The organism is Noviherbaspirillum album, from assembly GCF_035916955.1.
Taxonomy (GTDB): domain Bacteria; phylum Pseudomonadota; class Gammaproteobacteria; order Burkholderiales; family Burkholderiaceae_D; genus Noviherbaspirillum; species Noviherbaspirillum album.
The window spans coordinates 57,672-113,657 of sequence record NZ_JAWIIV010000012.1 but is presented as its reverse complement, the minus strand read 5'-3'; the positions used below and the strand labels follow the sequence as shown (position 1 = coordinate 113,657).

53 protein-coding genes (2 of these 53 running past the window's edge) are annotated in these 55,986 nt (G+C 61.8%); 20 read left to right on the top strand and 33 right to left on the bottom strand.

From position 1 onward, the window contains the following. The 3 genes from RY831_RS15855 to ltaE all read right to left on the bottom strand — a co-directional run. Positions 1-86 carry the beginning of a DUF2061 domain-containing protein gene (locus RY831_RS15855; RefSeq protein WP_326507342.1) on the bottom strand. The gene continues 169 nt to the left of window position 1, outside the view, so 86 of the gene's 255 nt are visible here — the first part of the coding sequence; its start codon is at positions 84-86; the stop codon falls past the left edge of the window. A gap of 120 nt (positions 87-206) precedes the next feature. Then, positions 207-842, bottom strand: coding sequence for a hypothetical protein (locus RY831_RS15850; protein WP_326507341.1), 636 nt, complete (start codon positions 840-842; stop codon positions 207-209). A gap of 630 nt (positions 843-1,472) precedes the next feature. After that, complete coding sequence (gene ltaE, locus RY831_RS15845; protein ID WP_326507340.1) at positions 1,473-2,537, bottom strand: low-specificity L-threonine aldolase; 1,065 nt, start codon at positions 2,535-2,537, stop codon at positions 1,473-1,475. A gap of 333 nt (positions 2,538-2,870) precedes the next feature. Here ltaE and RY831_RS15840 point away from each other — a divergent pair, with 333 nt between their 5' ends. Both RY831_RS15840 and RY831_RS15835 read left to right on the top strand, forming a co-directional pair. Continuing rightward, positions 2,871-3,305, top strand: coding sequence for a hypothetical protein (locus RY831_RS15840; RefSeq protein ID WP_326507339.1), 435 nt, complete (start codon positions 2,871-2,873; stop codon positions 3,303-3,305). A 153-nt stretch (positions 3,306-3,458) separates the two neighbouring features. Continuing rightward, positions 3,459-4,328 carry a response regulator gene (locus tag RY831_RS15835; protein ID WP_326507338.1) on the top strand — a complete coding sequence of 290 codons (870 nt, stop codon included), beginning with the start codon at positions 3,459-3,461 and terminating at the stop codon, positions 4,326-4,328. Here the strand turns inward: RY831_RS15835 and RY831_RS15830 are convergent. The 9 genes from RY831_RS15830 to RY831_RS15790 form a co-directional block, all read right to left on the bottom strand. After that, positions 4,325-6,067, bottom strand: a complete 1,743-nt coding sequence (locus RY831_RS15830; protein ID WP_326507337.1) for a monovalent cation:proton antiporter-2 (CPA2) family protein — start codon at positions 6,065-6,067, stop codon at positions 4,325-4,327. The genes RY831_RS15835 and RY831_RS15830 overlap by 4 nt on opposite strands. Before the next feature lie 117 nt (positions 6,068-6,184). After that, entirely contained in the window at positions 6,185-6,421 is a 237-nt protein-coding gene (locus RY831_RS15825) for a hypothetical protein (protein WP_326507336.1), read from the bottom strand. 28 nt (positions 6,422-6,449) lie between these two features. Continuing rightward, the gene (locus RY831_RS15820; RefSeq protein WP_326507335.1) at positions 6,450-7,448 is read right to left on the bottom strand and encodes an LLM class flavin-dependent oxidoreductase; all 999 of its coding nucleotides are present in this window, start codon (positions 7,446-7,448) and stop codon (positions 6,450-6,452) included. Between the two features lie 103 nt (positions 7,449-7,551). Beyond that, positions 7,552-8,325 (bottom strand): TSUP family transporter, encoded by a 774-nt coding sequence (locus RY831_RS15815; RefSeq protein WP_326507334.1) that lies wholly within the window; start codon positions 8,323-8,325, stop codon positions 7,552-7,554. 54 nt (positions 8,326-8,379) lie between these two features. Further along, positions 8,380-9,243: an acyl-CoA thioesterase gene (locus tag RY831_RS15810; protein ID WP_326507333.1), complete on the bottom strand. Its 864-nt coding sequence runs from the start codon at positions 9,241-9,243 to the stop codon at positions 8,380-8,382. Between the two features lie 80 nt (positions 9,244-9,323). Continuing rightward, the gene (locus tag RY831_RS15805; RefSeq protein WP_326507332.1) at positions 9,324-10,889 is read right to left on the bottom strand and encodes a class I adenylate-forming enzyme family protein; all 1,566 of its coding nucleotides are present in this window, start codon (positions 10,887-10,889) and stop codon (positions 9,324-9,326) included. A gap of 180 nt (positions 10,890-11,069) precedes the next feature. After that, the gene (locus RY831_RS15800) at positions 11,070-12,740 is read right to left on the bottom strand and encodes a GGDEF domain-containing response regulator (protein WP_326507331.1); all 1,671 of its coding nucleotides are present in this window, start codon (positions 12,738-12,740) and stop codon (positions 11,070-11,072) included. Positions 12,741-12,811: 71 nt separating this feature from the next. Then, on the bottom strand, positions 12,812-13,591 hold the full coding sequence (locus tag RY831_RS15795; protein ID WP_326507330.1) for a substrate-binding periplasmic protein: 780 nt from the start codon (positions 13,589-13,591) through the stop codon (positions 12,812-12,814). Between the two features lie 636 nt (positions 13,592-14,227). Further along, entirely contained in the window at positions 14,228-15,394 is a 1,167-nt protein-coding gene (locus tag RY831_RS15790) for a mandelate racemase/muconate lactonizing enzyme family protein (RefSeq protein ID WP_326507329.1), read from the bottom strand. Between the two features lie 89 nt (positions 15,395-15,483). Here RY831_RS15790 and RY831_RS15785 point away from each other — a divergent pair, with 89 nt between their 5' ends. Further along, positions 15,484-16,383 carry a LysR family transcriptional regulator gene (locus RY831_RS15785; RefSeq protein WP_326507328.1) on the top strand — a complete coding sequence of 300 codons (900 nt, stop codon included), beginning with the start codon at positions 15,484-15,486 and terminating at the stop codon, positions 16,381-16,383. Positions 16,384-16,402: 19 nt separating this feature from the next. Here RY831_RS15785 and RY831_RS15780 read toward each other — a convergent pair whose 3' ends face one another. From RY831_RS15780 to RY831_RS15770, 3 genes are all read right to left on the bottom strand, one after another. Then, positions 16,403-16,969: an NnrU family protein gene (locus tag RY831_RS15780; RefSeq protein ID WP_326507327.1), complete on the bottom strand. Its 567-nt coding sequence runs from the start codon at positions 16,967-16,969 to the stop codon at positions 16,403-16,405. Between the two features lie 103 nt (positions 16,970-17,072). Further along, entirely contained in the window at positions 17,073-19,244 is a 2,172-nt protein-coding gene (locus tag RY831_RS15775; protein ID WP_326507326.1) for a DUF1631 family protein, read from the bottom strand. Between the two features lie 282 nt (positions 19,245-19,526). Continuing rightward, positions 19,527-20,429, bottom strand: a complete 903-nt coding sequence (locus RY831_RS15770; RefSeq protein WP_326507325.1) for a LysR family transcriptional regulator — start codon at positions 20,427-20,429, stop codon at positions 19,527-19,529. Between the two features lie 131 nt (positions 20,430-20,560). Between RY831_RS15770 and RY831_RS15765 the strand changes: the two genes are divergently transcribed. Next, positions 20,561-21,193, top strand: a complete 633-nt coding sequence (locus tag RY831_RS15765) for a glutathione S-transferase family protein (RefSeq protein WP_326507324.1) — start codon at positions 20,561-20,563, stop codon at positions 21,191-21,193. A gap of 8 nt (positions 21,194-21,201) precedes the next feature. Next, entirely contained in the window at positions 21,202-22,185 is a 984-nt protein-coding gene (locus tag RY831_RS15760; RefSeq protein ID WP_326507323.1) for a pyridoxamine 5'-phosphate oxidase family protein, read from the top strand. Between the two features lie 15 nt (positions 22,186-22,200). Here RY831_RS15760 and RY831_RS15755 read toward each other — a convergent pair whose 3' ends face one another. Further along, the gene (locus RY831_RS15755; protein WP_326507322.1) at positions 22,201-22,866 is read right to left on the bottom strand and encodes a 2-hydroxychromene-2-carboxylate isomerase; all 666 of its coding nucleotides are present in this window, start codon (positions 22,864-22,866) and stop codon (positions 22,201-22,203) included. 11 nt (positions 22,867-22,877) lie between these two features. After that, on the bottom strand, positions 22,878-23,717 hold the full coding sequence (locus RY831_RS15750) for a CmcJ/NvfI family oxidoreductase (protein WP_326507321.1): 840 nt from the start codon (positions 23,715-23,717) through the stop codon (positions 22,878-22,880). A 165-nt stretch (positions 23,718-23,882) separates the two neighbouring features. On the opposite strand from RY831_RS15750, the gene RY831_RS15745 reads away from it, so the two are divergent. Beyond that, entirely contained in the window at positions 23,883-24,788 is a 906-nt protein-coding gene (locus tag RY831_RS15745) for a LysR substrate-binding domain-containing protein (RefSeq protein WP_326507320.1), read from the top strand. Positions 24,789-24,846: 58 nt separating this feature from the next. Here the strand turns inward: RY831_RS15745 and RY831_RS15740 are convergent, their stop codons facing one another. The 3 genes from RY831_RS15740 to RY831_RS15730 form a co-directional block, all read right to left on the bottom strand. Next, positions 24,847-25,785, bottom strand: coding sequence for a DUF808 domain-containing protein (locus RY831_RS15740; protein ID WP_326507319.1), 939 nt, complete (start codon positions 25,783-25,785; stop codon positions 24,847-24,849). Positions 25,786-25,903: 118 nt separating this feature from the next. Beyond that, positions 25,904-26,125, bottom strand: a complete 222-nt coding sequence (locus tag RY831_RS15735; RefSeq protein ID WP_326507318.1) for a hypothetical protein — start codon at positions 26,123-26,125, stop codon at positions 25,904-25,906. A gap of 109 nt (positions 26,126-26,234) precedes the next feature. Next, positions 26,235-28,091, bottom strand: a complete 1,857-nt coding sequence (locus tag RY831_RS15730) for a phosphoenolpyruvate carboxykinase (GTP) (protein ID WP_326507317.1) — start codon at positions 28,089-28,091, stop codon at positions 26,235-26,237. 352 nt (positions 28,092-28,443) lie between these two features. Between RY831_RS15730 and RY831_RS15725 the strand changes: the two genes are divergently transcribed. After that, positions 28,444-29,442 (top strand): D-2-hydroxyacid dehydrogenase family protein, encoded by a 999-nt coding sequence (locus tag RY831_RS15725; protein WP_326507316.1) that lies wholly within the window; start codon positions 28,444-28,446, stop codon positions 29,440-29,442. Here RY831_RS15725 and RY831_RS15720 read toward each other — a convergent pair. After that, on the bottom strand, positions 29,408-29,770 hold the full coding sequence (locus tag RY831_RS15720) for a DUF2917 domain-containing protein (RefSeq protein WP_326507315.1): 363 nt from the start codon (positions 29,768-29,770) through the stop codon (positions 29,408-29,410). The two genes, RY831_RS15725 and RY831_RS15720, sit on opposite strands and share 35 nt — an antisense overlap. A 503-nt stretch (positions 29,771-30,273) precedes the next feature. Between RY831_RS15720 and RY831_RS15715 the strand changes: the two genes are divergently transcribed. From RY831_RS15715 to RY831_RS15705, 3 genes are all read left to right on the top strand, one after another. After that, the gene (locus tag RY831_RS15715; RefSeq protein ID WP_326507314.1) at positions 30,274-30,711 is read left to right on the top strand and encodes a CBS domain-containing protein; all 438 of its coding nucleotides are present in this window, start codon (positions 30,274-30,276) and stop codon (positions 30,709-30,711) included. 106 nt (positions 30,712-30,817) lie between these two features. Beyond that, positions 30,818-31,981 (top strand): MFS transporter, encoded by a 1,164-nt coding sequence (locus RY831_RS15710; protein ID WP_326507313.1) that lies wholly within the window; start codon positions 30,818-30,820, stop codon positions 31,979-31,981. Beyond that, complete coding sequence (locus RY831_RS15705; protein ID WP_326507312.1) at positions 31,978-32,568, top strand: MOSC domain-containing protein; 591 nt, start codon at positions 31,978-31,980, stop codon at positions 32,566-32,568. Before RY831_RS15710 ends, RY831_RS15705 begins: the two co-directional genes overlap by 4 nt. On the opposite strand, the gene RY831_RS15700 is transcribed toward RY831_RS15705, so the two are convergent. After that, on the bottom strand, positions 32,525-33,283 hold the full coding sequence (locus tag RY831_RS15700) for an L-asparaginase (protein ID WP_326507311.1): 759 nt from the start codon (positions 33,281-33,283) through the stop codon (positions 32,525-32,527). The two genes, RY831_RS15705 and RY831_RS15700, sit on opposite strands and share 44 nt — an antisense overlap. A gap of 403 nt (positions 33,284-33,686) precedes the next feature. Here RY831_RS15700 and RY831_RS15695 point away from each other — a divergent pair, with 403 nt between their 5' ends. Together RY831_RS15695 and RY831_RS15690 are read left to right on the top strand one after the other, a co-directional pair. Beyond that, the gene (locus RY831_RS15695) at positions 33,687-36,305 is read left to right on the top strand and encodes a chemotaxis protein CheW (protein ID WP_326507310.1); all 2,619 of its coding nucleotides are present in this window, start codon (positions 33,687-33,689) and stop codon (positions 36,303-36,305) included. Continuing rightward, positions 36,302-36,862 carry a hypothetical protein gene (locus RY831_RS15690; RefSeq protein ID WP_326507309.1) on the top strand — a complete coding sequence of 187 codons (561 nt, stop codon included), beginning with the start codon at positions 36,302-36,304 and terminating at the stop codon, positions 36,860-36,862. The genes RY831_RS15695 and RY831_RS15690 overlap by 4 nt, the downstream gene beginning before the upstream one ends. Here the strand turns inward: RY831_RS15690 and RY831_RS15685 are convergent, their stop codons facing one another. Beyond that, on the bottom strand, positions 36,863-37,777 hold the full coding sequence (locus RY831_RS15685; RefSeq protein ID WP_326507308.1) for a LysR family transcriptional regulator: 915 nt from the start codon (positions 37,775-37,777) through the stop codon (positions 36,863-36,865). Between the two features lie 112 nt (positions 37,778-37,889). Here RY831_RS15685 and RY831_RS15680 point away from each other — a divergent pair, with 112 nt between their 5' ends. Next, positions 37,890-38,528, top strand: coding sequence for an NAD(P)-dependent oxidoreductase (locus RY831_RS15680; RefSeq protein WP_326507307.1), 639 nt, complete (start codon positions 37,890-37,892; stop codon positions 38,526-38,528). Between the two features lie 94 nt (positions 38,529-38,622). Here the strand turns inward: RY831_RS15680 and RY831_RS15675 are convergent, their stop codons facing one another. Then, a complete protein-coding gene (locus RY831_RS15675; protein ID WP_326507306.1) occupies positions 38,623-39,672 on the bottom strand; it encodes an AbrB family transcriptional regulator in 1,050 nt (349 codons plus the stop codon). Positions 39,673-39,762: 90 nt separating this feature from the next. Beyond that, complete coding sequence (locus RY831_RS15670; RefSeq protein WP_326507406.1) at positions 39,763-40,725, bottom strand: tripartite tricarboxylate transporter substrate binding protein; 963 nt, start codon at positions 40,723-40,725, stop codon at positions 39,763-39,765. 285 nt (positions 40,726-41,010) lie between these two features. Between RY831_RS15670 and RY831_RS15665 the strand changes: the two genes are divergently transcribed. From RY831_RS15665 to RY831_RS15650, 4 genes are all read left to right on the top strand, one after another. Continuing rightward, a complete protein-coding gene (locus RY831_RS15665) occupies positions 41,011-41,691 on the top strand; it encodes a response regulator (RefSeq protein WP_326507305.1) in 681 nt (226 codons plus the stop codon). Further along, on the top strand, positions 41,688-43,127 hold the full coding sequence (locus RY831_RS15660) for a sensor histidine kinase (RefSeq protein WP_326507304.1): 1,440 nt from the start codon (positions 41,688-41,690) through the stop codon (positions 43,125-43,127). The genes RY831_RS15665 and RY831_RS15660 overlap by 4 nt, the downstream gene beginning before the upstream one ends. Positions 43,128-43,357: 230 nt before the next feature. Beyond that, positions 43,358-44,332 (top strand): CAP domain-containing protein, encoded by a 975-nt coding sequence (locus RY831_RS15655; protein WP_326507303.1) that lies wholly within the window; start codon positions 43,358-43,360, stop codon positions 44,330-44,332. A gap of 269 nt (positions 44,333-44,601) precedes the next feature. Continuing rightward, positions 44,602-44,823, top strand: coding sequence for a hypothetical protein (locus RY831_RS15650; RefSeq protein ID WP_326507302.1), 222 nt, complete (start codon positions 44,602-44,604; stop codon positions 44,821-44,823). 431 nt (positions 44,824-45,254) lie between these two features. Here RY831_RS15650 and dcd read toward each other — a convergent pair whose 3' ends face one another. The 8 genes from dcd to rpmH form a co-directional block, all read right to left on the bottom strand. Further along, complete coding sequence (gene dcd / locus RY831_RS15645; RefSeq protein WP_326507301.1) at positions 45,255-45,890, bottom strand: dCTP deaminase; 636 nt, start codon at positions 45,888-45,890, stop codon at positions 45,255-45,257. A 2-nt stretch (positions 45,891-45,892) separates the two neighbouring features. Continuing rightward, complete coding sequence (locus tag RY831_RS15640) at positions 45,893-47,212, bottom strand: hypothetical protein (RefSeq protein ID WP_326507300.1); 1,320 nt, start codon at positions 47,210-47,212, stop codon at positions 45,893-45,895. Between the two features lie 13 nt (positions 47,213-47,225). Continuing rightward, a complete protein-coding gene (locus tag RY831_RS15635) occupies positions 47,226-47,669 on the bottom strand; it encodes a hypothetical protein (RefSeq protein WP_326507299.1) in 444 nt (147 codons plus the stop codon). A 604-nt stretch (positions 47,670-48,273) separates the two neighbouring features. Further along, positions 48,274-49,656 carry a tRNA uridine-5-carboxymethylaminomethyl(34) synthesis GTPase MnmE gene (gene mnmE / locus RY831_RS15630; protein WP_326507298.1) on the bottom strand — a complete coding sequence of 461 codons (1,383 nt, stop codon included), beginning with the start codon at positions 49,654-49,656 and terminating at the stop codon, positions 48,274-48,276. A gap of 141 nt (positions 49,657-49,797) precedes the next feature. Beyond that, complete coding sequence (yidC, locus tag RY831_RS15625) at positions 49,798-51,456, bottom strand: membrane protein insertase YidC (protein ID WP_326507297.1); 1,659 nt, start codon at positions 51,454-51,456, stop codon at positions 49,798-49,800. A gap of 29 nt (positions 51,457-51,485) precedes the next feature. Then, the gene (gene yidD, locus RY831_RS15620) at positions 51,486-51,746 is read right to left on the bottom strand and encodes a membrane protein insertion efficiency factor YidD (protein ID WP_326507296.1); all 261 of its coding nucleotides are present in this window, start codon (positions 51,744-51,746) and stop codon (positions 51,486-51,488) included. Next, entirely contained in the window at positions 51,743-52,135 is a 393-nt protein-coding gene (rnpA, locus tag RY831_RS15615) for a ribonuclease P protein component (RefSeq protein ID WP_437126277.1), read from the bottom strand. Before rnpA ends, yidD begins: the two co-directional genes overlap by 4 nt. Before the next feature lie 31 nt (positions 52,136-52,166). Further along, positions 52,167-52,301, bottom strand: coding sequence for a 50S ribosomal protein L34 (rpmH, locus tag RY831_RS15610; RefSeq protein WP_057289000.1), 135 nt, complete (start codon positions 52,299-52,301; stop codon positions 52,167-52,169). 446 nt (positions 52,302-52,747) lie between these two features. Between rpmH and dnaA the strand changes: the two genes are divergently transcribed. The 3 genes from dnaA to gyrB form a co-directional block, all read left to right on the top strand. Next, positions 52,748-54,166 carry a chromosomal replication initiator protein DnaA gene (gene dnaA, locus RY831_RS15605; RefSeq protein ID WP_326507295.1) on the top strand — a complete coding sequence of 473 codons (1,419 nt, stop codon included), beginning with the start codon at positions 52,748-52,750 and terminating at the stop codon, positions 54,164-54,166. 245 nt (positions 54,167-54,411) lie between these two features. After that, entirely contained in the window at positions 54,412-55,518 is a 1,107-nt protein-coding gene (gene dnaN, locus RY831_RS15600) for a DNA polymerase III subunit beta (protein WP_326507294.1), read from the top strand. Positions 55,519-55,763: 245 nt separating this feature from the next. Continuing rightward, on the top strand, positions 55,764-55,986 hold the 5' portion of the coding sequence (gene gyrB / locus RY831_RS15595; RefSeq protein WP_326507293.1) for a DNA topoisomerase (ATP-hydrolyzing) subunit B. It continues 2,276 nt past the right edge of the window; the window shows 223 of its 2,499 coding nt (coding positions 1-223); its start codon is at positions 55,764-55,766; its stop codon lies beyond the right edge, outside the window.

Genomic DNA, 55,986 nt, shown 5'->3' with positions numbered 1-55,986 from the left:
ATCGAACCGGTGACCACATACATGGTGACGAAGGCCACGGCCATGTGGACGATGATCTGGCTGACGGTTTTTGCGGCGATAACCATGTTCTTATCCTTTGCTTGCGAATCACGACTGCATGCAAGAGATAATAATGATTCGCATTTGATAGAACAAATTGATTTATCCAAGAAATTGGATAGCCGTGTTCTATGGACCGTGGAAGGTCAGAACTTGTAGCTGACGCCGATGCGCAGCACCGGATAGGCCTTGAAGCGCTTTACTTCATCACGCAGTTCATCATTCTCGCGCGCGAGATCATTGGCGAATTGCGCACACACCGGGGCGCCGGCAGCGCAACCATTATTGCTGAGCGTCGTGCGCGGCGAGCCCTGCAGCAGGACGCCGATATCGGTGGAAAACGACCAGCCCTTTTCCCTGCTCGAAGGACGGCCCCAGCCGATGCCCAGATAAGGCGCAACCTTGTTGAAGCTCACCTTGCCGGTCACCTGTCCGACGCTGCCGGCACTGTAGCTGCGGCCGTTGACAGTGTAGCTTCCGGCCGCGCTGGGCTGGGCGTCCACATCGATCTTGTTGCCGTTGTAAGCCAGACCGGTGGTCAGGCGGAAGGTACTGTCCGCGCTCGGGTACCAATCCAGCAGCGCATCATAGGTATTGGCCTTTAGCTTGAGCTTGTATTCCATGTCGCTCGTGCTGCCGCTGTAGGAATAACCCAGGTAGCCCAGACCCAGGCGGGCATTCAGATTGGGCTGCAATGGAATGCTGGCGTGAAAGCCGATACCCGTCGTCCCGATCTCCCCTGCCATGCCCACCACATCGGCATGGGAAGCGGTTGCTGTCATCAATCCTGCGATCAAACCAAAAGCTGCAAACGTTTTCTTCACTATCTGTTTCCTATCGAAAAGCAAGGAGGCCGTGCAAGTTTTCGCTGCTGCAAAATTGCTTGGCGTACAGGCGTTTGTGACTATGCTGTACGGCACCGGTTCCGGCTTTTCTCAGGTAAATAAGCGAAATTAGAGAAACGTTGGAAGAAGATAAATGAAAATGTTGGCGGTAATCAACAGATGGCGCCATTTGTGCCGACCGCGAGGAANGCAAGGCGAGAGGAGCGCCGTGTGGCGGGCCACACAACGGGCCACACAAGCGCCGAACAACGCTGCCATGCGCCTAAGGCAGGCCGAGACGACCGTCCCCCCATTCGCAATCCGCTCTAAGTCCGCACCTGGTTTGTGCTCGTGCGGCATGCCTGGTGGCCTAGCTAGGCCACCAGGCATGCCGCACGAGCACAAACCAGGTGCGGACTTAGAGCGGATTGCGAATGGGGGGACGGTCGTCTCGGCCTGCCTTAGGCGCATGGCAGCGTTGTTCGGCGCTTGTGTGGCCCGTTGTGTGGCCCGCCACACGGCGCTCCTCTCGCCTTGCCCTGCATCCCAGGACAAACCGATTCTTCCCTACGCCCATCCGCATCCGCTCTAGAAGCGGGCCACGGCCTCCAGCGCCCGCTCGACGTCGTTGCGTCCGACGTTCAAATGCGTCACCCAGCGGATGCGCTTCATCGCCTTTTCCCTGGTCTTGTAATAGCCGCTGGTGACGCGGATGCCGCCGGCCGCCAGATGGGCGATAAATGCATCGGCGATTTCGGCATCGATGTCGAAGAACACGATATTGGTCTGCGCCGGATGCACATTGGCCCTGCCGGCAAGCTTAGGGTGCGCATCCACCGCCTTGCCGAGGCCTTGCACCAGCAACTGCGCATTGGCGTGGTCTTCGGCCATGCGGCGCACGTTGTTTTCCAGCGCATAGATGCCGGCCGCCGCCAAGATGCCGGCCTGGCGCATGCCGCCGCCCAGCATCTTGCGCATGCGCTTGCCGCGCGCGATGAATTCCTTCGAACCCAGCAGCAGCGAGCCGACCGGCGCGCCGAGGCCCTTGGACAGGCACAGCGACACGGAATCGTAGGATTTGCACAGCTGGCGCGCCTGCGCCACCGGATCGCCGTCGCCGGCGCTGGCGACAGCCGCATTGAACAGCCGCGCACCATCGATGTGGGTGCGCAAGCCGTGGCGCTCGGCCAGCGCCTGCACGTCGCGCATGTAGGCCGGCGGCAGCACCTTGCCGCCGTGGGTATTCTCGATCACGATCAGCCGGGTGCGGGCGAAATGCGGATCGTCGACCTTGATGGCGCCCTCGATGTCGGCCAGTGCGATGGTGCCGTCGGGCTGGTTCTCCAGCGGCTGCGGCTGGATCGATCCCAGCACCGCCATGCCGCCGGCTTCCCAGCGGTAGGTATGCCATTGCTGGCCGACGATGGCTTCCTCGCCGCGCTGGCAGTGCGCCATCAGCGCGATCAGGTTGGTCTGCGTGCCGCTCGGGGCAAACAGTGCCGCCTCGAATCCCAGCATCTCGGCCGCCATGTCCTGCAGGCGGTTGATGGTCGGATCGTCGCCGAACACGTCATCCCCGAGCGGCGCTTCCAGCATCGCCTGCTTCATGTCGGGAGTCGGCTGCGTCACGGTATCGCTACGAAAATCGATCATGGTGGGTTCCTTGCTCATTTTGCGAACCGACATTATCGGCGTTTTGGAAAAATCCTGCGGTGCGTGCCGTTGCATGACCAAGGCTGCCAAGCCTGGAAGATGTCGAGTCAGTCGATACCTGAGTTGCGTAATAAGCGGAAATGTTTCAGGAACCGCCTGCCGCTTCATTTCCACCCATGTAGGTCATAGCCTCACTCGGACGGCGCGTCATCGCTTCGGTGGTCTTGTTATGCAAGTCGAAAATAGGCTTCGCCTTGTGGACCGGTGTTGCTGAGGCTGCGCCGGACGAGCCCGAGATGACATATTCCTACTCAAATTCCCAAGGAGAATGAAATGGCTTCCAGTCTTAACTTCAGTACTTCTTCCAATATGGTTCCGCCCCGTGTTGAAAAGAACACGCAGGCATCCACGTCCTCTACCGAGACGAAAGGCCTGGTGTCATCCAATCCGGACCAAGCATCGCAGGTCAAGATCGCAGCAATGAACCTTGCCATCTACATGGAAAATCTTTACGGTAAGGTTAGCCCTGACGCGGGCTGGAACGAGGATGCTATGAAGGTTCTCGCAGACGGGAAAAGTTTTCATAGCCCTCTTCTGGGCAAAGAGATCAGCGCCCCGAAGGAGGTACAGGACTCGATCAAGATGCTGTTGGCCACGGGCGACTTATCCAAGTCCGATTTGAATAAGGATGGCTTCTTCCGACCTAAGGAATTGAAGGAGTATGCGAACTTTGCATCCGGATCGAGCGATAAAATCGAAGGCGTTTGATCGCTCCGCGACATCACAACATCATCCAAGCAACATTCAGATCACGTGACGAAGTTTATCGTGGACGATAGCACTACCTCTGTTATCATTTGTGCAATCAATGGCGGCAAAACTCTCTTTCTTGACGGAAAAGTGTAGTCATCGTCCATCAACATGCCCTTTTCACCTCATCACGATTCTTCCATCGGCCAGCGCTTCGTTCTGGAGACCATCGGCTTCAGCGACGCCGAAACAAGCCTGCTGACCTCCACCTTCCGCCTGACCGGCCGCCGGCCTTTCCACTATGCCCCGGCCGCAGCGCCGCAGGAGCGCACCGATATCTACCTTGTCAATGCCGACAATCCACTGGCGATGTGGCAGCTGCAGGGGCGCGGCCCCAGCGCGCATGTGCCGGCGGTGCTGATCGGCAGGCAGCAGGAGGCCCTGCCCTGGCCGCTGGTCACCAAGCCGATTCACTGGATGCGGCTGTTCGAGCAGCTTGACCTGCAGATGCGCCTGGCCCTCAACGAGCGTGCGCGGCGCAGCAATACCGGCGGCCTGGAATGGCGGGGCGGCATTTCGCGCCGCGCCTGCGACCGCCATGCGCCGCACCGGCCGCTGTTCGAGGAGTCCGGTCCGCGGGAATCGGTGCTGGTGGTCGACGACAGCGCCACGGTGCGCGCCTTCATGCGTTCGCGGCTGGCGCCGTTCCGGTTCGATGTGGATTATGCGGAAAGCGGCGAGAAGGCGATCGACATGGCGCAGGTCAAGCCCTACACCTGCCTCTTTCTCGACATCCTGATGCCCGGCATGGACGGCTACCAGGTATGCAAGCGCATCAAGTCCAGCAGCGCGACGCGCGACACCGCGGTGGTGATGCTCAGCAGCCGTGCCTCGGCCTTCGACAGGTTCCGAGGCAGCTGGGCTGGCTGCGATGCCTATCTCGGCAAGCCGGTCGCCGAGGATGAACTGCTGTCCACCATCGCCCGCTTTCTGCCGAGCGCGCGCGACACCGCGCAGGCGCTGCTGGCGAAGGCCGGTTAGCTGATTTCCTGTATCCGGCGTTCGCGTTCCAGCTGGATCACATGCGCGGTGCCTCCTTCGGACATGCCAAGGCCCTGCAGCACGAGCGCCGACAGCTGCAGGCCAGCTTCCAGCGTTTCCGGAATCACCTGCGTCGCGCCCGCATGGCGCAAGGCCACCGCATGTTTCTCGTCGCGCGAACGTGCATAGATGGGAATGCGCGGATACTCGCGCCGGATCGCCTTGACCGCGTGCAGCGCCGAGGCAGGATGGTCCATCGTCAGCACGATCGCGGCAGCCTCCTCGGCCTTGACGGTGCGCAGCAGCTCCAGCCGGGCGGCGTCGCCAAAATACACCGGCAGGCCGAGTGCGTGCAGCTTGCCGACCAGGCGCGCATCGGTTTCAAAGGCTACATACGGAATGCCTTGCGCCGCCGCCATCTGCCCCACCAGCTGTCCGACGCGCCCGTAGCCGGCGATGATGATGCGGCCTGCCGCAGGCTGCGGCACCTCCGCCGCTCCTGCCATGCCCTCGGGTGAGGACGACGCGGACCGTTCCAGCCAGGCGCGCAGCAGTACGCCCGCCTTCGCCACCATCGGCGTGGCGAACAGGCTCAGGCTGACCACCAGCATGATGAACTGTCCGGTCGGCTCCGGCATCAGCTGCGTGGCAATCGCCTGGCCGACCACGATGAAGGTGAATTCCCCGCCCTGTCCGAGCAGCGTGCCGCCCTCGATCGCCCTGCCCCAGCCGAAGCCGCCGATGCGCAGGATCAGTGCAATTACCGCGGTCTTGATGGCGAACAGGCCCAGCACCGACAGCGGCAGCAGCAGGGGCGCCTTCATGATTTCCCGGACGTCGATCGCCATCCCCACCGACATGAAGAACAGGCCCATCAGCAAGCCCTTGAATGGCTCAATGGTGACTTCCACTTCATGCTTGAATTCGGTTTCCGCCAGCAGCAGGCCGGCAAGGAAGGCGCCGAGCGCCATCGACAGGCCTGCCATCTCGGTCAGCGCCGCGATGCCGAGCGTGCTCAGCAGGGTCAGCGCCATGAACACGTCCGGCTGGCGCTGGCGGGCGAAGGCATGGAACATCGGCCGGATCACGCGCCGGCCGAGCAGGTAGATCAGCAGGATCGCGCCCACCGATTTGAGCAGCGTCAGCAGTACCAGCGACGCCACGCCTTCGCTGCTGCCCTTGGCCAGCACGCCCATCAGGATCAGCAGCGGCACCACCGCCAGGTCCTGCAGCATCAGGATGGAAAAGCCGGCCCGGCCCAGAGGCGTGCCAAGCGTGCGCTGCTCGTTCATCAATTGCATCACCACCGCGGTCGACGACAGCGCCAGCACCACGCCAAGAATCACCGCGACTTCCACCGGATTGCCGAACAGCCAGGCCAGCAGCCCGATCAGCGCGGCGCTGATCGCCACCTGCGCGGTGCCGGCGCCGAACACCCAGCGGCGCAGCGCCCACAGCCGCTCGGCGGACAGCTCCAGGCCGATCATGAACATCAAAAACAGCACGCCGAATTCGGCCAGCGCGGCGACCCCGCTGCGGTCAGGAAAGGTGAAGTTGGCCAGGGCCGGCATCTCCTGCGTCCACAGGCCGAGGCCGAAAGGCCCGACCAGGGTGCCGGCGGCAAGAAAGCCGAGCACCTGGTTGATGCGAAAACGCTGCAGCAGCGGGATGAGCACCCCGGTCAGGGCAAGAAACAGGAGGGTTTCGCGCAGATAAGGCAGGGCCTGATGGACTTCCACTTCAATGATTCCCGGAAAAGCGATGGAAGGGAAGTTTGGCACAACTTGCCGCCGCCATTCCCGAGCCCGACCAAATCGCACGGGTATTCCGGTTCATCGGGTTGCCATCGTGCTCCTTCAGCGCCTGCGCTTCTTCCAGTTGTAATCCGGCGACGGATCGGCCACGCCGGGATGGCCGACAGAATCCGGATTTTCCGACGACATGGTGACGAAGCAGATTCCCTCGCCCGCGCGTTGCCTGGTGCGCAATTCCTCCATGAACTTCAGGGCGGAGCCCATCTCTTCGGAAGGAAAATCCCTGCCCTGCGCCAAGGATTCGCCATTGGCCACTTCGGTCCAGTACACCATGTACATCGCTGTCTCCGTATCTTCGCTGACCTATTTAGCCCTGCCAGGCCTGCGCGATGATTTCATACGAACGCAGGCGTGCCGCATGATCGAAGATCATGGAATTGATGATGAGTTCATCGGCCTGGGTGGACTCGAGGAAGGACTGCAGCTGCTCGCGCACCATGGCCGGGTCGCCGGTGATGGAGGCGCGCAGCGTGGACTGCACCGATGCCTGTTCCGGCGGCGTCCAGAGGCCGTCCATGCTTTTCACCGGCGGCGGGATCTGGCCCGGCGTGCCGCGCAGCAGGTTGACGTGGCTCTGCTGGTGCGAGGTCGACAGGAAGCGCGCCTCTTCCTCGGTGTCGGCGGCGAACACGTTCAGGCCGACCATCGCATAAGGCTTGTCGAGCGCCTCGGAAGGCTGGAAGCGGTCGCGGTAGAGCATCAGCGCGGTCTGCAGGTAGGCCGGCGAAAACTGGCCGGCGAAGGCGAAAGGCAGCCCGAGATGTCCGGCCAGCTGGGCGCTGAAGTCGCTGGAACCGAGCAGCCAGATCGGAATGTCGAGTCCCTCGCCCGGCACCGCGCGTACGCGCGGCGCGCTGGTTTCCGGCTGCAGGAAGGCGCGCAGCTCGGCCAGCTGCTGCGGAAATTCATCGTCGCCCTGCAGCGTGCGGCGCAGCGCGCGGGCCGTCAGCTGGTTGGAGCCGGGCGCCCGCCCCAGGCCGAGATCGATGCGGCCCGGGTACAGCGACTCCAGCGTGCCGAACTGCTCGGCGATCACCAGCGGCGCATGGTTGGACAGCATGATGCCGCCGGAACCGACGCGGATGCGCGAGGTATGCGCGGCCACATGGCCGATCAGGATGGACGTTGCGGCGCTGGCGATGCCGGGCATGCCGTGGTGCTCGGCCACCCAGTAGCGGTTGTACCCCCAGCGATCGGCATGCTGCGCCAGGTCGACCGTGTTGCGGAAGGCATCGGCCGCGGTGCTGCCCTGGGTGATGGGGGAGAGATCGAGGATGGAAAGCGGAATCTGCTTGAGCTGTTTCATGACATGCAAGCCTTTGATCGGTGAAATGACCGCGACACAAAAAATCTGGAGTCAATTACATGGGCACGCATTCCGCTTCTGCAAGCACCGCAGCAGTAAGTTGTCAGAAAGAAATGAAGCCCTTCTGCCACAGGTAGCGGCCCAGCATGATCACGCACACGGTGACGATCATTGGCCGGATCAGCTTGGTGCCGCCGCGCACCATCGCGTGGGAGCCGCCCCAGGCACCCAGTATCTGGCCGGCCACCATGGCCGCGCCGGCGGTCCACAGCACCTTGCCGCCGGCGACGAACACCGCCAGCGAGGCAACATTGCTGGCGAAGTTGAGCACCTTGGCCTGGGCGGTGGCGGTCAGCAGCGTGTGGCCGCGCAGCGCGACGCCGGCCAGCGAGAAGAAGGAACCGGTGCCGGGGCCGAACATGCCGTCGTAGAAACCGATGCCCGGAACCACCACGCCCTGGTAGGCGGCCTCGTTGACGCGCGGCTTGCGTTCCACCGCGCCGGCATTCGGTGCCAGCAGGAAATACATCGCGATGCTGACCAGCACGATGGGGATCACGATATCGAGCGTCTGCGCGCTGACGAATTGCACGGCGAACGCGCCGAAGGCCGAGCCGATCAGCGAGCAGACGAACAGCCGCCGCATCTGCGACCAGCGCACCAGCCTGCGCCGCAATACCATCAGCGAGGCGGTCAGCGAGCCGAAGCTGCTCTGCAGCTTGTTGGTGGCCAGCGCATGCAGCGGCGGCACCTGCGCCAGCAGCAGCACCGGGATCGTGATCAGGCCGCCGCCGCCGGCGATCGCATCGACAAAGCCGGCGATGGCCGCCGCCGCGAATAGGCCGGCCAAGATCTCCGGCGACAAGACGAATTCCATTCCAGTTCCTAAAAAGTGCAACAGTGTACCTGCTGCAGCGGCAGGCCGGATCTGTCAGGACTTTTTGTCGCGCAGCCGGATCAGGCCTTCCTGGGCCATGCTCGCCACCAGCGCGCCCTGGCGGTTGTACACATGGCCGAAGCACAGGCCGCGTCCGCCGGAGGCGTTCGGCGTTTCCATGGCGAACAGCAGCCATTCATCCATGCGGAACGCACGGTGGAACCAGATGGTGTGGTCGAGGCTCGCAATCTGCAGGCGCGGGTCGCCCACGCGGATGCCGTGCGGCTGCAGCGCGGTCCACAGCAAGCCGTAGTCCGACACGTAGCCGAACAGGGACTCGTGCATCAGCCTGTCGTCGGGCAGCGCGACCGGGGCGCGGGTCCAGATCTGGCGGGTGGTCTTGCCGTCATTGCCGCTCAGGATGTCGCCCTGGAAATCGGCGCGGAAATCGACCGGCGTCGGCATGAACGGACGCTTGGGATTGGGCGGCAAACGCTTCCATTCCTCGATGTTGGAAGCGATGGTTTCCGGGTCCGACGAGGCCGGCGCCGCCTTCTGGTGCGACAGTCCCTCCTCTTCCTGCTGGAACGAAGCCGACATCACGAAAATGCGCCGCCCCTCCTGCGAGGCCACCACCCGCCGCGTGCTGAAGGAGCCGCCGTCGCGCACCCTTTCCACTTCATAGTCGATCGGCAGGCGGAAATTGCCCGCCAGCAGAAACATCGAATGCAGCGAGTGCACGCGCCGCTCGGGCACCGTTATGCCCGCCGCATACAGCGACTGGCCGACGACCTGGCCGCCGAACACGTTGGGGCTGCCCATGAAGTGGCTCTGGCCGCGGTAGCAGTCGGCGCCGATCTGCTCCAGCTTGAGCAGATCGAGCACTTCCTGCGTATTGAAAAGGGATGGATCCTGCATTGTGCGTTGTTCTGATTTCATTCAAAAATTGTCATGGCGCCCGGTTCTCCCGCGCCGGGCGCATCGGCCTCAAGCCGGCCTCAATCCAGCTTCGTCGCGAAGCCGTCGCGCAGTTCGCGCTTGAGGACCTTGCCGATGGCGCTGCGCGGCAGCACCTCGGCCAGTTCGACTGCGGCCAGCCGCTGTGTCTTGCCCAGCCGCTCGTTGGCCCAGGCGCGCAGCGCCGGCGCATCCAGCGACGAACCTGGTTTTACCACAACGAAGGCCACCGGGGTTTCACCCCACTTCACCGACGGCACGCCCACCACGGCCGCCTCGACCACGTCGGGATGCTGGTGCAGCACCGCTTCCAGGTCGCTCGGATAAACGTTGAAGCCGCCGGAAATGATCATGTCCTTCTTGCGGTCCATCAGCGTCAGGAAGCCGTCGGCGTCGAAGCGGCCGATGTCGCCGGTGCGGATGAAGCGCTTGCCGCTCGGATCGATCCACTCGGCCTCGGCCGTCTTCTGCGGCTGCTTGTGGTAGCCGGCCATCATCGCCGGCGAATGGCCGACCACTTCACCGAGTTCGCCCGGGCCCACTTCGCGGCCGGCATCGTCGATCAGCCGGATGTCGTGGCCCGGCGCCGGCTGGCCGACGGTGTGCAGCTTGTCCGGATGCTCGTGCGCAGCCAGCACGCAGGTGCCGCCGCCCTCGGTCATGCCGTAGTACTCCATCAGGCCGCCCGGCCAGCGCCGCAGGATATCGGCTTTCAGCGCCGCCGAGAACGGCGCGCTGGTGCAGAACTTCATGCGGAAGGACGACAGGTCGAATTGCCCGAAATCCTCGCGTGCCATGATGCGCTGGTACTGCACCGGCACCAGCATGGTGTGCGTGACGCGGTGCTGCTGCGCCAGCGCCAGATAGGCGCCGGCGTCGAACTTGGCCATCATTACCACGGTGCCGCCCAGCGACACGGTCGGGAAGAAGCACACCAGCGTGGTGTTGGAATACAGCGGCGTCGAGATCAGCGTCACCGCATTCTCGTCGTAGCCGTTGATGCGGCCGCGCTGAACATGGGTCCAGCGCATCGAATGCGGCTGCACGATGCCCTTGGGCGCGCCGGTGGTGCCGGAGGAGTAAATGATGTTGAACGGCCAGTCCGGCTGGATATCGACTTCCTGCGGCTTGCTGCCGACCGGCGCCAGCCAGGCATCGACCGCTTGCCCGGCATCGCTGCCGTCGAGCGCGATGACCGGCATGAACAGCTGCCCGCGCACCGGCGAGAGCTGCTGCGCGACCGCGCTGTCGACGAACAGCAGCCGCGCATCCGCGTCCCCGGCCATTGTGACCAGGCTTTCGGGCGACGACGACGGGGCCAGCGGCGCCACTGCGACGCCGGCGCGCAGGCTGCCGAGGAAGACCGCCGCATAGAATAGCGAAGTGCCGGCGCAGATGGCGACGGCCTCGCGCGGCTTGACGCCGTCGCGCTGCAGTGCGGCGGCGACGCGATCCATCAGCTGGTCGAGTTCGGCATAGCTGATTGCTTTTCCATCCTGCACCAGCGCCGGATGGTCCGGACTTGCCTTCGCATGCAGGTGGATGAGGCTCGGCAGGGTATGAAAGCTTTCTTCGAGGATGGCTTCGATGGGGAGTTGATTGCTCATGCTGTTCATCGGCAGAAATGAAGGAAAGGAATCGGCGTTGGCCTCCATACTATTCCAGTTTCAATTTTCGCGTTAGAAAACCGCACAGCGAAACAAAAAGACGGCGGCGCGGCTTATTCAAGCATGGTGAAGATGCCGTACGTCAAGCATGGTTGGCATGGCGTGCATCGCGTTCGGCGTTCAGGCCTTGACGATGAGGTTGCGGCCGCCGGCCTTGGCTTGGTAGAGCGCCGCGTCGGCTCGCCGCAGCAATTCCTCGGCATCGATATCGGGCCCGATTTCGGCCACGCCCGCGGAGAAGGTGACCGTGAAATCCTGGTGCTCCGCATGGTGGCGGATGTTGGAAAAGGAGGTGCGGATCTGGTCGAGCACCGGCAGCGCCGCGCTCGCCGGAGTATGCGGCATGATGACCACGAATTCCTCGCCGCCGTAGCGTCCGATGATGTCGCTGCGGCGCAGGCGCTGCTGCAGCAGGCGCGACAGCGCGCGGATCACCTGGTCGCCCACCGGATGGCCGTAGGTGTCGTTGACGCTCTTGAAGCGGTCGATGTCGAGCATCGCCAGCGACAGCGGTTTCTGCATGCGGCGCGCGGTGGCCAGTTCGCGCGCCAGCTGTTCCTTTACCGCCGAGTGATTGAACAGGCCGGTGAGGCTGTCGCGCATGATCAGGCTGCGCAGGTCGCGATAGCGCTTGACCCGGCTGGTCACGGCGGAGATCAGGTGCAGCGGCTGGATCGGCTTGTTGAGGAAATCGTCGGCGCCGGAAGCGATGGCGTTGAGCTGGTTGTCCAGGTTGCTGTCGCTTGACAGGAAGACGATGGGCACGTCGAGATAGAGCGCATCCTGCCGGATCACGCGCGCCACGTTGATGCCGTCGCAGGCAGGCATGTAGACATCCATCAGGATCAGCTCCGGCCGGTATTCGCCCATCACCTGCAGGATGTTCTCCACCTTGTACAGCGTGCGCACGTCCATGCCGGCCTGGCGCAGCAGCGTCGCGTGATAGTCGGCGGTCTCCACTTCGTCATCCACGATCAGGATGCGGCTTGCTTCGTCTTCTTCGCGCGCGATCAGGCGGTCGAGCAGGTCAACCAGCGCCACCATGTCCAGCGGCTTGGAAAAATAGCCGTCGGCGCCGGCCTTGACGGTCGCCAGGCGCGCCTCGAAGGTGCTGCGCGTGCTAATGAAGATCAGGGCGAAACGGTGTTCGCTGACCGCCTTGATGCGGGCGATCTGCTCCGCGCCGGCCAGTATCCCGGATGGGAAGGCAAGATCCATGACCACCGCAGCCGGAGGACGGCGGCGGATTGCCTGTTCCAGCTCTTCCAGCCCGCCGGCGGTCATGACTTCATAGCCGAAATACTGGAATTGCGCCGCGATGTCGGCGACCGATTCGGCGTTGTCATGGACCAGATAGATGAGGCGTCCGCCATCGGCATTGTCCTGCTCCACAGCGTGACTGACCGGAACATTTGCTTGCGCCTCCGGCACACCCTCACCAGCCTTCGGATTGATAAGCGCCCAGCGCAGCAACTCCTTGATGCCGGCGGCGAGCGGCGAAAAATCATGACTGGCACCGCTCTTGACGTCCTTGATATAAGCCGTCAGCCGAATTTCCAGGTCGCTGGCCTGCTGGCCCAGCCTGGCGAAGCCGAATGTGCCTGCCGAGCCGGCCATGCCATGCAGCTTGACCAGCAGCGCATTCAGGTGCTCGGCTGCCGCCGGTTCACGGATGCATTGTTCCAGTGCGTCGCTCAGGCTCTGAAGCCGCGACGGCAGGTTGGCTGCATAGGCGGCCTCGATCGCGCGTAGCGTTTGTTCAAGATCATCGGCTGGATTGTTGTTGTTCATGGCAATGATGATGGCAATGCGAACTGTGCTGTGGAGTCACTGTAAAACTGTCGGATCCTGGTGCTTCAGGCTTACCGCAGCGGCGGCGCCTTGCGCTCGAGCTGCTGGAAGTACTCGCTTTCGAGCTTCTTCAGCGGCATGTCCTGCAGGCTCCGGTTGAATGCCTGCTGCATTTCCCTGCCTTCCGGAGTACGCTGGAAGCAGACATGCAGCGGCAGTTCCGCCAGCGGCTTTTCATGAAAGGCAATCCGGTCGCGCTCGCGCGCCAGGCTAGGCTCGCTCAGCATCAGGTATCGCATCACCAGCTTGTCGATGACTACCGTATCGACACGCTGGGCCAGCAGCTTGCGCAGGTTCAGCATGTCGTTCGGCGACGCGTCGACCGCCAGTCTGCCCTCGCGCACCATGGTGTCGAAGGCCGGCCCGTTGGAAAATCCCGCCACCACGGCAATTTTCAGGGACGCCAGGTCTTGCAGGGTATTCCATGCCAGCGGCGTGTCCTTCAGATAGGCAAGGCCGACGGTGCTGCTGCCGATGGGTTGCGAGAAATGGCACTGGCGGGCTCTTTCCTCGGTGTAGTACGCCGGAAAGTAGCCGGCATACTGCGCATCGCGCATGCCCAGCTGCACCGCCCGCGTCCAGGGAAAGTAATCGATCCTGACCTGGTATCCGGGCCGGGCCGCCACGGCGGCCACATGCCCCGACCAGCCCTCCCTGTCCAGCATGGCGCCGACATACGGCAGCCATTCCAGGCTGGCGAGCCGCATGATCTTCGGCGCATCGGCGGCGGTAGAGGCGGCAGTGGCAAGATTAGCCGCGCACGCCAAGGCCAGGATAAGGCCACGCATCATTTCTGTTCCTTCATTCTTCCACGGAACGCGTCATTGTCTCCTCCTCGGGCAGCGTCATGCTTATCCCATGACTATGGGAGGAGTGTAGCCCAGAGCGGAAAGTATGTCTTGCGAGAAATGAGGTGGGTTTGACAATTTTTGGTGTTTTGCGACGTCTGGAGTGAAAGCTCCATCCTCCGAATGCAAGAAACCAAGGTGTGCAACAGCAAATCAAGCAGCGTATAAAGGCTGTTAAAGAATCCGTTCTAACGACGCCAAAGGAGCATGGCTCTAAGTAAATGGCCTATCGGGGCCATACCCGGCAAACACAAGTCGCTGCTACTGTGCGGGGAATTAAGTGCTGGAAGGTGATTTGCAGCGATGCGCTGCTGATGCGCTCATCTCTTCGTGGATGCTTGCCGGGGGTGGCCCGGCGGCCACTCACTTTTCTTGTCTCGCCAAGAAAGGTAAGCAAAAGAAGGCGACCCCGTTGCCAATGCCCCTGCGGGGTTCCCAAAAGGGGGACTTTTAACAGCCTCTATGCGCTGGCTTGGTCTTCCGTCTTTTTTGGAAAGCATTTTTGGTCTAGGTAGTGCAGGCCTCCGTGCCTGCACCAAGGCCCGTCGTTCGACGAGATATTCTTTCTGACCTCAGCCCCTAAGCACTCAGCGCCCGCATCTCGCTATACAGATTCGCCTTCCCCTCGAACCCGATCCCCGGCAGTTCCGGCATGGTCACATGCCCGTCGACCACCTGCACCCCATCCGGAAAACCGCCGAATGGCTGGAACAGGTCCGGATAGGATTCATTGCCCCCAAGCCCCAGTCCGGCGGCGATGTTGAGCGACATCTGGTGCCCGCCGTGCGGGATGCAGCGGCTTGGCGACCAGCCGTGCTGGCGCAGCATGGCTAGCGTGCGCAGGTATTCCACCAGGCCATAGCTGAGCGCGCAGTCGAATTGCAGCCAGTCGCGGTCGGCGCGCATGCCGCCGTAGCGGATCAGGTTGCGCGCATCCTGCATGGAAAACAGGTTTTCGCCGGTGGCCATCGGCTTGTCGTAGTAATTGCGCAGCACCGCCTGCAGTTCGAAGTCGAGCGGATCGCCCGCTTCCTCGTACCAGAACAGGTCGTACTGCGACAAAGCCTTCGCATAGGCGATCGAGGTATCCATGTCGAAGCGGCCGTTGGCGTCCACGCACAGCTTCTGCCCATCCTGCAGCACCGACAGCACCGCGTCGATGCGGCGCAGGTCGTCGTCGAGCGAGGCGCCGCCGATCTTCTTTTTCACCACGGTGTAGCCGCGGTCGAGATAGCTGCGCATTTCATCCTTGAGCGCATCGAGGTCCTGGCCGGGATGGTAATAGCCGCCCGCCGCATAGACGAACACGTCCTTGTTGACCGTGCCGTCGCCGTAGCGCTCGGCCAGCAGGCGGAATAGCGGCTTGTTCACGATCTTCGCCACCGCATCCCAGACCGCCATGTCGATGGTACCGATGGCAACCGAGCGCTCGCCATGGCCGCCCGGCTTTTCATTGGTAAACATGCAGTCCCAGATCTTGTGCGGATCGAGATTATTGCCCTCGTCATTGACCAGCGAGGCCGGATCGGCGGCGAGGATGCGCGGGATGAAACGCTCGCGCATCAGGTTGCCCTGGCCGTAGCGGCCGTTGGAGTTGAAGCCGTAGCCGACCACCGGCTTGCCGTCGCGTATCACGTCGGTGATCACCGCGACCAGGCTCAGCGTCATCTTGCTGAAGTCGATGTAGGCGTTGCGGATGCTGGAACTGATGGGAAGGGTTTTTTCTCGGATTTCAACGATCTTCATGGCGGCCTCGGAAAGGAATCAGGAACGGCGCCAGTGTAGACCGCGCGCGGCTGCGTATAATTTCCTGAGATTCAAAGCATCTTTCACCCATGGTTAAAAACGACAATCTTTCCGAACTCGCGTTTTTCAGCGTGCTGGCGCGCAAGGGCAGCCTGTCGGCCGCCGCGCGCGAGCTCGACATCACCCCGCCGGCGGTCACCAAGCGCCTGGCGCAGATGGAGCAGCGTCTCGGCGTGCGGCTGGTCAATCGCACCACCCGCACCCTGAGCCTGACCAGCGAAGGCGAACTGTATCTCGAGCATGCGAGCCGCATCCTGGGGGCGATGAAGGACATGGAAGAGCAATTGCGCGCAGGCCGCGATGCGCCGCAGGGCCTGCTCAGGGTGAATGCCACCCTCGGCTTCGGCCGCACCACCATCGCGCCGCTGGTGTCGAAGTTCGCCCGTCGCTATCCCGAGGTGGACGTGCAGCTGCAGCTGACCGACCGGCCGATCAACCTGGTGGAGGAAGCCTTCGATCTCGGCATCCGCTTCGGCGAGCTGCCCGACACCCGGCTGAGCGCGCGCCGCATCATGTCGAACAAGCGCTTCCTGTGCGCCGCGCCTACCTACCTGAAGAAGTACGGCACGCCGGTCGCGCCGGAGGAACTGGCCGGCCACAATTGCATCGTCCACCGCCAGAACGACGATGCGCACGGCGTCTGGCGGCTGCAGAAAGGAAGCAGGAGCGATACGGTGAAAGTCGGCGGCAGGCTGTCGAGCAATGACGGCGACGTGGTGCTGAACTGGGCGCTGGAAGGCCACGGCATCCTGGTGCGCTCCGAGTGGGATGTCGCGAAGTACCTGCAGAGCGGCCGGCTGCGCATCGTGCTGCCCGACTACACGCTGGCGCCGGCCGATCTGTTCGTGTTCTATGCCAGCCGGCGCAACCTGCCCGCCAGGGTGCGCGCCTTCATCGATTTCCTGGCGGAAGAGTTCGACGCCGGCTGACCATTATGTGCTCGAGTTCTCAAGTGCCCCAGGGCACCGAGGCCACTCCGAACAGCTGGCGATGGAAGGTCATCACCAAGAGCGCCAGCAACACGCCGCCGGTGACGGCCATCAGGTCCTGGCGCGCCACCGGCGTGAATTGCCTGACCGCGTTGCGGCTGGTGGCCGAAATCAGATCGATCACCGCATACGCGAGGAAGGCGCCGAACAGGATCGTGGTCCTCAATTCGCCGTTGGCCAGCAGATGCACGCCGGACCACAGCAGCAGTCCGAGCAGCATCGGATGCTTCAGGCGGCTGCGGATGTGGGTCTTCATGTTGGCCGACGCGAATAGCACGAAACTCAACAGCATCACCAGCGGCGCCGCCATGATGGCGGCGGAAAACGGCGCGAACAGCCGCGGTTCCGCCGGCGCGCGCGCATAGCCGATGATGATCAGCACCAGGCCGAGCGCCGATGCCATCGAAAACACGGCCTTGTAGCGCTTCTCGCCGAGCGCGCCGAACAGGCGGCTGCGCAGCCCGGTCAGCACGGGAACGAGATGAATGCCGATAAACAATACGATGCCCGCAATCAGTAATGCCATGAAGCCCTCCTTCGCGTCGATGGAATGGTTCGGTCAGACTGAAACCGCTCTAGTGTAGAGCGGAAGCGGGAGAAATGGATATGGCCGCGGAATATGGCGGCAGTTAAGCGGCCGATTTGTCCGATGAATTGGCGGCGTTGGTGGCATTGGTGGCATTGGTGGCATTGGTGGCATCGACGCCGAGCGCCTGCGCCAGCGCCTTGCCGATCAGACCCGCGCCCGGCGCGATATGCGCGCGACCCTCGCGAAGGGCTTTTGCCAGTTCCTGTGCCGTCAGCGACAAGGCTTCGCGCCGCTCATGCGTGGCGAAGACATACAGATTGCGCAGCGGACTGATCCAGCCGAGGCGCAGCCGCCGTGTGCGGTCCTCGCGGCCGAAGTCGACCCAGTTGCCCTGCTCCAGGCCGGCCACCAGGGCATCGAATTCATCCTGAGCCGGTTCGGGCGCCGCATTGGCCTGCTTGCGCAGGCGGCGCTCGGTCGCATGTTTTGCCACCGCCAGCGCCATCTGCAGCTGGCGCTCCGGCGACAGTTCCACCGGCGCGCGCACGATCGAGGCATGGCATTTCGCCAGGTCGCTGAAGAACCTGGTGCGCGCCTCGTCATTCCAGCGGATCACGTCGAGCCATTTGTTGAGCGCGGCGACGATGGACGGCAGCTTGGAGATCAGCTCCTTGCGCTCTTCCGGCGTGATCTTGGGTTTCACGCTCCATACCAGGTCGTCCATGGTCTTGAGCGCATTGTCCAGCGCTTGCGGCTTTTCCTCCCTGACGCTGTAGGCCAGCGTCAGCACCGGCACCCATCTGTCCTGCAGGAAGGCTTCGACAAAGGCGATCACTTCGCCGGTGCCGATGCGCAATGCGACTTCGTGTCTGGCCGCGCGCTCGGCTTCGAGCATTTTTTCCTGCTGCAGGGCGCCGGCGATGGATGAGGTCAGGGTCTGCGCGGCCGCGGTCTGCTCGCGCTGCTGATACGCCTCCAGGTCGGCGACGACTTCGGCGAACACGGCGGGACGGTCATCGCCGTCGCGGACGATGCGCTGGATGCAGCGTTCGATCAGCAGGTAGAGCGGGTCGGACGCTCCGCGGCTCGGTTCCCAGCCGCCGGACAAGCCGACCAGCAACTCTACCGCGCGGCGCGGCGGATGATTGCGCTTGAAGAAGAACGCCTGGTCCGCCAAGGCGGCTTTCAATGCCGGCAGCTGCAGTTCGCGCAAGGGCTTTTGCAGCTCGGGAGCGATGCGGGGATCGGCCTGGACCACTTCAAACACCTTGGCCAGCAGCCTCAGCACATGGTCGTCGGTTTCGCTCAACGCGTCGCGCGGCGCGCTGCGGCGGATCTCGTCGAGCAGCCCCGCCGGCGGCGGGCCGGCACGGTGCTTGTCGAAGCCGGTCAGGTAGCCCAGCAGCGCATTGCGCGCCACGCTGGCGACCACGGCATCGTCATCGAACAGCGAGGGAAAGCCGCCGGACAGCGGCCGGTCGGCCGGCTTGTGTTCCCGATCGGGAAACAGCCGGCGCAGGCGCGGCAGCAGTTCGTCATTGTCGGGTTCTTCGACCACGGCGGTAGTCGCCACGCCTTCGGCATCGCGGCTCACCTGCAGCAGCTGCGGCATGACGCCGAGCTTCACCAGGGCGGTATTGAGCGCATGCAGTATCGGCCCCATGTCCAGGCAAAGCTCGGGTCCCAGCAGCGGAAATACCACGTGATGGGACTTGGTGTCGGGCTGGAATTCGCACCAGGCGTCATGCACGACGGCCAGGAACACATGCGGCCGGAACGGGTTTTCGGCGGTGATGAGCGGGCTGCGCCCGAGCAGGCAGCCCAGGCGCATGCCGAGCGCGTGCAGGCGGTCTGCATGTTCATTCTCTATCGAGCGGCTGACCTTGACCAGCGACAGCCGCTTGTCGATTTCCACGTCCGGGTCCAGCGACGGCGGCGCATCGCCGCCATCGTCCGGCGGCAGTTCCGGATTGGCGGCCATCAGGATTTCCTGCGCCAGAACCGCGCCCAGTCGTTCGGAGACGACGTAATAGAACGGATAGCGGTTCTTCTTGAGCAGGTTGGCGGCATTGAAATGCAGGCGCGCGTCGGCCGGATCGAGGCATGCCGCCGAGGCGCGCAGCAGGGCTTCCGACAACCGGCTTGTCAGACCGTCGATCTGCGCATTGGCGGCGGTCGAAGCCAGCCTGGCGAGTTCCTGAAGAATCTCGCCGCGCCGTTCCGCCGGAATTGCACAAGCAACAGGAGCGCCGTCGCCAAGTTGGGAAGCCATGAAAGACTGTCAGGTTAAGTGGGCAAGCCAATGCCCGGAATTGAGGGAATTACTCAACATACCGCTTCATTCTTGCTCAAATATTGCCGTACGGCAAGTTATCCGCAAGTTGGAAATTGTAATGATTCGTTACCCAAAGGCTACTGCAACCTCGAATTCGGCGTACTTTAGCATGCCATGCTTGGTTGTTAAGCGTCTGGCACTAAAGTAGGCACTTACAAGCAATGTCTGTAGCCCATGTTTAGAATAGCACTCCAAACTCGGCCTTGCATGCAGGAAAAATCAAAATCCGATGAAATCCTGCTGCCGCAGGCGCGGCACGGCGAAGTCGATGAAGGCGCGCACCCGCGCCGACAGCAGCTTGGAATGCGGGTAGAGAAAATGAATCGGCAGCGGCTCCGATTCGTACTTGCGCAGGATGGGCTTGAGTTCGCCTGCGCGTACCGGCGCCTGCACCATGTAGGACAGGAAGGCGCCGATGCCGAGGCCGTCGCGGCAGGCATTGATCGCCGCATCGACCGAATTGGTCATCAGGCGTGGGTTGAAGCGCACCGTCAGGTTGCGTCCATTTTCACGATACTGCCATTCCGACAGCACGCTGCGCCCGGTAAAGCGGATGCCGGCATGGCCGGACAGTTCATCCGGATGCTTCGGCACGCCATGCTGCTTCAGATAAGCGGGACTGGCGCAGAACACCCGCTGCAGTTCTCCGGCTTGAACGGCATGCAAGGTGGAGTCGGCAAGGTGTCCGATGCGCACCGCGAGATCGACGCCTTCCTCGATCAGATCGATACTGCGGTCGAGCAGCAGCATTTCCACCGACAGCGCCGGATGCATGCGCATGAACTCGGCAACCAGCGGCGCCACATGCAGCCGCCCGAACAGGACCGGTGCCGTCAGCACCAGCTTGCCGCTCGGCTTGGCTTTCGCGTCGAACAGCGCCTCCTCGGCTTCCTCCAGCTGGCCGAGCGTTGTCTTGCAGATGGCCAGGTAGCGATGGCCCTCGTCCGTCAGATGGATGCGCCGGGTGGTGCGATTGAACAGCCGAACGCCGAGGTTGGCTTCCAGTTCCGCCAGCTTGCGCACCACGGTCGGCAGCGAAGTGTCGAGCGCTTCCGCCGCGGCGGTCAGGCTGCCGCGTTCGGCGATGGCGATGAAGGTCTGGATGCTGCGGAGTTTGTCCATGCTGCCGGTCCGGAATGAAGTTGGCGTTGATGATTAATCCGGATTATGAAGCAATTTGCTTTGTTTCCTGCCATTTATTCAGTAATGTGGAGGCGGCACAATGGCCTTCCCATTTCAACAAGGAGGCTTTCATGCCCGCCACACCGATCAAGCTGTACCGCAGCATTATCTCCGGACATGCGCACCGCGCCGAACTGTTCCTGTCGCTGCTCGATCTGCAATATGAAACCATCGACATCGACCTGCGCGCCGGCCAGCAAAAGAGCGAGGAATTCCTGAAGCTCAATCCCTTCGGCCAGGTGCCGGTGATCGACGATGGCGGCACCGTCGTCAGCGATTCCAATGCCATCCTGGTCTATCTGGCGCACAAGTACGGCGGCGAACAATGGCTGCCGCGCGACCCGGTCGGCGCGTCCAATGTGCAGCGCTGGCTGTCGGTGGCTTCCGGCGAAATCGCGTTCGGCCCCGGACTGGCGCGCATCGGCAAGCAGTTCGGCCGGCCGGTCAACATGGAGGCGGCGGCGGATCTCGCCCACCGTCTGTTCAAGCTGATGGAGTCGCATCTGCAGGCACGCAATTACCTTGCGGCCGGCCATCCGACGATCGCCGACATTGCCGCCTATAGCTACATTGCCCGCGCTCCGGAAGGCGATGTCTCGCTGCAGGAGTATCCGGCGCTGCGCGCATGGCTGCGGCGCATCGAGGGCCTGCCACGCTTTTTGCCGATGATCGAACTCGTCAAGCCGGCGGCGAGCGCCGCCTAGGAGGTCCCATGGAAACCAAGCTTCCCGCCGATTCGCGCAACCCTGCGCCGTTCCATCGCGGCGAAATCGACGCGCAGGAGCGCGCCGGCGTGCGCGAACAGATGGCAAGGGTCGGCGCGGTGGTCATACGCGATTACATGCCCGAGCAGCACCGCGAGTTCTTTCCGCTGCTGCCGACGCTGCTCGCCGGCGGTATCGACCGCCACGGAGAAGTCTGGGCTTCCATCCTCTGCGGCGAGCCCGGCTTTGTCAGTTCGCCCGACAACAGGACGCTGCGCATCGCGGCGCTGCCGGCGGCGCAGGATCCGCTGGCGCCGGCTATGCAGCCGGGACAGCGCCTGGGCCTGCTCGGACTGCAGTTCGAGACGCGCCGCCGCAATCGCGCCAACGGCATCGTCAGCGAGCTCGACGAACGCGGCTTCACGCTCGCGGTGCAGCAGAGCTTCGGCAATTGCCCGAAATATATCCAGACGCGCGAGATCGCCGATGCAAGATTCGCGGCGGCTGGCGAAGAGGTGCTGGCAGGAGATGGCGCGCTGCCGCAGGAAGCGGTGGCGCTGATCCGCCGCAGCGATACCTTCTTCATTGCCACTGCCTCCAATGCGGCGTCCGGCGCTGCGGACGATTCCGCCTACGGCGCCGACGTGTCGCATCGTGGCGGCAGGCCAGGTTTCGTCGCGGTCGATGCCGACGGCTCGCTTTGCTGGCCGGATTTCATCGGCAACAATTTCTTCAACACCATCGGCAACCTGGTGGCGGATGGCCGCGCCGGGCTGCTGTTCATCGATTTCGAGCAGGGCGACATCCTGCAGATGAGCGGACGCGGAACGGTGGAATGGGCGGGCGAACGGCTGCGGCAGTTCGCCGGAGCGCAGCGCCTGCTGCGCTTTGAAGCCGGGCGCTGGCTGCTGCGAAAGGCGGCGTTCCCGCTGCGCTGGGCCTTGCAGGAGCAGTCGCCGCATCTCGAACGCACCGGCGCCTGGAATCAGTAAGCGCTCAGTGATCTATCAGCGGGCTGCAAGTGTTTTCGCGTACAGGACCGCGTCATCCAGCCGGTCGTCGCCCCAGTACATCTCGTCGCCGACGAAAAAGGTCGGCGCGCCGAAGATGCCGCGCCGCCGCGCCTCTTCCGTCTGCCGGCGCAGGGCAAGCTTGTTGTCTTCGCTCTGCGCTTGCCGGATGAGGACGTCCGCATCGCCGCCTACCGGCAGCAGCGGCAGCAGCGCCAGCCTGACGCTGTCGGCGCTGTCGATCTCGATATCGTCGACCCAGTTCTGCCGCATCACCGTCCGGCAGAAGGCCGGCAGCCAGGCTTGCCCGGCGCCGAGCAGCGCCACCCGCAGCGGCAGCACCGCCGAACGGGGAAAGCGGCTGGGCTTGTTGAACGGCAGCCCGTGTTTCGCCGCCTGCCGCGCCATGTCGCGCCAGACATAACGGCCCTTTTCCTCCTGCAGAACGAAGGGCGAGCTGCTCCAGCCGAAGTCGCGGAAGATGGGCCCGAGCAGGAACGGCTTCCATGCGATGCCGATACCGGCATCGCGCGCCAGCGCTTCGATGCGCATCACGCTCAGGTAGCTGTAGTTGCTGCCGAACTCGAACCAGAATTCGAGCGTCGGCGGCGTGTGGTGCAAGGGCTGGTGCCCTGTGAGTCCGGTCTTGAGAGTGTCATTCATGGTTTTTCCGATCAATCCAGAACCACCAGGCAGCGCGCCTCGATGCTACGCCGCGGCGGCGCATCGTCCGGCGCGGTCGGATCGTCGAACGCGCAATGCGGCGTCATGCGCACCGTGCTGTCGAGCCGGGAATCGAAGGACACGAAGACCAGCATTTCCCGCGGCGTCATCGCCGGGTAGTAGTACCAGTGATGGCCGGGCGCATGCCGGCCGAGATAGATTTCTCCCTTGCGGTCCGGGTAGATCAGGTCCGCGCAGGCCCAGTCCTGCATCGGAAAGCTGCGCGGATCGCACAGCGCCAGCGGCGTGTCGAGCGCAGCGTAGTCCACCGGCCGCCAGAAGTTGAGGATCAGGAAGGGATGGTCCTGTGCCATGTCCGGCATCAGCTGCCGCGCGCGGCGCGGACCGGACGACTCGGTATAGTCGTTGTGTACCCGGCCCAGCGCCGCCGGTGTCGTCGAGGCAGCCTCGCGGCCGAAGCCGAGCGCCGGCCGGCCCGCTTCCCGCTGCCGCAGCTGGTGATCGAACACCTGCGCGCGCAGGCCGCCGGTCAGTTCGAGCGCCAGCTGTTCCAATTCGCGGTAATAGACGCCCTGTACCTGAGCCGCGTCGTTGAAGTCGCTCACCTTGCTCGGGCGATCGAGCAGTTCGAAACCATTGTTTTCCAGCGACAGCGACGCCGCGACATGGCGGGCATTGACGATGCGGCAGGCGCGCTGCTCGTATTCGGTGTTGTGCCATGCGGCGCCCGCCGGCGGCGGCGTCATGTACTGGTAAGGCCGGTGCCCGGAAGGCGCCAGATAACCGAGTTTTCCGGTGACAAACCTGTGCTGCGGTGCTTGCATGTCCATATTGCCTCCTTGCCTCCATGCCAATTGCAGCTGCTCGCATGCATGAATTGCATGCGCTAGAATCGCTGCAGACATGCCCAGTTTATAGATGGGAATTGCGCGTTCAAGCGCTCTTTATGCATGCATCGCATGCGCTGGATGCATGCAAATCAACCAAGGTCCGCCATGAGCAAGCTGCTTGACCTGCCCCCGCTGGATGCGCTGCGCGGCTTCGTCGCCGTGGCGCGCCGCATGAGCATTACGCTCGCGGCACAGGATCTCTGCCTTACCCAGTCGGCCTTGAGCCGCCAGGTGCAGGCGCTGGAATCCCATCTCGGCGTGCCGCTCCTGGTGCGCAAGCACCGCGCCATCGCCCTGACGGAGGTCGGCGAGCAGCTGTTCGAAATGGCCTCGCCCTGGCTGGACCGCATTGGCGAGTTTTCGGAGGCGGTACGCGGCGGCGTGCGGCCGCAGCCGGTGACGATCACCGCCAGCATCGGCGTAACTTCGCTGTGGATACTTCCCTGGCTCGGCGCTTTCCAGAGCGCGCACCCGGAGATCGACGTGCGGGTGGCCGCGCACAACAGCGTGCTCGACCTGTCCGGCGAAGGCATCGACCTGGCGATCCGCTATTGCCGGCAGGCGCAGGCGCCGGCCGGTGCGGTGCGCCTGTTCCACGAGCAGGTGGTCCCGGTCGCGCATCCGGCGCTCGCCGCCAGGGCGTTCGCCAGCGACGAGGCGCTGCTGCAGCAGGTGTTGCTGGAATGGGATGAGCGCGGCCGTCCATGGCTGCGCTGGTCGGATTGGCTGGGCATTAAGGGCCTGCCCCATGCCAGGGCGCGCCGCTTCTTGCATTTCAACCAGTATGACCAGGTGATCCGGGCTGCCCTCGACGGGCACGGGGTGGCGCTGGGCCGGCTTGCGCTGGTCGGGCCTATGCTCAAGGATGGCCGGCTGGTCGCCCATCCCGGCGCCGACACCGGCGTCAGCGACTACGCGTACTGGCTGGTGCGCGCGCCCGGGGCCGGGCGCGCAGAGGTCAAAATTCTCTATGACTGGATACTGCAGCGGGTCCGGCAAGACATGGAATAAGCGGCAGATTTGCGCTCCGGGTCCTGTCTGCCGCTCGGTGCTTCGGTGCCTTGGTGGCTCAGTGCGCAACCGCACCTTTGCGAAACGCCTTCTTGTACAGGTGAACCAGGCCGAGCACGAGCGAGCCGACCACCAGGCCGACCAGCATGTTGAACAACAACGGGGTGCCGAAGGCCAGGATGCTGCCGACCGTGGGAAGTCCTTCCACCTTGTGTCCGGCGTCCTCCACGAAGTGATGCAGGAACGGGAAGCCGTGGACGACGATGCCGCCGCCGACCAGGAACATGGCGGCGGTGCCGACGAAGGACAGCGTTTTCATCAGATAGGGCGTGATCCAAAGGATGAAACGTCCCATCGCCTGTTTCGCCGAACTTGCGCCGGCGCTCAGGTAAAGACCGAGATCGTCCAGCTTGACGACGCCCGCGACCACCAGGTAGACGCCGACCGTGAAGAGGATGGAAATGGCAACGAGCACGGTCGCCTGGGTCGCAAAAGGAGCGCCTTGCATGGTTCCCAGCGAAATCGCGACGATCTCTGCGCTCAAGATGAAGTCGGTGCGCACCGCACCCTTGATTTTTTCTTTTTCCGCGGCCAGCAGCTGCTCTGGGGTCATCTGCACATTGTTCACCAGCGCGGCATGGTGTTCGGCATCTTCCTCCTTGGAATGCAACAGCTTGTGAAAGACTTTCTCGACGCCTTCAAAGCAAAGGAAAGCACCGCCTATCATCAGTAGCGGCGTCAATGACCAGGGCGCGAACGCCACCAGCAGCAGTGCGATAGGTACAAGGATTACCTTGTTCAACGCCGAGCCTTTTGCCACCGACCACACGACCGGCAGCTCCCTGCTCGGCGCAAAGCCTGTCACCTGGTTCGCATTCAATGCGATATCGTCGCCCAGGACGCCAGCGGTTTTCTTGGCAGCGACTTTCGACATGACTGCGACGTCGTCCGCCAGGAGGGCAATGTCATCAAGCAAGGTAAGCAAGCTTGTCGCCATATTGAATCCTTTTCGTTTGTGATATCGATTAAGCGCCTGGTCATGAAGCGCCCGCCGGCCAAGTTGTCCCGGCATCATGCTTCGTTTTCGAGCGTTCAAGCCTGGTTTGGCAATATTTTCAAAGTCTGCGCATGAAATAAACGGCTAACACAACAGCTTGAGAACGGCTTGAGAATATTTCCCATGCATAAAGCATTGCATTTTTAACCAGTGCGGAGCCTGCCGCAAGCTTTTTCCCGCCTTGAGCATCATTGCGGCAAACGCGTATCTGCATCGCATGAAGATCCCTGATCCGCCGCAGGCAGCCGGCTCCGGGTAGTACGACCGAAAACCAGCGCATGCAAGAATCGTGACTGCGCAGTTGCTCCGGTTGCCGTACCCGGGCCGCGCCGCAAAAAGAAAAAGGCACCTTGCGGTGCCTTTCTTGTACAGCGGAAAGCGAAGACGGTTCAGGCCGCCAGGCGCTTTTCCAACTGAGCCTTGGTCGACTGCAGCTCGCTCGGCAGGTGGTACTTCAGCTTGTCGAACAATTCCTCGTGCAGCTTGAGTTCCACTTCCCAGGCCGCCTTGTCGATCGAGGTGATGCGGTCGAACTGCTCGCGGGTGAAGTCTATGCCTTCCCACTGCAGGTCTTCGTAGCGCGGGGTCACGCCGAAGATGTTTTCGCTGCCGCCCGCATTGCCTTCGATGCGGTCCAGCATCCACTTGAGCACGCGCATGTTGTCGCCGAAGCCCGGCCAGACGAACTTGCCGTTCTCGTCGGTACGGAACCAGTTGACGCAGAAGATCTTGGGCATTTCGGCCGGCGAAGCAGCGATCTTCTTGCCGATGTTGAGCCAGTGCTGGAAATAGTCGCTCATGTTGTAGCCCATGAACGGCAGCATCGCGAACGGATCGCGGCGCACCACGCCCTGCTGGCCGGCGGCGGCGGCAGTGGTTTCCGAACCCATGGTCGCGGCCATGTACACGCCTTCCACCCAGCTGCGGGCTTCGGTCACCAGCGGCACGGTGGTCGAGCGGCGGCCGCCGAAGATGAAGGCCGAGATCGGCACGCCGGCCGGATCGTCCCAGGCCGGGTCGATGACCGGGTTCTGGGTCGCGGCCACGGTGAAGCGCGCGTTCGGATGCGCAGCCTTGCGGCCGGTTTCCTTGGCGATTTCGGGTGTCCAGTCCTTGCCCTGCCAGTCGATCAGGTGCGCCGGGGCTTCCTTGGTCATGCCTTCCCACCAGACATCGCCGTCATCGGTCAGCGCGACGTTGGTGAAGATGGTGTTGGAATTGAGCGAATCCATGCAGTTGGCGTTGGAATTGGCATTGGTGCCCGGCGCCACGCCGAAATAGCCGGCTTCCGGATTGATCGCGTACAGGCGGCCGTCGGCGCCCGGCTTGATCCAGGCGATGTCGTCGCCGATGGTGGTCACCTTCCAGCCGTTGAAGGCCTTGGGCGGGATCAGCATCGCGAAGTTGGTCTTGCCGCAGGCCGACGGGAAGGCCGCCGCCACATAGTGCTTCTTGCCTTCCGGCGATTCGACGCCGAGGATCAGCATGTGTTCTGCCAGCCAGCCCTGGTCGCGGCCCATGGTGGAAGCGATGCGCAGCGCGAAGCATTTCTTGCCCAGCAGCGCGTTGCCGCCGTAACCGGAGCCGAAGGACCAGATTTCGCGGGTTTCCGGATAGTGGACGATGTACTTGGTGTCGTTGCACGGCCACGGCACGTCCTTCTCGCCCTTGGCCAGCGGCTTGCCGACGGTGTGCACGCAGGGAACGAAGTCGCCGTCGGTGCCCAGCACGTCATACACGGCCTTGCCCATGCGGGTCATGATGCGCATGTTGACCGCCACATAGGGAGTGTCGGACAGTTCGACGCCGATGTGGGCGATCGGCGAACCGAGCGGGCCCATCGAGAACGGCACCACGTACATGGTGCGGCCGCGCATGCAGCCGTCGAACAGGCCGTTGAGGGTGACGCGCATTTCCGCGGGGGCGACCCAGTTGTTGGTCGGGCCGGCGTCTTCCTGTTTTGCGGAGCAGATGTAGGTGCGGTCTTCGACGCGCGCCACGTCCGACGGATCGGAGCAGGCGAGGTAGCTGTTCGGGCGCTTGGCTTCGTTGAGCTTCTTCATGGTGCCGGCGGCAACCATCTCTGCGCACAGGCGATCGTACTCTTCCTGCGAACCGTCGCACCAGTAGATGCGATCGGGTTTTGTAAGGGCGGCGATTTCCGTAACCCAGTTGATCAGCTTTTGCTGTTTGACATAGCTAGGCGCATTCACGGCTGCAATGCCTCCCATTACGGGTTGGTTCATAGGTACTTCCTCCAATGCCAATAAAGAATTCTGTCTTGTCCCGGCACGGCAGGATCGTCGTCAGCTTTTGGCTCGGCTGGCGAAGCTGCCAGCGGTACGGCGGTCTTGTCGGAGGCGATCATTTCATGACCGCGCAGCAGCCCGAAAAATGGAATAATCAGACGGGCCTTTGGGTTCGCAATATCGTTGATAAAGCGAAAAATAGGAGCCGATTGTACACGCCGGGATAACGGTCCTCAATGATTTACAACAAAAATGTAGGAAAAATTGTTGAGTTTTGTAGTAAGGATTTGCCGATTTTTCGCATTGACGTATTTTTATTACGAGTTTGTTAAAAAGTTGAAAGAAAAGCATGAAAATCGCCATTCTCGACGATTACCAGGACTGTGTGCGCCAACTGGACTGTTTCCGGTTGCTGGACGGCCACGACGTCAAGGTCTTCAACAATAGCGCGCGCGGCCTGGGTCAACTTGCGATACGTCTAGCCGAGGTCGAGGCGCTCGTGCTGATCCGCGAAAGAACAACGGTTACGCGCGCCCTGCTCGGCAAGCTGCCCAGGCTCAGGCTGATTTCGCAGACGGGAAAGGTGAGCGGCCATGTCGATGTCGCGGCCGCCACCGAGCGCGGCGTCGCCATCGTCGAAGGCGTCGGCGATCCGACCGCGCCGGCGGAACTGACCTGGGCGCTGATCATGGCGTCATCGCGCAAGATTCCCCAATATGCGGCCAACCTGCGCGACGGTCTGTGGCAGACCGCGTCGGTGGCGCCGGAACTCAATACGCTGGGCACCGTGCTGAAGGGCCGCACGCTGGCCATCTGGGGTTACGGTCGCATCGGCCGGATGGTGGCCGGCTACGGCAAGGCCTTCGGCATGAAGGTGCTGGTCTGGGGCCGCGACGCCAGCCGCGAGGCCGCCGAACGCGACGGCCACCAGGCGGCCGCATCGCGCGAAGCCTTCTTCGAGCAGGCCGATGTGCTGTCGCTGCACCTGCGGCTCAACGATGCGACGCGGGGCATCGTCAGCGCCGGCGACCTGATGCGGATGAAGCGTTCCGCCCTGTTCGTCAATACCAGCCGCGCCGAACTGGTGGCCGAAGGCGCGCTCGATGCTGGGCTGCGCGCCGGAACTCCGGGCTTCGCCGCGCTCGACGTCTTCGAAACCGAGCCGCTGCCATCCGATTCGCCGCTGCTGCGTTATGCGAACGTGCTCGCCACGCCGCATCTCGGCTATGTGGAAAAGGACAGCTACGAGCTTTACTTCGGCGCGGCATTTCAGAACATCGTCGACTTTGCCGCCGGCACGCCGAAGAACGTGCTCAATCCGGAAGCGCTCGCCGCAACGAGAACCTGATCGAAAGCCGGATCGCCAGCCTGGACGACAGGCCTTGCAGCCGCAGCATGAAGGCCTGCACCGCATGGCCGGCGCGGCTTGTCGCGATCCCGCGCCCGCGTTCGAGCACAATCCTCAGCCTGCCGCTGCCGACCGCCTCCATCAGCACCAGGCCATCGTTCGGCACCACGACGGCATGGCCGGCGTGCAGCATCAGGTCCTCCGCTTCGCCGTGAAAGGTGATCCATGCAATGCCTTCCATGCATTGCAGCCGCACCCCGGCGCCGTTGCACAGGCGCACCGGCCTGTTCTCCTCCAGTTCGCAGTCGACATGCGCGGATGAAAGCATGCGCTGAAGATGCGATGGATCCAGGCTCGGGCAAGGGGATGAACTGACTGTATTTGACGAAGGCGCAGACGAGCGCCGTCCTGTCCACCATGTGGGCATGATGTTCTACTCCATGAGCAATGAAAGGGAAATGAGAGCCCGCGCCAGGTCAATGGACGCGGTCGATCCGGTTCAGGGGCATCGAGCACCGGCCATGCCGCAGCTCAATGGCCCCGGGTAATTCGCTGAATGGAAATGGAATTGGAAGACAGGAGGGAAATGCGCGCGCCGCGACGAAACGCAACCGTGCCGGCAGGCGGCCGGGAAACGGAATTCATCGGAGAAAAACGGAAGGCGGGCATGGACTCGATCATGCCAAGCCATCAATGCCAGCGCAAGACATTTCTTTTCGTGAACTGCAAGGCGCCGGCTTGGATCGCAAGCTCGCATTGTCTATTCCATGTCAACAAACCGGCGCGCGGCATTGCCTAGAATGGGTTGACCGACACGTTCAGGAGACGGCCATGCATAGCGTTGCCCAGATTCTCAAGACCAAGCAGGACAACCGGGTGTACACGATCGCGCCGGACGCCAAGGTGATCGATGGGATCAAGCTGATGGCGGAACGCGGCATCGGCGCGCTGCTCGTCATGGAGCAGGACAACATTGTCGGCATCGTCACCGAGCGCGACTATGCGCGCAAGGTTGTGCTCAAGGGAAGGACCTCCACCGAAACGCCGGTGCGCGACATCATGACCACCTCGGTGATGTATGTGCGTCCGGAGACCACCAACGAGCAATGCATGGCACTGATGACGGAAAACCGCCTGCGCCATCTGCCGGTAATCGATGGCGGCAAGCTGGCCGGGCTGATTTCCATCGGCGACCTGGTGAAGGACATCATTTCGGAACAGCAATTCATCATCGAGCAGCTCGAACATTACATCCGCGGCGAGCGCTGACTCCGGCAGGCGCGCCGATTTGCCGATGCCGTGCCTGACGGCGCGGCCAGCTTCGGCACGACCGTTCGCCTTTCGCTACACTGGAGCCTCACCTCGCGGAGCCTCCATGCAATCCAGACTGTGGTCTCTTACCCTCGGCAACTTTGCCATCGGCACCGGCGTCATGGTGGTGCCGGGCATGCTCAACGACCTGAGCGCGGACCTCGCCGTATCGCCGGCGCGCATCGGCTGGCTGATTTCCGCATTCGCGATGACCATCTGCATCAGCGGTCCCTTCCTCGCCAGCTGGACCAGTGCCATCGACCGCCGCAAGCTGCTGACGGCTTCCCTGCTGCTGTATGCCGCCATGCATTTCGCCGCCGCACTTTCCCCCGGCTATGACGCCCTGCTCGCCGCGCGCATCATCACCGCGGTCGGGGGCGCGATCTTTACCGCGCAGGCGGCCGCCACCGCCGGCCTCATGGTTCCGGCCGACATGCGCGGCAAGGCCATCGGCCTGGTGTTTCTCGGCTGGTCGATCGCCGCCGTGATCGGTACGCCTATCGGTTCCTACCTCGGTGCCCACATCGGCTGGCGCCCGACGCTCGCCTTGGTGGGCTTGCTGTCGTTGCTCTTCGCCGGCGCGGTATGGAGGCAGATCCCCGCCCGGCTATTCGTTGCGCCGATGGACAGTGCCGCATGGAAGGCGCTGTTTGCCGACACCCCGCTGCTGCTGGCGATTTCGGTCACCGCCATTCAGGCGCTCGGCTTGTTCAGCATGTTTTCCTACATGGCGCTGGTGCTCAAGGATGGCATCGATGCCACGCCCGCAGTCATCAGCCTGCTCTTCCTCTGCTTCGGCATCACCGGCGTGATCGGCAACATCATCGGCGCGCGCGTGATGGACCGCGTCGGCCCGGCGCGGGTCGGCATCGCGGCCATGGCCTGCATGCTGGCGGCGCTGCTGCTGTGGCCGCTGACGCGCGGTTCGCTTTCCATGGCCACTGCGCTGATGCTGCTGTGGGGTGTGGGCTGCTTCGCCATCAACGGTTCGCAGCAGGCGCGCCTGGTCGCCATGGCGCCGAAGCTGGCGTCCGCCTCGGTGTCGCTGAATTCGTCGGCCATTTATCTCGGACAGGCGGTCGGGGCTTTCCTCGGCGGCCTGATCGTGTCGATCCAGGGTACCGCCGCCTTGTCGTACTACGCGGCGGTCCCGATGGCGGCGGCGATCGGCATCTCCTATCTGGCGGGCAATCTGGCGCTGCGGCGCACCGCGATGGAGGCGGCATGAAAGTCATAAGCGTCAATGTCGGCACCGTGAGCGATCTGTTCGTCCCGCAATCCGATGCGATGCGGCGCATCGCCACCGGCATTCACAAGCATGCGCTGGACGGACCGGTGGCGGTCGGCAAGCTCGGCCTGGCAGGCGACGAGCAGGCCGATCTCACGGTGCACGGCGGATTGAACAAGGCGGTGTATGCCTATCCGACCGAACACTACGCATTCTGGGAGGCGCAGCGACGCGCCGCGCTCAAGCGCGATGAACCGCTTGCGCCGGGCGCGATGGGGGAAAACCTGAGCTTGCGGGGGCTGCTGGAAAGCGATGTATGGGTCGGCGACAGGCTACGGATCGGCAGCACGCTGCTGCAGGTGACCGAGCCGCGCCATCCCTGCTACAAGTTCAATGCGAAGATGGGGTTTGGCCACGCCGCGAAAATGATGCTGCAGTCGGGCTTCAGCGGCTTTTACCTGCGCGTGGTGGAAACGGGGGAGATCGCTGCCGGCGACGCGGTCGTGCTCATCGCCGGCCCGCGCGAAACAGCGATCATGCAGATCAACGAACGACGCCGGAAGGGGCGGCAGCAGGATTTGTTCTGAACGATGATGTGACCAGCGCGCGTCCGCCGGTCCACAGCCTGGTCCAGCCCGGCGGCCAGGGCAGCGGCGGTCCGGAATAGGCAGGCACGCCGCGCCGCACCGGAATCACCGGAAGATGATCGGGCACCGGCCCGTCGCGGTAATCCCAGCCCAGCGTATAGGCATAGTTCGGCAGCAGCGCCTCGCATACGGAATCGAACCAGGCGGTGTGATCCTCATCGCGCTTGAGCGCCTGCGCCAGTCCCTGCGGATCGAAGTTGCCAAACGCCGAGACCAGCTCCGAGGCGGTGGCGCCGGGCTGGTCGCCCCATCCCAGCACCGGATTGAAGTTGTAATCGGCGCCGGAGCCGTACCAGCCTTCGCGCCAGGCGCGGTCGATCCAGTTGCGCTGGCCGGTAAACAGGTGCCAGCGCCAGTGCAGCCCCGAGGGCTTGGGCCAGCTGTACAGGTAGAGCCGCTGATAGCCGGCGCGATGCAGTTCGCGCACCATCGCCATGAGCCGCGCATGCGGCATGCGGTCGGGCGCATCGCGCCGGAAGCGGATCGGTTCGCCATCCGCATGCTGCAGATCGTCATGCGACAGGTTCAGATCGAGCGTGCGCACTTCATCGCCGAAGCGGGCAGATACCCAGCCGGTCAGCAGATTGACCGAGGTAATGACGCCGTAGCCGCGGTGGCGGTGGAAGATGACGGTACCGGGTGCAACAGGTTTCATATCAGGTTCGCTTGCATTGACAGAGTGAAGCAGGTTGAGGATCAGTGTAACGGGATTCGCGGAACGGGCACAAAAACAGACCGGTTGGTCGCTCTTTATCAAGCACCAATCTGGAGCGGAACTTTTGCGGGAACTTTTGCGGAAGCACCATTTCAGGGCCGCATGCCGGCTTGCCTCGCACCGCCTTCAAGCCGGGGCTTTTGCTTCCGCCCCGTCCCTCTCGCCGGCAATCGGGCAGGCCCGGCGAAAACCAACATTGGAGGGCGCAATGACAAGGAAATTCCCGGGCTGGCCTATTAATTGCAAGATTGTTGCAGTGCACTAATTTGTGTCGCGATGCCGTTGGGTCTGTCCTATCCGGGCGGGCCGCGAGCTGTGCAAAAACAATATAAGGACAGCTGCCATGCGTGGAACCACACCCTTACCTGTTGACACCTTTCTGCCGTACATGCGCGATGTGGTGCGCTGCGAGCAATCGCTGCGCGAACTCAACCTGATGTGGCGCATGATCGAGGCTTCGGCCAAGATGAATTGCCCGGTCGAAGCCAAGACCATCCTTCCCACCATGGCAGCCACTCGCGCCGGCTTCAACCGCCTGGAACACGAACTCGTGCACAGCCTGGTCGGCGAGAAAGTCGGCAACGTGCTCGACGAGATCGCCACCAAGGCACAATATGTGATCGATATCGTCGTTCGCAACCTCTACGAGCGCACCGCCGATGTCGGCTTTCTCGCCACCGACCGCGAACTCTGCGCCTTCGTCGCCGGCGTGCACGACAATGTGGATGCCATCCGCTACCGCCTACGCGCCTACCGCAGCAAGTACACCGTCTACGATGAAATTTTGTTGCTCGATACCGCCGGCAACGTGCTGGTCCAGATCGACGAGGCCTCGCCCATCGAAGGCAGCACCGATCCGCTGATCGCAGAGACGCTGGCCGCCGACGGCTATGTCGAAACCTTCCGCGCCACCGACCTGCGTCCCCACAAGAAGCAGGCGCTCGTCTACTCGCGGCGCATGCTCCATCCCGACACCGGCGTGCCGGTCGGCGTGCTCTGCCTGTGCTTTCATTTCGAAGAAGAAATGGCCGGCATCTTCCGCTCGCACCGCGATGCCGACGAACGCGCCAACATGCTTCTGCTCGACGGCGACAACCGCGTCATCGCCAGCGCCGACGAACTCTGGATTCCGGTCGGCGCCACCGTTCCGGTCAACCGTTCGGCCGAACCCCGGCTGCTGGTCCATGGCGGACGCGAATACCTGGTGCGCACCCTGGGCACGGCCGGCTACCAGGGCTACATGGGACCGCCCGGCTGGCAGGGCCAGGTCATGATCCCGGTCGACGTCGCTTTCCATGGCGGGGTCTCCAATGCCTTGTCCACGCTGGATCCGGCAATCGCCGAGGGCCTGCTGTCGCATGCGCGATCGTTCTGCCCGCCGCTGTTCGAGATCATGACCGCCGCCGACACCATCCGCCGCGTGGTCTGGAACGGCCAGGTCATGACCGCCGGCCAGCGCGGCGAACTGCTCAAGCTCAAGACCATTCTCGACCAGATCAGCGAAACCGGCATGCGCAGCAACGAACTGTTTTCGCAATCCATCCGCGACCTGTATGAAACCGTGCTCGCATCGAGCCTGCGCGATGCCGAATTCGTATCGCACCTGCTGGTGGATTTGCTGGACCGCAATCTGTACGAACGTTCGGATGATTGCCGCTGGTGGGCGCTGACACCGGAATTGCGCACCGCGCTTGCCGCCGAGGAAAGGGACCTGGAAACCCTGGAAAACCTGACCGCGATCCTCGACTACATCAACCGCCTCTATACCGTCTATACCCGCATCTTTGTCTACGACCGCGAGGGTTGCATCATTGCCAGCACGCACGAGATGGAAAACGGCGTGTCGGTGGTCGGCACGAAGGTCGATGCCGCCGTACTGTCGAATGTGCTGGCCCTGCGCAGCGAACAGGATTATTACGTGTCGCCGTTCGAGCGTACGCCGCTGTACGGCGGCCGGCCTACCTACATCTACCATGCCGCCATCCGCGACCCGCAGAACGACAGCGTGGTGGTCGGCGGCATCGGCATCGTGTTCGACGCGCAGCCGGAATTCGAAGCGATGCTGCGCGGCGCGCTGGCCGACAAGCAAGGCATGACGGCCATGTTCGTCGACCGCCGCGGGTGCGTGATTTCCAGCACCGATCCCTCCCGCCCGGCCGGCACGCAGCTCGATCCCGATCATGACATCGACCGCAAGCTGCTGGCGCTTGCCAATGGCAGCAGCGCCTCGCGCATCCTGGTGCACGACGGCCATTACGCGATCATGGGCTGCACGGTATCCGACGGCTACCGCGAATTCAAGGTAAGCGACGGTTACCGGGAAGACGTCATTGCGCTGGTGTACGACAGCTTCGGCGAGGTGCGCGAACGAGGCGGCGCGGTCAATCGCGAGGATGCGGTGATCGAGAGCGACGTCACGGCGACCGGCGGCATCGAATATGCGACCTTCTACATCGACGGCATGCTCTTCGCGATGCCCGCGGCGCAGGTCATGGAAGCGCTGCCGGCCTCGGAAGTGTCTCCGGTCTCGATGGGCGGGCGCGCCGAGCGTGTCGGGGTGCTGGCGCTGCAGCGCCACGGCGAGAGCCGGCATTTCGTCTGGGTATTCGACCTGCGGCACCTGATGCGCGGCGCGCCGGCGCAGATCGAGGCCGGCAGCCAGGTGATCGTCGTCAGGCACAACGGCCAGGACATCGGCCTGCTGGTCGATGAACTGCACGGCGTGCCGGAATTCCGGCCGTCGCAAATCATTCCGACACCCTTCGCCGCAGCAGCCGAGGGCCTGCTGGTCAAGCAGGTGATCCAGGCCAATGAAGGCCGCCTGCTGGTGCAGGCGCTCGATGTGGCGCAGCTGTTCGCCTGCCTCAAGGATCCCGCCCTGCCGACGGTGCTGAACCTGTCGGATGCAACACATTTGAACCTGATGCAACCTGAAAATGAAACACTGGAGAATGCAGTATGAATGCCGCTGATGAATATCTGCTGGGCGACAGCGCCTTGTATGGGCGACTGTGCCTGATCACCGAACTGCTTGGCCAGTTCGTCGCCAGCGCGCCGCGCGCGGTCAGCCTCGCACAACTGGAACAGCGTACCGGGCGGCCCGCCAGGGAACTGGTCAGGCTGTGCAGCATCCTCTGCCGCGAACAGGTGCTGCAGGTGATGCGGCCTGACGCGGGCCAGCCGCAGAGCTGGACGCTGGCCTGCGAGACCAGCCAGCTGACGCTGGAAGACGCGTTCCGCTGCGCGGTAGCGGAGCAGGCTTCTCGCGCGCGTTCCGCGAGGCAGAAGGCCGCCAAGGCTGCCAGGGGTAGTGGTGCCGAACAGCAGGACGCGGTGCATCCGGAAATCGGCATGCTGGTGATGCAGGCGACGATGGGCATCAATCAAAGCGTGTTCCAACACCTGCGGCAGTTTTCGCTGGACCGGCTGAAGGTGACTGCGGCCGGCATGTTTTCGTCAAGGCGCTCGTCCGACGATGGCCTGCGCGCTTGGCCGCCGGCGCGGTTGTCGTTTTCGTAATCAGCCTTCGTCGAGATACCCGCGATAGAAATCAATGAAAGCCCGCACCCGGGCCGGCATGTGCCGGCCCGGCGGCACCACCGCGTAAATGCCGCCCTGCGGCAGCGACCACTGCGGCAGCAGCCGCACCAGGTAGCCGTCGCGCATCCCCTCCTCCGCGCTCTGTTGCGCCAGCACCGATACGCCCGCGCCTTCGCGCAGCAATGCGCGCAGTGCCGCCGGCGAATTCACCCGCATGCGCGATTTCACCTGCACCGAGCGCGTCTCGCCGCCGCGCGACGTGAATTTCCAGGTCAGCGGCGTCGGCAGCAAGGTGAGCGCCAGCCATTCGCAGCCCGCCAGGTCTTCCGGACGGCGCGGGCGGCCATGCCGTTCCAGGTATTGCGGCGAAGCCACCACATATTGCGCGAATTCACCGAGCTTGACCGCGCGCAGCGAGGAATCGCGCAGCCAGCCGTAGCGGATCGCGAGATCGATCCCTTCTTCCACCAAATCGGCCACCGTATCGCCGGCGCGCAGGTCGAACTGCAGCGCCGGATGCATCTGCGCGAAGCGCGCAAGCGCCGGTGCCACCGACAGTACCGCCTGGTCGACCGCCGCCGTGACGCGCAGCATGCCGCTCAGCTGCGCGGGCTGGGTCGATTCCTGGCCGGCCTGCGCCACCGCATGTTCCAGTCCGTCGATCAGCGGCCGGCATTGCGCATGCAGCGCGCGGCCGGCGTCGGTCAGGCTGACGCGGCGGGTGGTGCGGTGAAACAGCGTGGTGCCGATCGCCTGTTCCAGCCGGCTGACGAGGATGCTGACCCTGGCCTTGGCCACGCCCAGGCGGTCGGCGGCGGCGGTGAAACTGCCGCTGTCGACCACCGCGTCGAACACCAGCAGGCTGTTGAGATCGATCTGTCCGAGCAGTGACATGATGGCGGCATTGATAAGGATCCGATAACAATGAATTATCAATGCAGGCGTTTATCGAATCAATGGTTTCCGCGATGATGCCCGTACTTCATTTACCTTTTGGGAGACAGACATGAACATCGCATTGATCGGCGCCACCGGTTTCATCGGATCCGCCCTGCTTAGGGAAGCGCTTGCGCGCGGACACCGGGTATCGGCGCTGGTGCGTCATCCGGAAAAACTGGACGCCGCCGCCAACCTGCGCCCGGTCGCCGCCGACGTGCTCGACCAGGCCGGCCTGGCCGAGCAGCTGGGCGGGCATGACGCCCTCGTCAGCGCCTTCAGCGGCCATGCCGCCGATGATGTGTTCGGCTACTACGTGAAAGGCTTCCGCGCTATCGTCGGCGCGGCGAAATCGGCGGGCGTGCCGCGCCTGCTGGTTGTCGGCGGCGCCGGCAGCCTGGAGGTCGCGCCCGGCCTGCAGGTGCTCGATACGCCCGACTTCCCGGCGCAGTACAAGCCGACCGCCGAGGGCGCGCGCGAGGCGCTCAAGCTGCTGCGGCAGGAAGAGACGCTGAACTGGACCATGCTGAGCCCGTCGGCGATCATTGCTCCCGGCGAGCGTACCGGCCGCTTCCGCCTCGGCAGCGATCAGCTTCTGGTCAATGCCGCCGGCGAGAGCCGCATCTCCGTCGAGGATTATGCAGTGGCGATGATCGACGAACTGGAACGGCCCAGCCATGCGCGCCGCCGTTTCACCGTCGGTTATTGAGCCTGATCGGAATCGATTCGGGGGCGGTGCGGCGGCCGCCGTGAAGTTCAGGAATGTCTCCTGCATCTGGAGCGGCGCCGCGGCCCGCTCCTTTTTACTTCCTGCCGTACCGCCAGCGCTGTCCCAGCCGGAACAGCGGACCGATCATGATGACCAGCGACGCCAGCCGCGTCACGTGAAAGGCGGTCACGATCGGCACCCCCAGCTGCAGGGTCTTCGCGGTAAGGCTCATTTCCGCGATGCCGCCGGGCGAGGTGGCCAGTATCGCGGTCGCGGGATGAATGCCGCTCACCGACGACAGGCCGAAGGCAAAGCCCGCAGCGATGCCCAGAGCGGCCAGCGTGCACAGCGCCACGCTGGCGAGGTAGCGCGGCGCGGTGTGCAGGAATTCCGGCGTGAACCGGGTGCCCAGGGAAATGCCGATGAACAGCTGGCCCAGATGCACCATCCATTCCGGCAGCGCCGACAGGTTGAACCCGGACGCGGTCAGGACGATCGCCACCGCCATCGGCCCCAGCACCCAGGCATTGGGCGACTTCAGGCGCTTGAACAGCAGCGCCCCAAGCGAAGTCAGCGCGATCAATGCCAGCAGGCCGCCGGCGTGAACCACCCGTGCGCCGGGCACGAACACATCCAGGCCGTGCACGCCGGCGAACTTGAACAGGAAGGGAATGATGATCACCACCATCATGATGCGCAGGCTGTGCGAGGCGGCGACGCGGTCGACCTGCGCGCCGTGGCGTTCGCCCTGGCTGGCCATTTCCGACGCGCCGCCGATGGCCATGGCAAAGAACGCGGTGGTGCGATCCACGCCTGACAGCTTGTGCAGCAGCCAGGCGCAAGCCGCGCCGAGCAGCAGTGCGAACGCCACCCCGGCGGCGATAAAGCCGACGTAGGACACCAGCACCTTGACCACCGCCGGCGTGAAATAAAGCCCGAGCGCGGTGCCGATCGCCCACTGGCCGCCCTCGCGCACCTGCACCGGAGCCGACAGCCGCAGGCCGGCCATGCAGGCGGCCGCCGTGCTGCAGAGCGGCCCGATCATCCATGGCAGCGGTGTTTGCAGCCAGGCGCAGAGCAATGCGGCCACCAGGCCGATGCCGAGCGCCAGAAGAAAGGATTGCCGGTTTTTAAGAAATGCCATGATGCGGTGCGTGGCTTGTTGCCGTAACGATAGGGGGCGGGAGATGTCCGCCGCGCGAAAGATGGTGTGTGGTTGCCGGTACGGCGCCTGCTATCTCGACAATCCCAGTTCCTTCGCTTGCCGCCCGTAGTCGTCGACAGTCTTGCGGACGTACGTGGTCAGCGCATCGCCGGTCAGCGCAAACGGATACAGGCCGTGCTCCGCCCGCTGTGCGTCGAATCCCGGCTCCTTCATCATCCTGTCGAAGGCGCCCACCCATTTGCGGTACTCGGCGTCAGGCACGCCGGGGCCCATGTAGAAGCCGCGCACGATCGGCCAGGTCACCTCGAAGCCCTGCTCGCGCGCGGTCGGCACGCCCGACAGCACCCCCGGCAGGCGCCGGTCGCTCATCACGGCCAGCACCCGGATTCCGCCATTGGCCGCATACAGCGCGGCCTCCGATGCATCGCCCGAGACCGCCTGCACATGCCCTGCCAGCAGGGCGGTAATCGATTCCCCGCCACCTTCGAAAGCCACGAAACGCAGCTTCTTCGGATGAATGCCCGCCTGCCTGGCAATGATGGATACCTTCAGCCAGTCCTGGCTGCCGGCCGTGCCGCCGGCGCCGATCGAAATTTTTCCGGCATCGCGCTTGAGCGCATCCAGCAGGTCGGCCAGCGTCTTGTAGGGTGAATCGCTGCGCACCGCGATCATGCCGTAATCGGCGCCGAGCGCCGCCACCCAGCGCATGTCCGCCGCCGAGGCATTACCGTATTTGCCCTGCGCCAGGTTGAGCAGCGAACCGCCCGAGAACACCACCAGCGTATCGGCTTCGGCGCGCCGTTGGGTGAGCATGGAGTTCCATGCCACCGCGCCGATGCCTCCCGGCAAATAATTGATCTGCAACGCCGGATCGACGCCGGCCGCTGCGGATACCGCACTCAGCCCCTTGCGCGCCAGCTTGCAGGTCAGGTCCATGCCGCCGCCGGGCTTGGCGGGGACGACGCATTCCGGCCCGCGCGCCGTCGCCGGCGACGCCGCCAGGACGGCGGCACACCATGCCGCCGCCAGCATTGCCCTTGCCGCGCTTTTCCTGTTCACTTCGTCCCCCTTGCCGGTTTCATCATTGCGCCAATGCGCGCTCAAGGCATCGCTGCCCGCTGCGCCGATTATCCCGCATCGCCGGCCGCCAGGCAGGCAAGCTTTTGCAAGCGCAATGAAATGCGTATCATGAGCGGCGCAGCGCGGGCAGCGACATGTTGCCGCCGTTGTCGCGGGCAACATAACCGCCGCAGCTTTCAAACCGCTTTCAGCCGGACCGCAGCCGGCGCGGCTTTCCTTATCAATCGAGACACCACCATGCGAATCCTCCTGGTCGAAGATCATGCCGAACTCTCGCGCTGGATCAGCAAGGCGCTGCAGGATGCGCGCCTGACGGTCGAATGCGCGATGGACGGCGCCGACGCAGATGCCCTGCTGCATACCCAGGAATATGCGCTGGTGATCCTCGACCTGACGCTGCCGCGCATGGACGGTCTCGAAGTGCTCAAGCGCCTGCGCGCCCGCGGCAGCAAGACGCCTGTGCTGGTGCTGACCGCGCGCGGCGGGCTCAGCGAGCGCGTGCAGGGCCTCAACCTCGGCGCCGACGACTACCTGCCCAAGCCCTTCGAGCTGGCCGAGCTGGAAGCCCGGGTCAAGGCGCTGCTGCGCCGCTCGCAGGGCAACGAAGCCGTCATCCTCAACTGCGGCGCGCTCGCCTTCGACACGGTGTCGCGCATGTTCACCTACGGCGGCGCGCCGCTGGCACTGACGCCGCGCGAGCATGCGGTGCTCGAAGTCCTGCTGACACGCGCCGGCCGCGCCGTGTCCAAAGAGAAATTGTTCGATGAAGTGTTCGCGCTCGACGACGATGCCAGCACCGACGCGATCGAAATCTACGTGCACCGGCTGCGCAAGAAGCTCGAACGCGGCGAAGCCGGACGTGTGGCCATCACCACGCTGCGGGGCTTGGGTTATCTGCTGGAAGAAAAATCGCAATGACCGCACCGATCGAACGGGCCCCGCTCGGCAGCCTCCGTTCGCAACTGCTCCGCTGGCTGCTGATTCCCCTGGCCGCGCTGGTGGTGATCGACGCGGTTTCCGTCTACAACAATGCGCTCGAAGCCGCCGACCAGGCTTATGACCGCTCGCTGCTGGCGTCGACCCGCGCACTGGCCGAACGCGTCTCCATCGCCAACGGCCGGGTGGTCGCCGACGTGCCCTATGTCGCGCTCGACAGCTTCGAGACCGATACGCTGGGACGCATCTACTACCGGGTCACGGGCGTCAAGGGCGAGCATGTGTCCGGCTACGAAGACCTGCCCGCGCTGCCCAGGCACGTGGCGCGCTCCGATGCCTATCCGGCGCTGGTCTATTTCTACCATGCCACCTACCGCACCGAGCCGGTCCGCATCGCCGCGCTGTATCAGCCCGTCTACGACGATTCGATGCGCGGCATCGCGCTGATCCAGGTCGGCGAAACGCTGGAAGGCCGGCACGAACTGTCGCGCAAGATCCTGCTCGATACGCTGGCGCGCCAGGCGCTGCTGGTGCTGGCGGCGGCAGTGCTGGCCTGGTTCGCGGTGCGCTTCGTGCTGCGTCCGCTGATGCGGCTGACCGCGGACGTGGAGGCGCGCTCGCCCACCGACCTGTCCAATTTCGACCCCGACCTGGTGCATCGCGAAGTCCGTCCGCTGGTGGCCGCGATGAACGGCTACATGGCCCGCCTGCAAACCCTCATCTCCGGCCAGCGCCGCTTCATCGCCGATGCGTCGCACCAGCTGCGCACGCCGCTGACCGTGCTCAAGACTCAGGCCGAGCTGGCGCTGCGGGCCAACGATCCCGAAGCCATGCGCGACATCGTCGAAAGCATCGCCCGCACCACCGATGCCACGGTGCACCTGGCCAACCGCCTGCTCACGCTGGCGCGCGCCGAGCATGGCGCCGTTGCCGCCGACCTGCAGCCGGTCTCGCTGGTGGAAACCGCGCGCCAGGTCGGGCTCGACCTGGCGGTGCAGGCGGTGCGCAAGGACATCGATCTCGAGCTCGAGGCCGCCGGCGAAGTCATGGTGCTGGCCAATCCGCTGCTGCTGCATGAGCTGATTTCCAACCTGGTCGACAATGCCATCCGCTACACACCCGCGGGCGGCAAGGTCAGCCTGCGCGTAAGTGCAATGGGAATGGGCATGGGCATGGAAGGCGGCCTGCTGGAAATCGAAGACAACGGTCCCGGCATTGCTCTGGCGGAACGGGACAAGGTATTCTCGCCCTTTTACCGGGCGGCATCGTCGCAGGCCGCCAATGCCGACGGCAGCGGACTTGGCCTGACCATCGTGCGGGATATTGCCGCAATGCATAAGGCCGACATCAAATTATCGGATGGCCGCCACGGCGCCGGCCTGAAAGTCAGCGTCCGCTTCCCGCCGCTTGCATCCTGATATCCTGATCTGGGCACGGGCTTGGCGCGATTGGCCGATTGGCCATCGCGTTTCGCCTCTGGGATAAATCAACGCGCACGGGCCGGCTCTCCACTAAGGTGGGAAGCCGTGCCGTCATGCCGCCGATAATTTCTAGCCGGGCTGCAACCGAATGTAAAACCGACCGTCTAACCGGCGTTTTGTCTTTACGGTATGCCGATCAAGCCTACCCACTTTGAAAAGGATTTCTCATGGGGCGAACACCGCGCTCGATCTTTCCCCTTCTTCTCGCATCGCTGGTCCTGACCGCCTGCGGCGGCGGCGGCGATGACAACGGCAGCGTCACCACGTCCGCCAATGCCGCAGCCTCAGTCGCTCCCCAGGACACAGGCGTTCCGGCGGCCACCGGCAATACCGCCACCGACGGTTTCAACTGGTTCAACTTCCGTCGCCGCCAACTCGGCCTGCAGGTGCTCAACCGCAATGCCCAGATCGATGCCGCCGCCCTCGGGCATTCGATCTATCAGCGCGACAACGACATCATTACGCACGAGCAAACCCAAGGCAAGGTGCCATTCACCGGACGGACCGCCGGCGACCGCCTGCGCGCTGCCCGTTATACGATTCCCGTCAATGGTTTCGCCTACGGCGAAGTGATTTCCGCCACGACCGACACCTCCGGCTTCAATGCCGCCGAGGATCTGATTGCGGCCATCTATCACCGCTTCGTGATCTTCGAGCCGCTGTTCAAGGAAGCCGGCGCCGGCGCCGCGGGCCGCTCGGGCGGACTGACCTACTTCACCACCAATTTCACCGCGATCGGACTCACGGGCGGGCTGGCGCAAGGCAGCATCGTTCAATATCCGGTTGCCAACCAGACCCGCGTGCCGCGCAATTTCTTCAGCGACAATGAATCACCTGACCCGGTGCCCAATGCCAATGAAGTCGGCTATCCGGTCAGCGTGCATGCCAATATCACCGACATCCTCGACGTGCAGACCTTTACCATTACGCCGCGTGGCGGCAGCCCCCTGCCCGCCCGCATGCTGAGGAAGGCGGACGACGTGCACACGCCCGATTCGGCCGCGGCCATCGTCCCCCTTTCGCCGCTGGCCGGAAATACGGTCTACGACGTCCGCTTCGTCGGCAGGGTATCGGGAGTCGGCGACAACGGCACGCCCTGGTCCGCCAACATCGACCGCAGCTGGTCGTTCACGACGCAGTAGCAAGGCGAGTAAGCAGCGCATCCTGAACCGGGATCCGGGATTCGTCCCGGCCGGTTTCGGCACGGCACCCCTAAAGGGTGCCGTTTTGTTTTGCCCATCCTCTTGTTCACATTTCCTGTGTCCAATCCTGTGGATAAGCCTGGGTCAACTTGACTAGTGCCTTGTTTGTAAAGGATTTTTTCTGCATGGGCAAAATAGGGGCAGGTGCGAACATCTGGCTGTTCGCATAGTCCTACATCGACTTGAAGACTTGAACAAAGGAGAAGGCCATGGCAGCAGTGAAATACACCAAGGCAGATTGGGTCGCGCAGGCTGACATCCAGGAATTGGACAACGGCCAGTTCCAGGGAGTGGTGCTGGTCAGCCGCGAACATGGCAATTCAAGCGAGGAAGCCCGGCATACGGTGGCCGCCCCTTCCGACAGCCCGGAACAGGCGCTCGAGCAAGCCACCGCGCTCGCCCATCGTCTTCTTGCCGATGTGACGGTCTAAGCGGCTCGTCCGCGCAGCTCGGCTCCGCAACTGATCCACATTCTTCCTCCCGTCTTGTTCACATTTTCCGTGGACAAGGGTGTGGACAAGTGGCATCTTATTTCTCCAAGCCAATGATTTTGCAGAGTATTTCCGCATTGAACAAAATCAAGGCTGCGGGAATGACTTTTGCATCGAATACCGGCAAACGATCACAAGGAGCGCAACATGTTTGATATCGCTATCGCGTTTGGCAGTTATTTCGTCCTGATCGGTACCACCTTGATGATGCGCCGTTCGCTACGCCTGCGCGAAGCGCGCATCAGCGAACGGCAGCGCAGGCGGTGATTATTCGATACAGAAGATAGTGAGGAGCCTTATAGGCTAGTAGCTATAGGCTGTTTCTAATAAATGTACGATTTGTGTACTAAAGTGTGTACTAAAAAAATCTCTTATGGGTTTTTTCGCTTTGGAATAAATGCATCATCACCTTTTGCAATATTGCCCCCAGAAGGCTCAAAACTCATATCAAATTGGCTCTTAAGCCCTATTTGATCTTGTTCGGCATTTGTTGCAGACAACTCATAAAAAGCGATCTGGGCAAGCCGTAGACCAGGATAAATCCGCATTGGAACGTCGCCCAAATTTGCAAGCTCTAACGTCACGATACCTGTATAACCAGGATTTACAATCGTAGCGGTTGCAATGCTGAGTCCTTCTCTAGCCCATGAGGATCGTGCGGTGACAACGCCTTGAAGGTCGTACGGTATTTTGACCCATTCAAGTGTGGGAACTAAGGCTAACGTTCCGGGATGCAAAAGAAAAGACTTTAGGAACGGTACGTCGAAGCGCTCATGTTTTTGTTTCTTGTCACGAATAGTGTCGTGATCACTTGGCGCTGTTGATTCCTTAAGATAACCATACGGATCAACATGAGATTGTGCCCCGGCGCGAGCTAAAAGCACAACAGTACCCATACGAAGATCAATTGAAGTGGGGCCAAGCTGCTTATCTGAAAGTATTGGAGATACATTCAGATCCCCACTTCTCAAGCGGGAGATTATTGCACTGCGTGAAAGGGCTGCCATTGCTATTCCGCGTGAAGTTTTATTGCGCGCTGCTGCAAAATTGCGTGTTCACATAAACGATTGATATCGTCGAAGGAAATTTCTTTTATACTGCGAGACGCAATCCAACCAGCGAATAAAATATGTCTGAAGTCAATAATTTCGCATATTGGCTTCCCTTCATCGCTCATCTCAAAGCCTGAAGGCGCGACGCGTGTTGAAACTTGGCAATACAATTTTGCAAGAGTTTTTGCGTCTGGAGTTTCATAGCATGCAGGAGGATGAGCTTTCAGCAATACTTGAAGCTCATTAACCGTCTTCAATATTTGAGCGTCTGAAAACAAGTCATACCAAGGCTCGTTACGCTTATAGCTATGCAATGTAGACCAAAAATCATCAAATTCTTTTTGAATGTCAGGATTTTCGAATTTGAGCTTATCGTAGCCAAGGACACGTATTGCAGACAGCATTAGATTTATTCTACAACCTGTAGGCGGATGCTCATCCCCGACATTGTTGCCAGAAGGCATTAGACTTGAAAGAAGTTGCCATAGTGCAGCCACGAAACTAGGCCCGAACGTAGTCAGTCCGATGAGATCGCATGTAAGTTCTTCTATCCAAGCCGCTAAACTAGCATATTCTTGGAAAAAATTACTTTGGTTTAACCCCCAGTTGGTTGCGTACCAATTCAAGGTATCCTTGATGCCTTGAGGTGCGTCGGGCGAGTATAGCCATGCAGCAGTTGCTGCCTCATCTACAAATTTTGGGTTTCCATCAAGCAAATTATCATAGATTATCTGCTGAAGCCTTTTTTCATGTTCAGAGCCGCGCCAAATCGCATGACCTAGTTCGTGCCCAAGCACTGGATGCAAAAGAACAAGGTGTTTAAAAGAACGAGGGAAGATAATAGTTAAAATACGTCGCTGCGCTGCTGCTGGTCGCTTCTGCTCGACATCAATTGCATATTTATCTAATCCCCCACCAGAAATGACATGCACCTTAGGCGGTGTATGAGGATTAGTAATTGTGGTCTCTGTACAGATTTTTTCTGCAATGACTTTCAACTCTTCAACAAATGGCCAAGAATACTCACCGATAGAAGAGCGTTCAATGTGAGCAATCAGTTCGGAAAGCTCAGTAAGTAATGCCGCTGTATTTGCTAAGGCATCATGATCATCATCAAGGCAGCCACACAATTGTTGTTTAATGAAGTCGAGACGAACTTCACATTCTTCGAAGAACGCCCGACTCCCTTCAATACCGTATTCGTAACGTAATGTCTCTTGTAGAACTGATCTAACACTTTCACATTCAAGCAAGAGAAAATTTTTAGGAGAATGCACTAAACAAGTTCCATCAAAGAGCGTTGCTGAGTTGCCCAAAGAATTTTTTAGCCCGTATTACTTTTTCTTCCTGAAGCGGAAGATCTCCGGGTACGACTAGCCATCTCAATGTATTTTGAAGCTCAACGACAGCCTCAGCTTCGCCAACATTCTTCCCAAAAGAAGCTTCAATTGAGCGATGTACTGCATCTTTTATATCGACATGCCAAGAATCTTCTTTTGATAAAGAAAGTTTCGAAGTCTTAGGTTTTTCAAATGCAAAGACTCCCTTTCTTGGTTCATCAAAAAAAGTGTTATTCCTAAACATTTCTAGTACGCGAAATAAGTTCTCAAGTGGAACCTGAGCAGCTGGCGTACGTGCTTCAGATGGTGCATCAAAATAATCAGACGCCATAGCCGCAAACCGCTTGCACAAAAAGTTGCTTTTATCTTGGGATTGTACAGTTACGACGCTCATTATTATCTCCTTTGAACATATACCAGGGACTTACCATTACCGATTCCAGAATCACAATTGAAGTTCAAATTTTGTTGAAATCCACTTTTACTACAAAACCTTGCTTACTTCTTATTACTATGCAAATATAAAACCGGACTTGAGTGATCTCATTTGTGCCACAAGTTTTGCAACGTTGAAGAAATAATACAACTTTTTGAGCGTGAATATTTCCATGGCGCAATATTTTTGAAGGTGAGTAACACTTGGTGCGGAATTGCGAGAAGTTATCAAAAATATAAAATCAACTCAAAAAGTTATAAAAATTATAAAATTGTGGGGTGAGAGGTTGACATATTAGTGCAGGAGTGTAGCTCTAAACCACTAATTCTAAAAGAGCAATCTGATAGACAATTGTTGCTCTGATCGAAGTTTTTGGCGGTCAATTCTTTTTTGCAATTTTGTAGGACAAACACCATCTTTAGTTGCAGCCTAGAACTCTAATGTAGTTTTACCAAACTATTACTTTGTGCTAATTGAAAGCAAAAGAGTTCGTAATAACATCTAAATAAATTTGAGGAATATATTCAAATTTGGGCATAGATTGGCATCCTTGGGCAACAATCTATTTCCCGATACAGAAGCGGCTGAATATCACCCCTAGCAGGTCGTCGGAGCTGAATTCTCCGGTAATGCTGTTGAGCCGTTCTTGGGCGATCCGCAATTCCTCGGCCAGCAAATCCAGCGCCTGGTCGCTGGTCTGGCTGCCCTGGACCACATACTCGGCAGCCATGTCGAGGTGCTCGCGGGCCGCCTTCAGCGCCAGCAGATGCCGTTCGCGCGCAAGAAAACGCGATTCCCCGGTCTGCTGCCAGCCGGCCACGCGCAGCAGTTCGGTGCGCAGCAGGTCGATGCCGCGGCGCTCGGCCGCCGACAGGTAGATGTGCGTCGCATCGCTCATGCAGTCGACCCCCGGCTTGTGGCCGGACAGGTCGATCTTGTTCCAGATGCGCAGCACCGGCACGTTCGGCGGGAAGCGGCCGACAATCTCTTCGTCGGCCCGCGTCGGCCCGCGGCTGGCGTCGAGCAGGTGCACGATCACGTCGGCCTTGCGCACCTCGCCCCAGGTACGCTCGATGCCGATGCGCTCGACCTCGTCGCCGGCATCGCGAATGCCGGCGGTATCGATGATGTTGAGCGGGATGCCCTCCATCTGTATGGTTTCCGTCACCTTGTCGCGCGTGGTGCCGGCGATCGGCGTCACGATCGCCACGTCCGCTCCCGCCAGCGCGTTGAGCAAGGACGACTTGCCCACGTTCGGCTGGCCCGCCAGCACGACGTTCAGCCCGTCGCGCAGTAGCGCGCCCTGCGACGCATTCTCGAAGATCTCTGCCAGGTTGGCGCGGATGCGCTCCAACTGGCCGCGCGCATCCGATTTTTCCAGGAAGTCGATCTCTTCCTCGGGAAAGTCGAGCGTGGCTTCCACCAGCATGCGCAGGTGAATGACCTTTTCGACCAGTTCATGGATGGCTTTCGAAAACACGCCCGACAGCGACTCAGAGGCCGATTTCGCGGCCGCTTCGGTGGAGGCTTCGATCAGGTCGGCCACCGCTTCCGCCTGGGCCAGGTCCAGCTTGTTGTTGAGGAAGGCGCGGTGCGTGAATTCGCCGGGCTGCGCCAGCCGCAGGTCGAGATCGGCGCCCGCTTCCAGGCAGCGTGCCAGCAGCATCTGCATCACGACCGGGCCGCCGTGGCCTTGCAGTTCCAGCACATCCTCGCCGGTATAGGAATGCGGCGCCTTGAAATACAACGCCAGACCCTGATCGATGATGCTGCCGTCGGCATTGCGGAACGGCAGATAGGTGGCGTGGCGCGGCTGCAGTGCGGTGGTACCGCAGACGGCCGACATGACGGCCTCCAGGTTTTTTCCGGAGACGCGCACGACGCCGATGCCGCCCCGCCCGGGCGCGGTGGCGATGGCGGCAATGGGAGAAGAGTCGTAATTCATGAACCGATTGTAGTTTTCGAAGTTTGCGGCCTGCAACTGCGGATGCGCGGCGCGGTGCCGATTTGCCACAAAGATAGGGGCGAAAGCAGCAATAAAAAAGCCCGTGCGGCGCACGGGCTTGCGGTCAGCGGCCGGAAGGGATTATGCCGTCTTGCCGCTTTCGATGTTCTTGGTGATCACCCACTGCTGTGCGATCGACAGCACGTTGTTCACTACCCAGTACAGCACCAGGCCGGCCGGGAAGAAGAAGAACATGACCGAGAAGGCGATCGGCATGAACATCATCACCTTGGCCTGGATAGGATCGGGCGGCGTCGGATTGAGCTTGGTCTGGATGAACATCGAGATCGCCATCAGCACCGGCAGGATGTACCAGGGGTCGGGCGCGGCCAGATCCTGGATCCAGCCCAGCCACGGCGCGTTGCGCATTTCCACCGATGCCAGCAACACCCAGTACAGCGCGATGAAGACCGGGATCTGAACCACGATCGGCAGGCAGCCGCCGAGCGGATTGATCTTCTCGGTACGGTACAGCTCCATCATGGCCTGGTTCATCTTGGCCGGATCGGATTTGAAGCGCTCGCGGATTGACTGCATCTTCGGCGTCACGGTCTTCATCTTGGCCATGCTGCGATAGCTCGCGGCCGACAGCGGGAAGAAGGCCAGCTTGATCAGCACGGTCAGCGCGATGATGGTCCAGCCCCAGTTACCGAGCACCTTGTGGATCTGCACCATCAGCCAGAAGATTGGCTTGGCAATGATGGTGAGGATGCCGTAATCCTTGACCAGGTCCAGGCCGGGAGCCAGCTTTTCCAGCGTGTCCGATTCCTGCGGGCCCGAATACAGGCGCGAATCGAGCGCCGCGGTGGCGCCGGGAGCGACCGTGCCGACCGGCAGGATGGTGCCGGCGGAGAACAGGTTGTCGCCGATTTTCTTGGTATAGATTTCACGCGCCACGTTTTGCGGCGGCAGGATGGCGGTCACGAAATAATGCTGGACCAGCGCCACCCAGCCATCGTTGGCCTTGGTCACATGCTTGGCCTTGCCTTCGGCGACCTCGTCGAAGGTCATCTTCTGGAATTTCTCGGTTTCGGTATAAACCACCGGACCGGTGAAGGTGCTGTAGAAGTAGGATTCGCCTTCGAGCGCATTGCCGTCGCGAACCAGCTGCAGGTAGAGCGACGGGTTGATCGGCGCGCCGCTGTTGTTGACGACTTCATGCCGGGTGCCGATGGTGTAGTCGCCGCGCTTGAAGCTGAGCGTCTTGATCAGCTTCACGCCGCCCTGCTCCGCCTCGAGCACTAGGTCGACCGTTTCGTTGCTGCCGAGCGCGCGCGGCCCCGGGCGGGCGGTAAACACCGACTTGTGATTCGGGTAATCGCCGCCGATCAGGCCGGTCTGGCCGAGATAGGTATGGGTGCCGCCGGACTCGAACAGCACCATGTTTTTGGTCGGATCCACCGCGTCCTTGTGCTTGAGCAGCTCCAGGCGCTTGATCTCGCCGCCCAGGGTGTCGACATCGACCTTCACGACGTCGGTCGTGATGGTGATGATTTCGCTCTTCGCGGCAGGCGCGCCAGAGGGGACTGCCGCGGCAGTGGCGCCCGGAGCGGTTCCCGCGCTGGACTGGGGCACGTCACCCTTGGTCGGGCTGCCGCCCGCCGTGGCCGGCTTGGCCGCTTGTTGGGTGATGCCCGGAAAGAACATCGAGGGATTGCCGTTGTAGCGCATCCAGTTGTCCCACAACAAAAGCAGGGACAACGAGAACACAACCCACAGGACGGTACGTTGGATATCCATAAATAGTGTCAGTCAGTGGTCAGGAAAATTCAGTGATGATGGCAGCCGCAGCGTTTGTCTTCCGGTGCGGCGGTTTTCTTTTCAGGCACCGGATCGAACCCTCCGGGATGCCATGGATGGCATTTGCACAAGCGCTTCGCCGTCAGCAGGCTCCCCGTTCCCGCGCCGTGCTCGCGGATGGCTTGCGTCGCGTATTCGGAACAGCTTGGATAGAAACGGCATTTGGGCCCGAGAAATGGGCTGATGCCCAACTTGTACGCGCGCAATAGTAGCAGCAAAAGCGATTTCATTTCCGCGCTCGCGATTCGGAAGGCAGCTGGGAGTGCAAGAGCTGCATCAGCTCGGCGCGCAGCACGGCTTTCAAGGCGGAGGTGGTGGCCGGTCCGGCCTTCGAGTTCACGGGCTTGGAGAGGCGGACGATGCAGTCGAGCGCCGGCAGTTCCGTATGGCGGAACAGTTCGCGCGTGACGCGCTTGATGGTATTTCGGGTGACCGCGCGCGGCGCAAAGCGCTTGGCCGCAACGATACCGAGCCGGGCATGACTCAATTGGTTATTGCGCGCGTAGAGGACGAAGTGCGCGGTCCGGTAGACGGGCCGCAAACGAAAAACGGATGAAAAATCATCCGTTTTAACGATCCGCCGATCGCGTGCATAGCTGTGTGAACGAGCTTCGCCCACGGCCGGCAGCGTCGGTTGGCTTGATGCGGGCTTAGACGGCCAGGCGCTTGCGGCCCTTGGCGCGGCGAGCGTTGAGGACAGCGCGGCCACCGCGGGTTGCCATGCGTGCGCGGAAGCCATGAGTGCGCTTGCGGCGGACGACGGAGGGTTGGTAAGTACGTTTCATGTTGGTCTCGCTATTCGGCAAAAATGGGTGGAATCATCAGCGGCCCATTCTTGTTTTGTGCGCTACACACAAAACGCAACAGGCAGTGAACCCGCAATTAGACACTGATTCCCATTTCCCTGTCAATTATTTAGGCACGCCGGAACATGAAAAGGCATGATGCCATTGCCCGAAAGGCATCATGAACAATGCGTATATATTTCATTGCATCAATTAAGCACAGGCGTGCGGATGAAGGCGGGGATGCCCAAATTCCGAGCGATGGCAAGCAATTTATTGTGTAGGAAAAATGATGCAGCCTGTGGATAACTCGGGTTCCCGAGGTTAGAATAGCTCTCCCGTGTGGACCGTTCCGGATGTCGGGAAGCCTCTTTTCCCCAGTTTCGAGCGGGTTCGGCCGGACGCAGGCCAAGTTTGTTCCACATAACAAGACGATAGAAAAGTACATGGAAGATTTTTGGCAGACTTGCTCTGCGATGCTGGAGCAGGAACTCACGCCGCAGCAGTTCAGCGCATGGATCAAGCCGCTGGCCCCGCTCGACTTCGAAGACGGCCGCCTGCGTATCGCCGCGCCGAACCGCTTCAAGCTCGACTGGGTGAAAACCCAGTTCGCCGGCCGCATCACCACCCTCGCGCATGAATACTGGGAAGCTCCCATCGATGTGCAGTTCGTGCTCGACCCGCGCGGCAATGCCATGCGCAAGCCGGCTTCCGCGCCGTCTTCGTCGGCGGGCAGCCTGTCTTCCACCGGTCACGGGCAGAATAGCCAGGGCAGTCCGCTGGATGACATCCCGGACCCGATCGAGCGCGCCGACATTGTCATTGAGGACACGAAAAAGCGTGACCAGAGCAAGATCAACGCGGCGCTGACCTTCGAAAGCTTCGTCACCGGCAAGGCCAACCAGCTGGCCCGTGCGGCAGCCATCCAGGTCGCCAACAATCCCGGCGTTTCCTACAATCCGCTGTTCCTCTACGGCGGCGTCGGACTCGGCAAAACCCACCTGATCCATGCCATCGGCAATCAGCTGCTTGGCGAGAATCCCAACGTCCGCATTCGCTACATCCACGCGGAACAGTATGTTCGCGACGTAGTGACCGCTTACCAGCGCAAGGGTTTTGACGATTTCAAGCGTTATTACCACTCGCTCGACATGCTGCTGATCGACGATATTCAATTCTTCGCCGGCAAGAGCCGCACGCAGGAAGAATTCTTCTATGCGTTCGAGGCGCTGATCGCGGCGAAGAAGCAGATCATCATCACCAGCGATACTTATCCAAAGGAAATCAGCGGCATGGACGACCGCCTGATTTCCCGCTTCGACTCCGGCCTGACCGTCGCTGTCGAGCCGCCGGAGCTGGAAATGCGGGTTGCCATCCTGCTCAAGAAAGCGACCCTGGAAGGCGCTGTGCTGTCGGACGACGTGGCGTTCTTCGTCGCCAAGCACCTGCGCTCCAACGTGCGTGAACTGGAAGGCGCATTGAGGAAGATCCTTGCCTACTCTCGTTTCCATGGCAAGGATATTACGATCGATGTTGTCAAGGAGGCATTGAAAGATCTGCTTTCGGTCCAAAATAGGCAGATATCGGTCGAGAACATTCAAAAGACGGTCGCCGACTTCTTCAACATCAAGGTCGCCGACATGTACTCGAAGAAGCGCCCGGCCAATATTGCCCGTCCCCGCCAGATTGCGATGTACCTGGCCAAGGAACTGACGCAGAAGAGCCTGCCCGAAATCGGCGAACTGTTCGGCGGCCGCGACCATACGACGGTGCTGCATGCGGTGCGCAAGATCGCGGCCGACCGCAGCAAGAATCCGGAGGTCAACCACGAACTGCACGTGCTCGAACAGACGCTCAAGGGATGATTCGCGGATGAGCCGCCGCTGCCCGGCAGCTTGTGGATAAGTCGCATGCCGGGCGGGTGGAGCCGCCTTGCCACTCAGTCAACAACCAGCCCTTCTATTTCATTGAAGGGAACCTTTTTCTGTCAGAATAGAGGGTATTTAGCGCTAACGAAATTCGGCCCGCGCCGCTTCATGTACAAACCGGGAAGCGGCCAGCCTGTTCTCCGATTCACAGCATCGTCTCAACTCACACAAGGATAAAAAGCATGCAATTGGTGAAAACCCAACGCGACACGCTTCTCCGGCCGCTGCAGATTGTGAGTGGTATTGTCGAGCGTCGGCACACGCTGCCGATTCTGGCCAATATCCTCATTCGTAAGGACGGCGAAAAGGTGTCTTTCCTGTCGACCGACATCGAAGTGCAGATCACCACGCATGCCGACGTCGGCGTCGGCGGCGAAGTGGCGGCCACCACGGTGGCGGCCCGCAAGCTGCTCGATATCCTGCGCGCGCTGCCTGATTCCGGCGACGTCACGCTATCGCTGGCCAACAAGCGCATGACCGTCCAGTCCGGCAAGTCCCGCTTCTCCCTGCAGACGCTGGCCGCGGAAGAGTTTCCGACGGTCGCCCAGGCGGAACAGTTCAATGCCAAGGTCACGCTGCCGCAAAAGACGCTCAAGCACCTGTTCAACATGGTCCATTTTTCGATGGCCCAGCAAGACATTCGCTATTACCTGAACGGACTGCTGCTGGTGGTCGACGGCAAGAACGTGATCGCGGTCGCAACCGACGGCCATCGTCTCGCCTTCTGTCAGGTAGAGACCGACCAGGACTTCGCGCGCCAGGAAGTCATCATCCCGCGCAAGACCATCCTGGAACTGCAGCGCCTGCTCGAGGACAGCGACCAGACGGTCGACCTCGAGATCGCCAACAACCAGGTCAAGCTGAGCTTCGCCGACATCGAGCTGATATCCAAGCTCGTCGAAGGCAAGTTTCCCGACTACACCCGCGTGATCCCCAAGGGTTACAAGAACAACTTCACGATCGACCGCCAGACGCTGCTGCATTCGCTGCAGCGCGCGGCCATCATGACCAGTGACAAATTCAAGGGCGTGCGCTGCATCATCAGCCCGGGCAGCCTGAAGATCAGCTCGACCAACGCCGACCAGGAAGAGGCGGTCGAAGAACTCGAAATCGATTACGGCGGCGACAGCATCGATATCGGCTTCAACGTGACCTACCTGCTCGACGTACTCAACAACCTCAAAGGCGACAACGTCAACATCGCGCTTGGAGACGCCAATTCCTCGGCACTGGTCACCGTGCCCGAGAACGGCGATTTCAAGTATGTCGTGATGCCGATGCGTATTTGATGCATTGAACAAGGAAGCAAGCAAAGGGGGCCGCCGCAGTCTGGCGAGCCCCTTTGCCGCATTTATGAAATATTCAATTCCTGGCTGCCGGGTGCCCGCCCGACGCACGCAACGGAGGAAGGGCAGCGATTTCCGCGCCGGAGACAGTTCCGCGCACCCTTCCCCGGCCGCCCGCTTTCGCAAGACGCGGGTGCCAGCCGCCAGATCGTTCTTTTAGCCGTCATTCGTTTCATCAGAAAGCAGCCATGTCCGCGATTCCTCAAGAAACCATCCCGCAACCGCAACAAAGCCAGTACGGCGCCTCCTCCATCCAGATCCTGGAAGGATTGGAAGCGGTACGCAAGCGCCCCGGCATGTACATCGGTGACACGTCTGACGGCACCGGCCTGCATCACCTGGTCTTCGAAGTGCTCGACAATTCCATCGACGAGGCACTGGCCGGTTACTGCAGCGAAATTCACGTCACGA

What these genes read in the sequence shown, in the direction of transcription:
- RY831_RS15850 (WP_326507341.1), bottom strand. Translation starts at nt 842, where the DNA reads ATGACAGCAACCGCTTCCCATGCCGATGTGGTGGGCATGGCAGGGGAG.
- ltaE (WP_326507340.1), bottom strand. Translation starts at nt 2,537, where the DNA reads ATGATCGATTTTCGTAGCGATACCGTGACGCAGCCGACTCCCGACATG.
- RY831_RS15840 (WP_326507339.1), top strand. Translation starts at nt 2,871, where the DNA reads ATGGCTTCCAGTCTTAACTTCAGTACTTCTTCCAATATGGTTCCGCCC.
- RY831_RS15835 (WP_326507338.1), top strand. Translation starts at nt 3,459, where the DNA reads ATGCCCTTTTCACCTCATCACGATTCTTCCATCGGCCAGCGCTTCGTT.
- RY831_RS15825 (WP_326507336.1), bottom strand. Translation starts at nt 6,421, where the DNA reads ATGTACATGGTGTACTGGACCGAAGTGGCCAATGGCGAATCCTTGGCG.
- RY831_RS15820 (WP_326507335.1), bottom strand. Translation starts at nt 7,448, where the DNA reads ATGAAACAGCTCAAGCAGATTCCGCTTTCCATCCTCGATCTCTCCCCC.
- RY831_RS15815 (WP_326507334.1), bottom strand. Translation starts at nt 8,325, where the DNA reads ATGGAATTCGTCTTGTCGCCGGAGATCTTGGCCGGCCTATTCGCGGCG.
- RY831_RS15810 (WP_326507333.1), bottom strand. Translation starts at nt 9,243, where the DNA reads ATGCAGGATCCATCCCTTTTCAATACGCAGGAAGTGCTCGATCTGCTC.
- RY831_RS15805 (WP_326507332.1), bottom strand. Translation starts at nt 10,889, where the DNA reads ATGAGCAATCAACTCCCCATCGAAGCCATCCTCGAAGAAAGCTTTCAT.
- RY831_RS15800 (WP_326507331.1), bottom strand. Translation starts at nt 12,740, where the DNA reads ATGAACAACAACAATCCAGCCGATGATCTTGAACAAACGCTACGCGCG.
- RY831_RS15795 (WP_326507330.1), bottom strand. Translation starts at nt 13,591, where the DNA reads ATGATGCGTGGCCTTATCCTGGCCTTGGCGTGCGCGGCTAATCTTGCC.
- RY831_RS15790 (WP_326507329.1), bottom strand. Translation starts at nt 15,394, where the DNA reads ATGAAGATCGTTGAAATCCGAGAAAAAACCCTTCCCATCAGTTCCAGC.
- RY831_RS15785 (WP_326507328.1), top strand. Translation starts at nt 15,484, where the DNA reads ATGGTTAAAAACGACAATCTTTCCGAACTCGCGTTTTTCAGCGTGCTG.
- RY831_RS15780 (WP_326507327.1), bottom strand. Translation starts at nt 16,969, where the DNA reads ATGGCATTACTGATTGCGGGCATCGTATTGTTTATCGGCATTCATCTC.
- RY831_RS15775 (WP_326507326.1), bottom strand. Translation starts at nt 19,244, where the DNA reads ATGGCTTCCCAACTTGGCGACGGCGCTCCTGTTGCTTGTGCAATTCCG.
- RY831_RS15770 (WP_326507325.1), bottom strand. Translation starts at nt 20,429, where the DNA reads ATGGACAAACTCCGCAGCATCCAGACCTTCATCGCCATCGCCGAACGC.
- RY831_RS15765 (WP_326507324.1), top strand. Translation starts at nt 20,561, where the DNA reads ATGCCCGCCACACCGATCAAGCTGTACCGCAGCATTATCTCCGGACAT.
- RY831_RS15760 (WP_326507323.1), top strand. Translation starts at nt 21,202, where the DNA reads ATGGAAACCAAGCTTCCCGCCGATTCGCGCAACCCTGCGCCGTTCCAT.
- RY831_RS15755 (WP_326507322.1), bottom strand. Translation starts at nt 22,866, where the DNA reads ATGAATGACACTCTCAAGACCGGACTCACAGGGCACCAGCCCTTGCAC.
- RY831_RS15750 (WP_326507321.1), bottom strand. Translation starts at nt 23,717, where the DNA reads ATGGACATGCAAGCACCGCAGCACAGGTTTGTCACCGGAAAACTCGGT.
- RY831_RS15745 (WP_326507320.1), top strand. Translation starts at nt 23,883, where the DNA reads ATGAGCAAGCTGCTTGACCTGCCCCCGCTGGATGCGCTGCGCGGCTTC.
- RY831_RS15740 (WP_326507319.1), bottom strand. Translation starts at nt 25,785, where the DNA reads ATGGCGACAAGCTTGCTTACCTTGCTTGATGACATTGCCCTCCTGGCG.
- RY831_RS15735 (WP_326507318.1), bottom strand. Translation starts at nt 26,125, where the DNA reads ATGCGCTGGTTTTCGGTCGTACTACCCGGAGCCGGCTGCCTGCGGCGG.
- RY831_RS15730 (WP_326507317.1), bottom strand. Translation starts at nt 28,091, where the DNA reads ATGAACCAACCCGTAATGGGAGGCATTGCAGCCGTGAATGCGCCTAGC.
- RY831_RS15725 (WP_326507316.1), top strand. Translation starts at nt 28,444, where the DNA reads ATGAAAATCGCCATTCTCGACGATTACCAGGACTGTGTGCGCCAACTG.
- RY831_RS15720 (WP_326507315.1), bottom strand. Translation starts at nt 29,770, where the DNA reads ATGCTTTCATCCGCGCATGTCGACTGCGAACTGGAGGAGAACAGGCCG.
- RY831_RS15715 (WP_326507314.1), top strand. Translation starts at nt 30,274, where the DNA reads ATGCATAGCGTTGCCCAGATTCTCAAGACCAAGCAGGACAACCGGGTG.
- RY831_RS15710 (WP_326507313.1), top strand. Translation starts at nt 30,818, where the DNA reads ATGCAATCCAGACTGTGGTCTCTTACCCTCGGCAACTTTGCCATCGGC.
- RY831_RS15705 (WP_326507312.1), top strand. Translation starts at nt 31,978, where the DNA reads ATGAAAGTCATAAGCGTCAATGTCGGCACCGTGAGCGATCTGTTCGTC.
- RY831_RS15700 (WP_326507311.1), bottom strand. Translation starts at nt 33,283, where the DNA reads ATGAAACCTGTTGCACCCGGTACCGTCATCTTCCACCGCCACCGCGGC.
- RY831_RS15695 (WP_326507310.1), top strand. Translation starts at nt 33,687, where the DNA reads ATGCGTGGAACCACACCCTTACCTGTTGACACCTTTCTGCCGTACATG.
- RY831_RS15690 (WP_326507309.1), top strand. Translation starts at nt 36,302, where the DNA reads ATGAATGCCGCTGATGAATATCTGCTGGGCGACAGCGCCTTGTATGGG.
- RY831_RS15685 (WP_326507308.1), bottom strand. Translation starts at nt 37,777, where the DNA reads ATGTCACTGCTCGGACAGATCGATCTCAACAGCCTGCTGGTGTTCGAC.
- RY831_RS15680 (WP_326507307.1), top strand. Translation starts at nt 37,890, where the DNA reads ATGAACATCGCATTGATCGGCGCCACCGGTTTCATCGGATCCGCCCTG.
- RY831_RS15675 (WP_326507306.1), bottom strand. Translation starts at nt 39,672, where the DNA reads ATGGCATTTCTTAAAAACCGGCAATCCTTTCTTCTGGCGCTCGGCATC.
- RY831_RS15670 (WP_326507406.1), bottom strand. Translation starts at nt 40,725, where the DNA reads ATGCTGGCGGCGGCATGGTGTGCCGCCGTCCTGGCGGCGTCGCCGGCG.
- RY831_RS15665 (WP_326507305.1), top strand. Translation starts at nt 41,011, where the DNA reads ATGCGAATCCTCCTGGTCGAAGATCATGCCGAACTCTCGCGCTGGATC.
- RY831_RS15660 (WP_326507304.1), top strand. Translation starts at nt 41,688, where the DNA reads ATGACCGCACCGATCGAACGGGCCCCGCTCGGCAGCCTCCGTTCGCAA.
- RY831_RS15655 (WP_326507303.1), top strand. Translation starts at nt 43,358, where the DNA reads ATGGGGCGAACACCGCGCTCGATCTTTCCCCTTCTTCTCGCATCGCTG.
- RY831_RS15650 (WP_326507302.1), top strand. Translation starts at nt 44,602, where the DNA reads ATGGCAGCAGTGAAATACACCAAGGCAGATTGGGTCGCGCAGGCTGAC.
- dcd (WP_326507301.1), bottom strand. Translation starts at nt 45,890, where the DNA reads ATGGCAGCCCTTTCACGCAGTGCAATAATCTCCCGCTTGAGAAGTGGG.
- RY831_RS15635 (WP_326507299.1), bottom strand. Translation starts at nt 47,669, where the DNA reads ATGAGCGTCGTAACTGTACAATCCCAAGATAAAAGCAACTTTTTGTGC.
- mnmE (WP_326507298.1), bottom strand. Translation starts at nt 49,656, where the DNA reads ATGAATTACGACTCTTCTCCCATTGCCGCCATCGCCACCGCGCCCGGG.
- yidC (WP_326507297.1), bottom strand. Translation starts at nt 51,456, where the DNA reads ATGGATATCCAACGTACCGTCCTGTGGGTTGTGTTCTCGTTGTCCCTG.
- yidD (WP_326507296.1), bottom strand. Translation starts at nt 51,746, where the DNA reads ATGAAATCGCTTTTGCTGCTACTATTGCGCGCGTACAAGTTGGGCATC.
- rpmH (WP_057289000.1), bottom strand. Translation starts at nt 52,301, where the DNA reads ATGAAACGTACTTACCAACCCTCCGTCGTCCGCCGCAAGCGCACTCAT.
- dnaA (WP_326507295.1), top strand. Translation starts at nt 52,748, where the DNA reads ATGGAAGATTTTTGGCAGACTTGCTCTGCGATGCTGGAGCAGGAACTC.
- dnaN (WP_326507294.1), top strand. Translation starts at nt 54,412, where the DNA reads ATGCAATTGGTGAAAACCCAACGCGACACGCTTCTCCGGCCGCTGCAG.